Genomic DNA, 57,671 nt, shown 5'->3' with positions numbered 1-57,671 from the left:
GCCGGGTTGGTGCCTGACCTGCAAGCAGCCGTTGCGCGATCCGGCGGGCAAGGTGGTCGGCCTCGCCGGCATCTCCCGCGACCTGAAAGCGGACGAAAGCAGTCATCCCGCTTACAGCCGGTTAGCCGCAGTGGTGCAGTCCATTCAGGAAAACTACGTGCAGCCGTTAAATCTGAAACAGCTTGCCGCAATGGCGGATATGTCGGTGGCGCAACTGGAGCGCTACTTTCACAAAGTGTTTCATTTGACGCCGCGCCAGGTGTTGCTGAAAACGCGGCTGGACGCCGCTACCGCGCTGCTGGTTTCGCACGACAAGGTCACCGACGTCGCCGCGCTTTGCGGCTACACCGACCACAGCGCCTTTACGCGCCAATTCAAGGCGACCGTCGGCGTCACGCCGACCGAGTACCGCATGCTGCTGCACGGCACCGCCGCGCGAAGCTAAGCTGTCTGGCGCACATGGTTCGTCGCAAGCATCATTACTACGTCTACGTCGTCGCGCTGGACGACACGGTCTGGAACGAGGCGCGCTTTCGCCGCGCGAATCCCGATTACCGGTTCGACAAGCCGTGCGTGTACGTGGGAATGACGGGACTGGACCCGGATCTGAGGTTCGACCGGCACAAGGCCGGCATCCAGGCAAATCGCTATGTGCGCGATTACGGTCTGCGCCTCTTGCCCGAATTGTATGAAGTGTTCAATCCAATGCCTTACCGCGGGGCACAGGATATGGAAGTGGAATTGGCGATTGGACTGCGCGAGGCGGGGTACGGCGTATGGCAGGCGTAAGCCCGCCTTATTTCACGCCAAGCCCGCGCAGCACTGCATTGCCTTCGCGCGTCAGACGGATGTGCGAGGCGCCTGCGTCGCCGGAAACCGTTTCGATCAAGCCGGCTTCGTGAAGCTGCGGAATCTCGGGTTTCGCGGACGCGTCGATCGGCGCGTGCAGCAACAGCAGCAGCGTCGCCAGTTCATGATGGCTCAGCAGACGGCGCAGAATCGTGGGCCGCTTGGCCGGTGCCGGCGTCTCGTTCGTGTTGTGATCGGGCTGGTTCATGGAGCGCGCCTTGTGCGGGATAGTGTCGGGTGGATCATGCGGATAAAGTCTTAAACGATTCTTAAGACTCATTGTCCTGTAACACCGTGACACGAAGATGGCACCGGAACGAGTTACCGACCGTTACACATGGCCGATTTTTACCTTTGCTTACCTTACGGCGCGCAGGTTTTACTCGCCGATTCAATCCACAGATTGCCCACGTGGCGCTTGCCCGCGTAGAAGCGATAAGTCGTCGCGCCGTTGTCGCTGCGCACCTTGACGATATTCGAATCGCCGAAGTCGAGCATCTGGCCTTGCGGGATCGCGGTCGATTTGAACGCGGCGTTGTGACTGGTCGCCACTTGCGTCAGGCAGGCGACCACGTCGTTGACCGAGCGCTGTGTGGTGGTGTCCGTGACGGGCTCGCCGGCATCCGGATTCTTCTGGAAGTACGCGCAAGCGCTGAGAAGCAGGGGAACTGATAGGACTACGGCAAACTTCTTCATATCTCTCCTGGCGTTTCATTCGGCCGAAGGTTCGTGCGACGCCCGGATGGGGCAGAGTGCGCGCAACACTGGGCCGAGGATCAACCGCCATTATATCGGTGCGGCGCGCCCGCTTGAGCCGATGAAGCATGGGCTGTGCCCGAGCCGGCTGAATTTGGAGCCCACAGCCCACAGCCCACAGCATGGCAAGCCAACCGCCTATTTGCGGCGTTGAGCCTGCGCTGCGAGCCGCACAGCCGCATTGGCCGCGCCATAGCCGTCGTAGCCACCGCGCCGTTCGACAATTTCCAGGAAAAAGCGCTGATCCAGTTGTTCGGTGTAAGCGTGGAAGAACTCGCCGCCGCGCTCGTCCCGGTCGTACAGGATGTTATGCGCGCGCAGCGCCTCGAGCGTCTCGTCCGGCAGCGCATAGCGGGCGGCGAGGTCGTCGTAGTAATTACGCGGGATACGCAGCACCGGCAGACCGTCGGCGATGAACTCCGGAATCGCGCTGAAAATGTCACCTGTGCTGAACGCGACGTGGTTCAGGCCCGAGCCGTGGTAGGTGTGCAATGCCTCGGCTACCGCCGTGTGATGGTCCACCGACGCGTTCAGGACGATGCGCACCGAACCGTCATGACTGCGCAGCGCGCGGCTGCGCACCAGCCCGTAAGGGTCGGGCACCAGCACGCCCGGTTCGGCCTGGAAGCCGAGCGCGGTCCGCAGAAACAGAACCCACGTATCCAGCGAAGGAGCCGGCACGGACAGGCAGACGTGGTCGATGCGCGTGAGCGGCCCCACTTCGGTCGGACCGTTGACGTCGGTGAGTACGAAATCGGCTTCGAACAGGGTGGGCTGGTCCGGCGTCTCGTCGACGAAATAGTTCAGGCTGCCGTCGGGCGCCTGCACGGCGGGCAGCACGCGTTCGTTCGGGCCGATCTGGCCGGAGAACGGTGCGTAGCCGAACCCGGCGGCGCGTTCGAAGGCCTGATTGGCGTCGTCCACGCGAAACGCCGACGCGCACAGCGACAAACCATGCTGCTGGAAGAAGGCGTTGGCGAATGAATCCGGTTCGGCGTTCAGCACGATCGAGGCCGCGCCGTGCTGAAACAATGTCACATCTTTCGAACGATGCTGGCCAGCCTGGCGAAAGCGCAGCTTGCCGAGCCAGTCGACGAGGTGCGCGCGGGTGGTGTGATCAACCGCGAACTCGAGAAACTGGTAGCCGACGTGCGCTGGCGCGGCGGGCGATTGATAGAGCTCGCCGACCGGCTGCTTTGTGGCTTCAAGCAGCGCGCGGGTCTGTTCCTCGAGGAACAGCAGCGAGCGATGGCCGTCCGCGGCGGTGATGGTGGTCGGCGCGGCGCGAAAGCCGTCGTTGAAAATTTCGAGTGAAAGCGGCCCTTTGTAGCCCGTTTTCACGACCTGCGCGGTGAAACCGGCCAGATCGAAATCGCCCTGACCCGGGAAGCAGCGGTAATGGCGACTCCATTCGAGCACGTCCATGGCGAGCTTCGGCGCATCGGCAATCTGGACGAAAGCGATGCGCTCGCCCGGAATCTCGCCAATGCCGTCCACCGTGTCGTTCAGCGACAGCGTATGAAAGCTGTCGAGCACGAGCCCGAGATTCGGATGATTCACCGCGTTGACGAGCTTCCACGCATGGCGGTAGGTCTTCACGTGCTTGCCCCACGCGAGCGCCTCATAGCCGGCGATCACGCCGGCCGCTTCGGCCGCGCGGGCCAGTGCGCCGAGCTGGTCGGTCATCAGCGAATCGTCGCCGATGGTGTCGGGCGAGACGTTGCTGCACACCAGAATCCGGTCCGTACCCAGTTCGTGCATCACGTCGAACTTGCGCTTCGCCCGATCCAGATTGCGCTCGAGGCGCTCCGGGCTCACCCCGTCGAAATCGCGGAACGGCTGGAACAGCATGATCTTCAGCCCGAGATCCTCGGCGATGCGCCGCACGTCGGCGGGCGAGCCGTCGAAATACAGCAGGTCGTTCTCGAAGATTTCGACGCCTTCGAAGCCCGCCGCCTGGATGGCGGTCAGCTTCTCGACGAGGGTCCCGCTGATCGACACGGTGGCAATCGAACGTTGCATGAACGGCTCCTGCAAAAACAATGAAACGGCTGTTGGGACGGTGCCAGGCGGCCGCTGTGCTGCGCCCGCCTGGCTTGCGGGCCGCCATGCTGCAATGCGCAAAATGGTCTATCTAGTTACCTGTAACCCACTGGACGAAGTCCGGAAGCACCCACATTAACGCAATTTTCCGACAGTTTATACAAACTAACTAGATGGTACAAATTCGTACAAACCCCGAATGACGTTTGCGGCCAATGCGCGCACACTGCGCTCACGTTGTAGAGCCGCGGCGCGTGCCGTGGCCCGCTTTATGCCTTACTTTTGCAGGAGTGGTCGTCATGAGTTTTGCATCAGTGCTGGTCCTCAATGGACCTAATCTCAACTTGCTCGGCACGCGTGAGCCGGCCTTCTATGGCTCGGAAACGCTCGACGATGTCGCGAAACTCTGCCGCGACGCGGGCGAGCGGCTGGATCTGTCGATCGACTTCTGTCAATCGAACGCGGAACACCAACTCATCGACTGGCTGCATGCGGCGCGCACCAAGGTCGACGGCATCGTCATCAATCCGGCGGCTTACACGCATACCTCGGTGGCGATTGCCGACGCGCTCACCGCGATCGAAAAGCCCGTCATCGAAGTGCATATTTCAAACGTGCATCGCCGCGAAGCATTCCGGCATCACTCATACGTGTCGGCGGTGGCCGATGCGATCATCATTGGTTGCGGCACACAAGGCTATGTGCTCGCTCTGGAGCGGATGGCGGTCATCCTTAAGAATAGGGCGGCGAAATGAACACACAAGCGAACACACAAGCGAACACACAATCGAACGCTCAGGCGAGCCCACGATCGTTTCTCGTCGGTCTGATCGGTTCGGGCATTGGCGGATCGCTCACCCCCGCGATGCACGAGGAAGAGGGCAGCAAGCTCGGCCTTCACTATGTGTATCGGCGCATCGATCTGGAGGCGTTGAAGCTGGACGTCACGGCGCTCTCCGATTTGCTCGTCTCCGCCGAACGCATGGGCTACAACGGACTAAACATCACATACCCGTGCAAGCAGGCCGTGATTCCGTTGCTCGACGAACTGTCCGACGACGCGCGCGCACTCGGCGCGGTCAACACGGTCCTGTTCAAGGACGGCAAACTTATCGGCCACAACACCGATTGGTCCGGTTTCGCCCGGGCGTTTCAACGCGGCTTGCCGGACGTGTCACTGGATCGCGTCGTGCAACTGGGCGCGGGCGGCGCGGGCGCAGCGGTCGCCCATGCCGCGCTGATGATGGGCGCGCAAACGCTCACGCTATTTGACGTGGACGCCGCGCGCGCCGCATCGCTCGCCGCGGAATTGCAGAAGCGTTTCCCCGCCTCTACCGTCAGTGGCGGCAGTTCGCTGGCCGAATCGCTCGCGGCCGCCAACGGCCTGATTCACGCGACGCCCACCGGCATGGCGAAATTGCCGGGCTTGCCGTTGCCGGTCGAATTGCTGCACCCCGGTTTGTGGGTAGCGGACATCGTCTATTTCCCGATCCGCACCGCGCTGTTGCAGGCCGCCGAGGCGCTCGGCTGCCGCACGTTGAGCGGCGGCGGCATGGCGGTGTATCAGGCGGTCGACGCGATGCGCATCTTCACGGGCCTGGAACCCGATGCCGAGCGCGTTTACACGCATTTCCAGTCCTTGTTGCAACGCTAAACCGGTAGCACAAGCGCCGTACACATCCGGTAGATAACCAGACCGAGGAGATAGAGACGACATGCCGCAACCGATTCAATCCACTCCCGCCGACGCGACACGCCAAACGAAAGCGACGGTAAGCACCGCGCGCCGCTCGAAAGCCCGCTATCAGATCCTCGGGCTCCTTGCGGTCGGCACGATGATCAACTATCTGGACCGCACGGTGCTTGGCATCGCGGCGCCGCAGTTGACCAAGGAACTCGGCATCAACGCCGCGTTGATGGGGCTGCTGTTCTCGGTATTCTCGTGGAGCTATGTGGCCTCGCAGATTCCGGGCGGCCTCTTTCTCGACCGCTTCGGCAGTAAGCTCACGTATTTCCTGTCGATGACGTTCTGGTCGCTGTGCACCCTGGCGCAAGGGCTCGTGCATGGTATCGGCGCGTTGTTCGTGTTCCGGCTCGGCCTTGGCGTATCGGAAGCGCCATGCTTTCCGACCAATAGCCGCGTGGTGGCCACGTGGTTTCCGCAGAGCGAACGCGCGATGGCGACCGGCACCTACACGGTCGGCGAATATATCGGCCTGGCGTTTTTCAGCCCGTTCCTGTTTATGCTGATGGGCGCGTTCGGCTGGCGTTCGCTGTTCTACGTGGTGGGCGGCGTGGGCCTGGTGTTCGGCGTGATCTGGTGGTTGTTCTATCGCGAGCCGCACGAGCATCCGACCGTCAATCAGGCGGAACTCGACTATATCGAAGCAGGCGGCGGTCTGACGCACAGGAAGAAGAGCGCCGATCATTCCGGCGCACCGGCTGCAGCAGTTGCACCGGCAAAGAGCGGCTTCGAGTGGCGCACCATCGGGCGTCTGCTCAAGCATCGTCAGTTGACCGGCATCTGCCTCGGCCAGTTCGCCGGTAACTCGACGCTGGTGTTCTTCCTTACCTGGTTCCCCACGTATCTCGCCACCGAACGCCATATGGCATGGCTGAAGATCGGCTTCTTCGCGATCATGCCGTTCATTGCCGCGTCGATCGGCGTGATGTTCGGCGGCATCTTCTCCGATTGGCTGCTGCGGCGCGGCAAGTCGCCGAACGTGGCACGTAAGCTGCCGATCATTGCCGGCCTGCTGCTCGCGTCGACGATTATTCTCGCCAACTATGTCGAGAGCAACGTGGTGGTGATCGCGATTCTGTCGGTGGCGTTTTTCGCGCAGGGGATGGCGGCGCTGGGCTGGACGCTGGTGTCGGACATTGCGCCCGAAGGCCTGCTCGGCGTGACCGGCGGCATCTTCAACTTTGCCGCCAATCTGGCCGGCATCGTCACTCCGCTGGTGGTGGGTTTCATCGTCGCGGCAACCGGCTCGTTTGTCGGTGCGCTGGTGTTCATCGGCGTGATCGCGTTGATCGGCGCGCTGTCGTACATCTTTATCGTCGGCGATATCAAGCGGATCGTGCTGGTGGATTGAACGGCGCGTATTGTTCGAACGGCTTGAGAAAAAAAGCGGGACCTGGCTAACGCCACGTCCCGCTTTTTCGTTTGAGGCGTGCCTCAGTCTTCCTTGCGCACGAAACGCAGCACGGCGTCGACGATCATCGCACGATGACGCGCACGCAGGCGCGGGTGCGACGGATCGCGGCCGAACGCCGTGCCGAAGGTATGGCGATTGCCGACGCGGTGAAAGCACAGCGAGCTGATCATCAGGTGCAGGTCGATCGCGTCGACGTCGCTGCGGAACAGTCCCGCCGCGATGCCGCGCGAGAGCAGATCTTCGATCGTATGAATGACCGTGACGTTGCGGCCTTTGAAGCTCTTCACCTGCTCGACGTACTTCGCGCCGTGAATGTTCTCGATCGTCACGAGGCGCACGAAGTCACGCTGACGGTCGTGATAGTCGAACGTGAACTCGACCAGCGCGCGCATGCCTTCGACCGGATCGAGTTCGCTGACGTGCAGATCCTGTTCGAGCGCGCGAATGTCGCCGTACACTTTTTCCAGCACCGCCTGGTACAACCCTTCCTTGCTGCCGAAGTAGTAGTACAGCATGCGCTTGGTGGTGTTCGTGCGCTCCGCGATCGCGTCGACGCGCGCACCGGTCAGCCCCATCGCGGAGAACTCCTGGGTCGCGACGTCGAGGATGTTGCGCTTCGTCTGTTCGGGATCGTACTTGCGTCGGGCGTCGGGACGCGGAGCGCCGGACGCGATGCCGTTGGTATCAGGCTCGGCGGCCTTGCTTCCCTTTTTCATTGTGTATTCGAGCGGCAGTGACGGCGCATTCTAGCATGGCGAAACTGGCCTCCGAAGCGGGTCTCAGGCATAAGCGGCCGCGTATTGAGTCGCGTATTGACTGGACTCACGACGTCGACCGGGTCGTGGGGCGCCGGGCGGCGAGCGCGTCGCGCGTCTGCATGGCGGTGTAGGTGAGTTGAGCGGCTGCAAGACCGAGCGCGCCGTAGGTGGGCGTCAGGCCGAAGGCCGCGAACGCGTCGGGCACCGGCCGTTCACCGGAGATGGCCGCCGCCAGCAATTCGCCGGAGACGGTGGTCGGCGCCATGCCGTGGCCGCCGAAGCCGACTGCGTACCAGACGCCGTCCGTGCTGCGGCCGATTTGCGGCATCTTGTGCCGCGCGTAGCTCATCAGGCCGCCCCAGGCGTGTTCGATCTGCACGTCGTGCAGCTGTGGATAGACCTTCAGCAGATCACGCCGCAAGAGCCGCGCGATGATCTCGGGGGCACGGTCGCGCACCGAGATGCGGCCGCCCCACAGGATGCGCGTATCGGGCAGCGGGCGGTAGTAGTCGAAGGCGAAGCGGGTGTCGTAGACGGCGGCGCGGGTGGCAATCGCGTCGTTCAGGCGTGCGCCGAGCGGTTCGGTCGCCATCACGTAGGTGGCGATCGGCAGCACCGCGCGCTCGACCCGTGGATAGACGTTGCGGGCATAGCCGCCGCCGGCCATCACCACGTGGCGTGCTTCGAGCGCGCCGTGCGGCGTATGCACCACGAAACCGGCGCCTCCACGTCGGGCGTCGTCGCGCCGGGCGCCGCCGCGCCGGGCGCCGTCGCGTCGGGCGCCGCCGCGCTGCAAGCGCACAACGGGTGATTTCTCGTGAATCTGCACACCCGCGTTGGCCGCGGCGCCAGCCACGCCGAGCACATATTTCAGTGGATGAAAGTGGAACGCGTTGCGCTCGAACAGGCCGCCGTGATAACGGCTCGTCTTCAGTTGTGAAGCGAGCGCCGCGGCCGTCACGTGTTCCCACTCGACGCCGAACGAATCCCGCATCATGCGCCGCTGCGTGTCGAGTCTTGCCGGTTCGTCGAACCAGTTGGCGAGGATCACGCCGGCATCGGTCACGTCACAATCGATGCGGTAGCGTTGGATGCGCTTTCGCATCAGATCGACGGCGTCGGTGGTCAGCGTATAGAGTTCGCGCGCACGGGCCGGCCCGAGGGTTTTCAGCAGATCCGCGCAATCGAGGCTGTAGCCGCCGAACACGAAGCCGCCGTTGCGGCCGGAGGCGCCAAAGCCCACCTGCTCGGCTTCGAGCACGGCGATGTCGGCGACGCCCCGCTCGGCGAGTCCCAACGCCGTGGACAAACCCGCGAGGCCGCCACCAATGATGCAGACGTTGACGCTTCGCCGGCCAGTTAGCGGCGCGTAAGCGGACGAGTGCCCGGCAGAGCGGGCGACGGTGGCTTCATAAAAGCTTTGCATATGGCTAGGGTAGCGGCAATGCCGCGCTCACGTCCAGCCGTCTGACAATGCTTGCACTTCGGAGCGGTTAAACAAAAACAAAAGGCCGGCATCCGCACGCAGCGAATGCCGGCCTTGCCAGCCTGATCTCAAGTAGATCAGGACACCGGTAGCAGCTTGCCGCTGAACACCACCGGACCCGTCGGCGCATTGTGATCGGGCGAGCCGCCGGGTGCCTCGATCGAGACCGCCAGTGCCGTGTAACTCTCCGGCTTTTGCTGACCGGCCGTGACCTTGCCGTTGGCGCTGTCCGGCAGCAAGCCGAGCGACACCGGGTGGCCACTGGCCGGAATACCCCACAGCTCCATCGCCCGGCCGGCCGGCAAGTCGACCTTGCCTAGCGGATGCAGCGTCATGGTGGCGTGGGCTTCGTCCCACGCGACTAGCATGACCGGATGCGTTTCCTTGTCATTCAGCACCGCGACATGCGAAACAGCCGTTTCCGGTTGTTGCGCGATGGTTGGCGCCGTGGAAGGCGTCACACCGGACGGCAGCAGCGAGCGTACGGCGACCACGACGGCGACCGCGGCGAACCCTGTCACGCCAATCGCCCAGCCCCGCCAGAACGCGAGGTTCTCGAAGATGCTGCCGGACGGACGCGCGGGTTTTTCGACCACGGTGCGCGGTTGTGTGACTGCGCGTGCCGCTTCACGCGCCGAGCTCAGGCCGAGACGCCGCTCGATGGCATCCCACACGGCGGCCGGCGGCATGCGCGGCTCCGTGAGTTCGGCCAACGGCGAGATTCGCCGCTGCCATTCTTCGACGGCCCGGCGAATCACCGCGTCGTGGTCCGCGATCTGTTGGAAGCGGCGCCGCGCGCCACCGCGCAGCGTGCCGAGTACATACTCGGCGGCCAGCATATCGACCAGCTGAGGATAGCGATGGAGATTCATCACTCGCCTCCCAGACAGGTTTTCAGCTTGGCAAGGCCGCGCCGGATCCAGGATTTGATGGTGCCGAGCGGCACGGACAGAACTTCGGCGATCTCGCTATGGCTCTGATCACGCAGGTAGGCGAGAGCAACCGCCTGACGCTGCGCCGGTTCCAGCTGCTGCATGCAGCCGGCCAGCAGACGTGCCTGCAGGCTGACCGCGGTCAGCGCTTCGGGATCCGGATCGCCGGTGGCCACAAGATCGTCCAACGCATCGCTCCATTCTGTTTCCTGCTTGTTGACCCGCCGCAGGTGATCGAGAGCACGATTTCGGACGATTGCCGACATCCACGTCATCGGGGCGGACAGTGCCCGGCGGTAGTCGCCGGCAAAGCGCCAGATATTGACGAAGCTGTCCTGCAATACTTCCTCGGCCCACTCATGCTTGGTCAATATACGAAGGGCGAGGCCAAACAGTTTCGGGGCGGCGAGATCATATAGCTCGCGCAGTGCCGCAGCGTCTTCCCTGGCAATGCGTTCGAGCAGCTCGGCGAGGGTTTCCGGCGTCAGTTCTCGAGGATTGGCGGTCATGGAAAGTGGTGTGGTGAGCTTGCGGGCCTATGTTACTCAATTTCCTCCCCACCTTATATGTGGTTTTTCCCGCGCGGGCTGCATCCGCCGAGCTTATGGCCGCGTATAGGGTTGCAGAGCACAGGGCTTGCGTCCGAGGGTTCCTCGCGCTGGCCTCAGACGCCCCAGCGCAACACCAGCGGATCGAGCCGTCGCGCGACTTTCAGTAAGCCCGCGCGGGTGGCCGGATGCATCGGCGGCAACGGATGGCGCACCGCGTCCGATCGAATCACACCGCCTTCCTTCATCAAAGCCTTGCATGACGCGAGGCCGCCCTGGCGGTTTTCGTAGTTGATAAGCGGTAGCCATTCCTGATAGTGGGCGGCCGCCGTTTCGGTGTCGCCGGCCGCATAGGCGTCGACGATCAAGCGGATGCCGTCCGCGTAGCCGCCGCCGGTCATCGAACCGGTTGCGCCCGCATCGAGATCGGCCATCAGCGTAATCGCTTCTTCGCCATCCCACGGACCCACCACGGCGTCGCCCCCCAGTTCGATCAGCTCGCGCAGCTTGTTCGCTGCCTGCGGCACTTCGATCTTGAAGTACGACACGTTTTGCAGTTCACGCGCCATGCGCGCTAGAAACGGCGCGGACAATGCCGTGCCGCTGACCGGCGCGTCCTGGATCATGATCGGAATTCCGATTGCATCGGACACCGTGCGGTAGAACTCATAGATGCCGCGCTCGCCGATGCGGATCGTCGCGCCGTGATACGGCGGCATGATCATCACCATTGCAGCGCCTGCAGCTTGCGCGCTGCGGCTGCGTTCAGCGCACAGGTGCGAGCTGAAATGCGTGGTCGTGACGATTACCGGCACGCGGCCGGCGACGTGTTCGAGCACCAGGTGCATCAGCGTATTGCGCTCGTCATCGGACAGCGCGAACCGCTCGGAGAAGTTCGCCAGAATGCACAAGCCGTTGGAACCCGCGTCGATCATGAAATCGATGCAGCGTTTCTGGCCTTCCAGGTCGAGACGGCCGGCCTCGTCGAAGATGGTCGGCGCGACGGGGAACACGCCGCGCAATGGAGCAGGGTTGGGTGTTTGGGTCATGGTGATGTGCGTTGTGCCGAGGTGAGGTGATGACGTGATCAGGCGTGGGTCTTTGAATGTCTCCGTCGCTGACTATACGGCGGTGTGCGTGGCGGGTATATTGAATTGTTTCCATCTTGTGATCGCTTTTGCGACTCACCCCGCGGCTTCCCGGCATTCTATGAAAGACACCCTGAACGTTCTGCTGTCGAGACTGCGCATGAAGCAGCTGCAATTGCTGATCGCACTTGACGACCACACGTCGCTGCACAAAGCAGCCGGCGCGATGTCGATGACGCAGTCGGCCGCCAGCAAGGCGTTACAGGAGCTGGAGTCGATGTTCGAGGCGCCGCTCTTCGAACGCTCGAAGAGCGGCATGATTCCGAACCAGCTCGGCCACTGTGTGATCCGCTACGCGCGGCTCCTGGCGACGGACCTTACCGCGCTGTGCCAGGACGTGGCCGAGATCCGTTCGGGGCGCGGCGGGCGTCTGGCGATCGGGGCGATCATGGGCGCGATTCCCGAGTGCGTCGTGCCGGCGCTGAATGATCTGCATGCCGCGCAGCCGGGCTTGTCGATCGAAGTGGTGGAAGACACGAGTGCGCGCATGCTGCTGCAACTCGACGAAGGCCGGCTTGATCTGGTGATCGGCCGTGCGGCAGTCGCCGCCGATCCGTCGAAGTATCGCTACCATCCGCTCGATGACGAGCCGTTATCCGTGGTGGTGGGTTATGAGCATCCGTCCTTGTCCAGGAAGGAAGTGACACTGCGTGATCTGACCGGTCACCGCTGGGTGATGTATCCGTCGCATATGCCCTTGCACGCGTTGCTCGAACGTGAGATGGATCTGGCGGGGCTCGAGATGCCGGACAACCCGATCTCGACCGCCTCCACCTTTGTGACAGTCGCGTTACTGCAAAGCAGTGCCGATCTGGTTTCACTTTTGCCGACCGCGATCGCGACGTTGTTCGCCCGGCAAAAAATGTTGCGTCTCGTGCCGGTCAAACTGAAATCGCCTTCGCAAACCTTCGGCATTGTGACGCGCAAGGGCGGCGTGCTGTCGCCGCCGGCTGAGCAATTTATCGAGTTATTGCATGGACGGAAGGTGGGGCAGGTGGGGGCGCAGTTGGAGAGTCAGCTGGTGCAGAATCAAAAAACCGCTTGAAGCAGCGGTTTTTCGTCTTTCGAAAGACATCCAATATCTCACGCCATTCGGTGCTCCGCCATGCCCTATGCAGGGGTGTTGCTGCGGCGACACTCTCGGGTAAATCCGAACCGGTTGCATGCTCGTTTTCCGCGCTACACTTGATCGAAGGTGCGCCAGATTCAGGAGATTCAGGAGCATGGCGCCCGCTCGGGGAGAGCAGCCATGAATCGGCCACTGGTTCGGTTACCGCTTCGCGCGACAGGCACGGCGCCCGTCAGGAAGTGGCTCAAATGGGGGCTGGCGGCGGCATTTCTGCTCGCGCTGGCGTTGGCGGCGCGCTTTGTGCAGGTCGAGATCGAAACATCTCGACTGCAGGCGCGCTACCTCTCCGAACTTACGCGCGACGTGGGTTTTTCCGTCGACGGCGGTCCAAGTCACTCCATCCGCTTCCCCCAGGCAGACAAAGGCCCCTACGACAGCCGCCTCGGCTACGCGTTGCTGCCTTCGTTCCAGCAGCGATTGCTGCAACGCGGGTTTGAAATCAGCGCACAGTCGCGGGATTCCGAGCGGATGCTGTCGCTAGCCGATAACGGTCTATTTATTCCCTACGCCGAAAAAGATCAGGCGGGGTTGCAACTCTTCGACGGCACCGGTGCGCCGCTCTTTGGTGCACAGTTTCCAGGCCGCGTTTATGCCAGCTTCGATTCGATCCCGCCGCTTGTCGTCAATTCGCTGCTGTTTATCGAAGACCGCTATCTGCTCGACCCGGATCAGCCGAACCGCAATCCGGCGATCGACTGGGGGCGCTTTAGCCGCGCGCTAGTCGATCAGGGCGCGCGCGTGTTCAATCGGCATCAATCGCAGCCGGGCGGCAGCACGCTCGCTACACAGATAGAGAAGTTCCGCCACTCGGCGGGTGGGCGCACGGCAACGCCGCCGGAGAAATTGCGGCAAATCGCATCGGCCTCGGTACGCGCTTATCTGAATGGCCCGCAGACCATGCCCGCGCGCCAGCAGATCGTCGTCCACTATCTCAACTCGGTGCCGCTTGCCGCGCAACCGGGTATCGGCGAAATCAACGGGATTGGCGACGGTCTGGCCGCCTGGTATGGCCGCGATTTCAACGACGTCAACCGCATTCTCACCGCGCCATCGACAGAAGCGAATCTTGCCGAGCAGGGCGAGGCGTTTCGTCAGGTGCTCTCGCTGATGATCGCGCAGCGCGCGCCGTCGTATTACCTGCGTCACGGCTATGCAGAACTCGAACGTCTGACGGATAGCTATTTGCGGTTGCTGGCGAACGGCGGTGTGATAACGGTTGCGCTGCGTGATGCCGCGCTGTCCGCGCAAGTGGATCTGCGCCATACACCAAACCATACGGAGAACGCGGACTCGTTCGTGTCGCGCAAGGCCGTCACGTCGATGCGCTCGCATCTGTTGGCGGCGCTCGGCATTCCGAGTTTCTACGAACTCGACCGGCTCGACTTGCAAGCGACGGGCACGCTCAACAACGCCGTGCAGCTGGCCGTGAGTGAACGCCTCGCCGCCGCCGCGACGCGCGACGGCGCGAAAGCCGCCGGAATTGTCGGCTTTGAAATGCTGCGCGCTTCCGACGATCCGTCGAGAATCGCCTATAGCTTCACGCTGTTCGAACGGCGCGACGGCGCGAACCTCGTGCGGGTGCAAACCGATAGCGTCAACCAGCCGTTCGACATCAATTCCGGCGCACGGCTGAATCTCGGTTCGACGGCGAAAATGCGTACCGTGGTGACGTATTTGCAGATCGTCTCCGACCTGCATGCGCGTTATGCCCCGCTGAGCACAGCGGAGCTGAAAGCCGTGAAGCCCGATCCGAACGATCAACTCACGCGCTGGGCACTGGATTATCTGGCGCATACCTCGGATCGCTCGTTGCAAGCCATGCTCGATGCGGCGGTGGAACGCAAATACTCGGCGAGCCCGGGCGAAACGTTCTATACGGGCGGTGGCGCGCAGTCCTTCAACAACTTCGATTCCGACGACAACAGCCGCATTCTCACCGTGCACCGCGCCTTCCAGCATTCGGTGAATCTGGTGTTCGTGCGGCTGATGCGCGATATCGTCCACTACGAGATGGTTCAAACCACCGGGCCGTCGTCGCAATGGCTGGGCGATCCGGCGATCCGCAAGATGTATCTCACGCGTTTCGCCGATCAGGAAAGCCGCGTGTATATGAATCGTTTCTACACGAAGTACCACGGCAAAGCGCCCGAGCAGCAGTTGGCCTTGTTGCTGCTCGGCGTGCGCAAATCACCGCCGAAAGTGGCGACGGTGTTGCGCAGCGTCGCACCGGATGAATCGAATGCGTGGTTCAACGCGAAGATGCGTGCCGCGTTGAAAAATACGCCGGCCGCCTCCATGCTGGACGATGAAGATCTGGCTAACCTGTATGACAAATATTCGATCGACCGCTTCAATCTGAACGATCGCGGCTACATTTCGAGCGTGCATCCGCTGGAGTTGTGGACGCTCAACTACCTGCGCGCCCATCCCGATGCAACGCTCGAGCAGGTACAGAAAGCAAGCAGCGACGTGCGTCTGTCGACATACTCGTGGCTCTTCAAGACCCGCTATCACGCTACGCAGGACCGCCGCATCAAGCGGATGGTCGAACTGCGCGCTTACGATGCGATCGGCAAATCGTGGCAGGCGCTCGGCTACCCATTTGCGACGCTCACGCCTTCGTATGCGGCGGCGATTGGCGCGTCCGGCGACCGGCCGGCTGCGCTCGCGCAACTGATTGGCGTGATTGCCAACGGCGGCAACAAGGTGCCGACAGAAAGCCTTACGCAACTCGACTTTGCGAAAAACACGCCGTACGAAACGCATTTCCAACGGGCAGCGGTGGCGCCGCAGCAGCAGTTGTCGCCGGAGATCGCCGGGGTTGTCAGAATGCTGTTGCGCGATGTGGTGTTAGGCGGTACGGCGAAGCGTCTTGCGCAGGGCATGACGTTCCCCGACGGTCAGACACTCGAGATTTACGGCAAGACCGGTACCGGCGATCAGCGCTTCAATGTGTGGGCCAAAGGCGCGCGGCTGATCGAATCGCGCAAGGTGAACCGCAGCGCAACCTTCGTGTTTGTGATGGGGGACCGCTTCTACGGCACGCTGACCGCCTACGTGCATGAACCGTATGCGGCGCGGTACGAGTTCACCAGCGCGCTGTCGGTCCAGTTGCTGAAGTCGCTGGCGCCGGTGTTGGAGCCGTTGCTGAAGGATCCGTCTGCCAAAACCGCGTCTGTAGCAAAGGTAGCCGTGCAATAAGCGGTTGGGTTAGCAACGGGTCACGACTGCTTGATAACCGTGCGAGACGTTATGGACGAAGTCGTGCTCCGTGTGTTTCGCACGAGAACAGCCTCTGTCGGCGGCTAATAACCGGCTTCTGTTGCCGGCTTCAGGAATAGCTCGTGCACGGGCGCGAAATGCGCGTACAACGGCAGAATCGCACCGCCCATTGCCCGCGCATCGGCGCCGATAGTGCCTTCCAGTAGTTGCGGACGCACCATTCCCTCCCATTCAAAGCGATCGAGCACGCGCTCGGTTCGGCGGATGATTTCGCGGACTAGTTGCCGGTCGAGTTCACCGTCGATCACCACCGCTTCCAGGTCGAGCAAGGCAGCCGCATTGGTCAACGCACTGGCGATTGCCGGGCAAGCGGTGTCGAGCCATTGTTCGGTCAGGCGCCACAGTTCAGGCGACAACGCGCGATGGTCATGCGCGGCGGCGGACGGCGCGCCTGCATCGCTCAACAGCCGTTCCAGGACAAAGCCCGATGCTGCGTGCAGCAGTTGCCGCGAAGGTTTGCGAGCGCTGCCGTCCCTTAGCGGTATCGAGCCGACTGCGCCCGCGTTGTCGTGCGGTCCGGCATGCAAACGTCCGTCGATCACCAGGCCGCCGCCGATAAACGTACCGACGAACAGGTATAGAAAATTGTGAATCCCGCGGCCTTGGCCCATCACGAGTTCGGCCGCGCAGGCGGCGGTGGTGTCTTTGGCGAACTCGACGGGCAAGCCCGTCATCGTCGCGATGCGGCTGCGCAAGTCGATCTCGTGCCACGCTTCCAGCGCGTCCTGCGGCGCGCCGAGAAAATCGCGCCAACCGCCGAGCCACAACGGCGCCGCCACGCCCACGCCAACTACTTTGTTCGCTTTTGCGCCGAGCGTCTGATTCACGCGTGCCAGTTTGCTTTCGAGCGCGGGGAATAGCGTGCGCGGATCGGGATAGGCATAGTCGAATACATCGCGGCACACGACGTGGCCCGCGAAATCCATCGCCAGCACGTCGAGACTGCGGCGCCCCACCTTGATGCCGATGGTGTACGCGCCGTCGGCGCGCAACGCGATCGGCACCGAGGGTTGACCGATGCGGCCACGCACGCGTGCCTGCTTCTCGAGCAGGCCGTCGTCGATCAGACGGTCGACGATCATCGACACGGTTTGCATCGACAGACGCGTGAGACGGCCCACGTCAGCTTTCGGCAGCGGCCCGTGCAAACGGATCGCCTGCAAGACGATTCGTTCGTTGAACTGCCGCATGCCGACCTGATTGGAGCCGACCGTGCGTTTAAGGGGCGAACGGGTGCCGATAGTTTCCATCGTCGCGTGCCCCTCAGCGGGATGCAACCATCATGCAATCGCCTTGACGTCCGCTTCCTTCGCGCCCGTCATGATCGCCACGGCCTCCGACATGTGGATGTCTTTGGTGTTCACGATCGCCGCGCGCCGGCCGAGCCGCTGGATATGAATGCGATCCGCGACTTCGAACACGTGCGGCATGTTGTGGCTGATCAGGATCACCGGCAGGCCGCGCTCGCGCACGCGGCGGATCAGTTCGAGCACCATGTTGCCTTCTTTCACGCCGAGCGCGGCGGTGGGTTCGTCGAGAATCACCACATGCCGGGCGAACGCCGCGCTGCGCGCGACAGCCACCCCTTGACGCTGGCCGCCGGATAGCGTTTCGACCGCCTGGCGCATCGAGCGAATACCGATTTGCAGATCCTTCATATGCGCGGTGGCTTCCTCGAGCATGCGACGCTTGTCGATCATCTTGAAGATCGACCCGCGCCAGCCCGGTTTGACGAGCTCACGGGCAAGAAACAGGTTTTCGGCGATGCTCATGGCGGGCGCCACCGCGAGTTCCTGGTACACGGTTTCGATGCCTTGAGCGCGTGCATCCAAAGGACTGCGGAATTTAACCGGCTTGCCGTCAAGCAGGATTTCGCCCTCATCGGGGACGGTGGCGCCCGAAAGCGCCTTGATCAACGACGATTTGCCCGCGCCGTTGTCGCCGATCACGGCGAGAATCTCGCCGGGCAGCACTTCGAAATCACAACCGTCGAGCGCGGTGACGTTGCCGTAGCGTTTGACGAGTCCGCGTGCCTGCAGAACGGGCAGCACGACAGAAGCGGAAGTAGGTGTCGACATGACAGGCTCCTGAGTGCTCAACCGCGACGATGGGAAAGTTTGTCCGCGGCCACCGCGAGAATCACGAGTATGCCGGTGATCAATACCTGGTAGACCGAAGAGACGCCGATCAGTGTCAAGCCATTGCGAAACACGCCGACGATCAACGCACCGAGCAGTGTTCCGGTAATCGAGCCGCGTCCGCCGAACAGACTCGTGCCGCCCAACACCACCGCCGTAATACTGTCGAGGTTCTCGGTTTGCCCTGCCTGCGGATCGCCGACGCCGGTGCGCGACACCGACAACAGCGCGGCAATACCGTAGATCGCGCCGGCCAGCGAATACACGGTGAGCAAAATTTTCTGCGACGAGAGGCCCATCAGGCGCGCGGCTTCGGGGTTATTGCCGAGCGCATACAGATGTCGGCCGGGCACGGTGTCGCGCAAGACGAACCACGTCGCCACGTACATCAGCAGCGTGAGCACTGTGCCGTAGGTGACATCGGCGGGGCCGAGCTTGAACGTGTTGCCCAGGAACATGATTGCGTCCGGCAGATTCGAGACGCTTTCCGCGTTCGAATAGATCTGCGTGAGCGCGAACGCGATGTTCAGCGTACCGAGCGTGACGATAAAGGCCGGCAACTTGATCCGTGTGATTAGCACGCCATTGAGCGCACCGAACAGCGCGCTCGCGGCGATGCCGCACAGAATCGCGAGAATGGGCGGCACGCCGAGCGTGACCGCGAATTTGGTCATGATGATCGAGCCGAACGCCATCACCATCCCGCACGACAGATCGATCCCGCCTGTCAGCACGATCAGCGTCTGGCCGATGGCGATGACGGCGACCACCATCGTCTGTTGCAGGATCAGCGAGAGATTCTGGAACGACAGGAACCGGTTGCTCTGTGAAATGAAGAAGCCGCAGGCCAGCAGCAGGGCGATCAGCGGTCCGATTTCAGCGAGCGACGGCAAGCGGTCGGTGAAGGTGCGCGGGTGGCCCGCGGGCGCGGAAGGAGTCGACATGATAGGTGTCCTCGATGCATGAACGTGGCGGGCAGGCCACGTGGCGAATACGGGGGCCGGCGATCCGGCGGCCGGCACTCCGGTGGCCGGCACTCCGGCGATCAGGCCATCCGGGGGCGGCCCAGCGGAGTGGGCCGCCGTTCAGTGCGCGTTACTTGTTGCCCCAGCAGTTGTCGAGGCCGAACTTCGTATCCTTGCTGTCGACGCCGGACATCGGCTTGTCGGTGATCAGCGTCACGCCCGTGTCCTGATAGCCGGAGACCTTCTTGCCGGTCTTCGCATACTCGACGCCCGCCGTCACGCCGAGCGCGGCCATCTTCAACGGATACTGCTGCGAGGTCGCGGCAATCGCGCCGGCCTTCACATTGCGTACGCCTTCGCAGCCGCCGTCGATGGAAACGATCATCACGCTCTTGTCCTTGCCCGCTGCTTTGAGCGCGCGATACGCACCCGCTGCGGCCGGTTCGTTGATCGTGTAGACCACGTTGATATCCGGCGATTTCTGCAGGCAGTTTTCCATCGCCGTCTGGCCCTTCGACTGATCGCCGCGGGTGTCCTGGCTACAAACGATCGACGGATCGCCTTCCTTCACACCGAAGCCTTCCAGGAAGCCGTTATGACGCAGCACGCCGACCGATACGCCGGGTGCAAGGTCGAGCGTGGCGATCTTCGCGGGCTTGCCGTTCATGGCCGCCTTCGCGTACTTGCCGATCAGCACGCCGGCTTTGAAGTTGTCGGTGGCGAAGAGGGCGTCCGTGGCATCTTGCGGGTCGGTCGGCGTGTCGAGCGCAACCACCATCACGCCGGCGGCGCGCGCTTTCTTGATGCTCGGCACGATCGCTTTGGTGTCGCTCGGCGTGATCAGAATCGCTTTCGCGCCGGCCGTAATCATGTTTTCGATGGCGGTGACCTGGCTCGCGTTGTCGCCGTCGAACTTGCCGGCTGCGGTGATCAGCTTGGCGCCGTCTTTCGAGGCGGCCGCTTCGGCACCCTGTTTCATCTTCACGAAGAACGGGTTCGTGTCGGTCTTGGTGATGAGGCCGACGACAGGCTGGTCGGCCGCCTGGCTCGCGCTCGCACACCACACGGCCGATGCGGCCACGCACATCGATACGATTTTCCTGGCGACAGGATGCCTGCGGGAATTCAGATTCATGGGACGCTCCTCCGGTTATTGGCCACGACGTTGTGAACTGCGGGCGATTGCGTACGCGAACGCTGCGCGCTTGCAATCTGTTCGCAATCTGGATTGGAACCTGACGCGGTTCCACGGCTGTCTGAAATCGACCGCCTAAATCACTTTGGTTGATTTAGTACAACAGGCGAGGGGACGCTCGTCAAGAAAACGATCGGGAGGGGAATTGACGTGCCGAAGCGGCCGACAAGGCGGCGAGGCATATGTAGCGGGGGTTGTCGGGCGTGGTGCGGTGCAAGATCGAGAGCCGGCACTTCGGGAAAGTCCTGGCTCGATTGAAAGCTAATTGAATGCTTAAGGGGCCTTTCGCGACGGTATGGGCCGCCGTCGCGAAGGTTTTTCAGTGGCGGCCGAGCGTACCGCCATGTACGCAATAGCCGTCCCTTCCAGCCGGATCACATTCTGATGACATCCATCACGGTCTTCTTGTTGTCCTTAAACTGGTAGATCGTGATCGCGGCGTCCCGCAGGTCGCCGTGCGGGTCAAACGCAATATGCCCGATCACGCCGTCATAGCTGGTGGCGGGCATCGCTGCGAGGATTTTCGACCGGTCGGTCGAATTCGCTCGCTTTATTGCGTCATAAATAACGTAGACGGCGTCATACGTGAACGGGGCGTAGGCGTCTATCGGTGTTCGGAAGCGCGCTACGTATCGCTTGTCAAAGTCTTGACCCTTTGGCATTTTTGACAAGGCAAGTCCGGCTTCTGAACAGGTCACGTTGCCAATTGCGCTGCCGGCAAGTTGAGTCATGTTATCCGTGCAGGCACCGTCGCCCCCCAGCACCTTTGCGGTGATGCCGAGGTTCGCCGCCTGTTTCGCCAGCGGGCCGGCCGTTGCGTCCGAGCCGCCATACATGATTGCGTCGGGCTTCAGACCTTTGATTTTCGTCAGAATCGCTCGGAAGTCGACGGCTTTATCGGTCGTCGCTTCGTGGGTCACGATAACGGCGCCTTGTGCTTTTGCTGCTTTTTCAAATTCCTGCGCGAGGCCCTGTCCATATGCGGTTGAGTCGTCCACGATTGCAATTCGCTTTGCGTGCATTGTGTCGACTGCGTAGCGAGCCAGTGCCGGCCCTTGCAGTGCGTCGGTCGCGACGACGCGGAAGGTCGTTTTGAAGCCCTGCAGCGTATAGGTGGGATTGGTCGAGCCTTGCGAGATCTGCACGAGACTGGCCTCGCTGTAGATCTTTGATGCCGGGATCGACACCCCAGAGTTGATATCGCCGACTACGGCGACCACGCCATCGTCAACGAGCTTCTGGGCAACTTGAGTACCTGTGCGTGGGTCGGCAGCGTCGTCCTGAGCGTCGAGCTGCAGACGGACCGCCTTGCCGCCGATGACCGGATGCTGGCTGTTGATCTCGTCGATGGCAAGCCGCGCCGCATTTTCGCTGTCCTTACCCATATGCGCGAGCTGCCCTGTCAAGGGCGCGGCATGACCAATCAGGATCACGGCCGGCTCTGCGGCGAAGCTGGCGCTGCCTGCGCCCAGCAACAGCGCAGTGGCGGTCGTTTGCAGCGTCCGATTCAATTTGTTGAACGAGGGTGACATGGGCGGCTCCTTGGTTTTCGGTTCAATGAGTATTCGAACGCCAAATTCTTCCGTCCAACGACTTATTTTATTGACCGGCGATAGATAAATCTGATTGCCCCCAGGGCTGTCCCGATAGGCTGCCCCTTTGGCGTTGTGCCGCGCCAGTCACAACGAAAAGTTGTTCCAGGCGGCCAGTTTTTGTTGTCACAGGCCTGATTTTGCGGCGCTAAACTCTGCCAATGCACTGAAGCTGTCCGTTTGCGCGGGCGCAATACGTGGAACCTGAGTGTGCGTCCGTTGACTGTACAAGGCGTCTGATGAATGTCCGTTTTCTAGAAACGTTTGTATGGCTTGCAAAGCTGCGCAATTTCCGGCTGACAGCGGAGCGCTTGCATGCCACACAGGCCGCAATTTCCAGTCGGATATCTGCGCTCGAGCAGGAATTCGGCGTACGTCTATTCGATCGGGGACCGCGCGACGTCAAGCTGACCCAGGAAGGGACCAAAGCGCTGGTCTTCGCTGAGCAGATTCTGAAACTCACGAACGACATGCTCGCGAGCGTAAGCGACCGCTCTCATGTGAGTGGGTTGTTGCGGGTCGGCGTGATGGAATCCGTCGTGCATACGTGGCTTCCCGAGTTATTACGGCGAGTGCGGGACGAATATCCGAACCTGACGATTGAGCTGACCTGCGACACCTCGACGAATCTGTCCATGCAGCTGGTTAATGGCAACGTGGATATCGCTTTTTTGAGCACGGCAGTCGCAGGTGCTGACGCGGAAAATGTTTCGCTCGGCGCTTTGCCAATGCGATGGGTGGCGAGTCCATCGCTGAATCTGTCGGCTGAAGCGCTATCGGAAGCTGAGCTGGCGAGCTTTCCGATTGTGAGCTTTGCCCGTCATTCATCGCCGCATGTGTTTGTCGCCGGCCTGTTTGCAGCCGCCGGCGAGCCGCACGTGCAAATCAATTGCGTGTCTTCGGTCGCGGCGATTATCAGGCTCGTACTCGACGGTTTTGGTATTGCGGTTCTGCCGACAGCTTTCGTGACCCGCGAGCTGGAGTCCGGTCATCTGCAACTGCTGAAAGTGACGCATCGAGTCCCGGAACTCCCGCTTTTTGCATCTTTCCGGCGAAGTCCGGACAGTTTGTTATGCGAGTCGATCATGCATCTGGCGCTAAAGGTCATGCGAGAGTTCAGCCTTGAGAACGGTCCAGATATGGCGCTCTTTCCAGACACCGATGAAGCGCTGCCGCCTCATTGAGTGCCCCCGCAATGCTTTTCTTCGATCATCAAAGGCCTGAACCGAGATGCCGACTGCAACGCCTCTGACCATTCAACCGCTTACTGCCGGCGCTTTCGAACCCTATGGATGGATGTTAGGCAAGCCGTTTCCGGAGGATAGCGCGGCGCCTTCGTTTGCAAGCCCGTCTTCCGATTTCTGGCGTGAGCATCTGTTCGATGCCGGAGCGTCCGGAGATCCTGAAATTCTGTGGGTCAGATACCGCGATTGTGAAGCCGAGGTGATGAAGCTCGAGACGCATTGGCTCACTGAGCAGGCCGTGGTGCCGCTAACCGGACCTCTCGTTCAGATTGTCGCGACGAGTACCCCGGACGGGCACCCGAACCTTGATTCACTGGCAGCTTTCAGGGTGCCCGTCGGGGAGGGGATCTGCATGCGGCCGCGCTGCTGGCACGCCACGCGTGCATTGCAGGACGAAGTGACGTGCCTCATGCTTACGCGCCGCTCGACGACATTCGACCTTGCAGTCCATCTGCTCACAGGCGCTCCCGCTGGCGAAAGCACGATTCGACAGATTCCGCCGTACCAACTGGTCGGCGCGCGCGGCCTCATACAGGCTTCGACGCAGCAATGACGGTGTCGAGGTTCAGCAACCCGGTTTGGAATCCGACGCGATTCCAAAGCAGTTCCTGCTTGAAGGGCCTTACCCGCAGGAGCTTACCCGCGCGGCGCGAGCGTTTGACGCTTCGTTTCGAGCTGGGTGACGACCCGCTGCAAGGTCCGCTCAGCCGGCCCTGGCGTCTGCACGAACTTGCAGCCGATCACGAAGCGCAGATCGCCCTTCGGCGTGGTCAATTGCCGGGGCGCGACGATTTCCAGATCGAGCCGAAGGGTACCGAAGCTGCCGAGTTGCAGCGCAACGTCGCGCAATACCGTGCCGCTTTCAAGCGAGCCGAAGCGGGTATCGGCGGTTTTCAACGCCACACCGCCCAATGAAAGATCCTGCAGTTCCAGCCGGAACGAACCACCGTCCGCATACGGCCCGCTAGCGATGTACGGATCCAGCACGGGCGTTTGCACGCGGAAGAATTCACGGCGTTGAACGTAGTACAGGAGCGAGGGGAAGGATGCCTCGAACGCCGGGCGTCCTTCGAACATGATTGGGTCTGCGTTGAGCGTCGTGAACTCCGTGCGAATGCCACCCGGCAAACTGCGAAAGATCAACTGGCGCGCGGCCGGAAGCGCGTAATTGTCTGCCTCCACACTGCCGGCGTCGAAGATAAAGCGAGCATTGCGCGAATCGACATTGAGCATTTGCGTAACGATTTGGCGGCCGTTGAATTCCACCGTCACGAAGTCCTGTCCGGCCATAAGCTTGCGCAGGCAGACTGCGATTTGCAAGGGATGGCGCTGCGCGAAGTCCGAGTCTGCGTCGGTGATCTGTTCGGCGACATCGGCGTCCAGCAGAAGATCGGCAATCATTTGAATATCCATGCTTGTTATGGCCAAGGCCAGGCCGGTTGGGGAGCGCAGGTGGCATGTGTGTCCTGCCGGCGCTCGGCCTTTTCCTGCTTTATTGCAGGGACCGTGCCAACTGCATGGATCGTTTGATCGAAGTGGTGTTTTTGCCGCGGAACCGCTTGATACGGGTGTTTGCGGGCGGTGGGCCAGAGGCGGGGACGGGTGGGTGCGGGGTTCGCTACGTAACGTCGGCGATGCTGTTACGGCCACATGGGCATAGGCGCGGTGGCCGGGCGGACCTGCTGCCCGGTCTTCGCTGCTGCGACCGGCGCGTCACAAGAGGTGATGCCTCGCGGCAAACGGGGACTCGACCAGGGCGGTTTTCGCCTGCGTCATTTAACGCGCCTGACGCGGCGCTGCGGTTGATGCGCGCACAACCAGTTTCGGCGCGGAGGAAATCCGCATCGGCACGTTTGCCGCGGCCTGGCGACCCGCTTGCCCATACGACGATTCGATCAGTTCGCGCAGCAGCGATACCGCGAGATCGGCGACTTCGACGGTCGGCACGGCGACCGTCGTCAATGCGGGCCGTGACTCGCGCGCCAGTTGAATATCGGTAATGCCGATCACGGACAGATCGCCCGGCACATTCAAGCCGAGATCGGCGGCGGCGTGCATCGCGCCGAGCGCCGGCAGATCGTTGGTCGCGAAGATCGCGGTGAGTGTCGGATCGGCTTCCAGCAGCGCGCGCGCCGCGGTGTAGCCGCCTTGCATCGTATCGGGCGCATGCTTGACGCGACCTTTCGGCGCGCCGGCCGCCCGCAGCGCATCGACAAAACCTTCATAGCGGGCCGCGTGAATCCCCGAGGCCTTGCTGCCGACAATCGCACCGATCCGCCGATGGCCGAGCGCTAGCAGATGCGTGCCGGCTAATTCGCCGGCCAGACGAAAATCGACCGCGACGCACGGCAACCCCGGCGGCTCATTGGGCCGTTCCCACATGCACAGCACCACGGGCGTGCCACGCGATTCGGTGGTATGAAGGTCCGTAAAATCGAGGTTCGCATTGGTCACGAGCACGCCCTCGGAAAGCGTTCCGGCGATCTGGTCGAGATACGCCCGCCCGGTTAGCGGATCTTCGTTCGTATTGCAGATGATCACGAAGTGGCCGCTGCTGCGCGCCGCGCGTTCGACCGCGAGCGCGAACTCCGGATAGAACGGATTGGCAATGCTCGACACCATCAACGCCAGCGTCGGCGCGCGGCCTTCGGCGAGCGCGCGGGCGGCCAGATGGGGGCGGTAGCCGAGCGCCTCGACGGCGTCCAGCACCCGCTGCCGGGTGGTCGCGCCGACCCGGCCGCGATTGCGCAGCACGTTCGATACCGTGGCAGGGGTGACGCTGGCGTGACGCGCGACTTCGCTAAGGGTGGTCATGGCATTTTCAATATTTGGGATGGCTGTTCGACATTTGCATCGCAGCCAAAGGCGCGGCACCATTTGCCGCACAGACAAAACGATATCGGAGACAGGCAAGGCCCAGCGATCGCATGCGATCGATTTTTTCGGCTCTGCTGATTAAGCGCTTAATCTCCGACATCGAGCCGATTAAATCACGGAGTCGATGCAATGGCGAGCATTTCGTTGAGAGGCGTGCAGAAGGCGTATGGCGACGGCGCGCTGGTGATCCGCGATGTCGATCTGGAGATCGGCGAGAACGAGTTCTGCGTGTTTCTCGGTCCGTCCGGCTGCGGCAAGTCCACCTTGCTGCGGATGATCGCCGGCCTCGAAGACGTGACCGACGGCGACCTGTCGATCGCCGGCCGCCTCGTCAACGACGTACCGGCCGCCCAGCGTGGTGTGGCGATGGTGTTCCAGAGCTACGCACTGTTCCCGCATATGACCGTGTTCGAGAACATGGCATTCGGCCTCAAGCTCGCTAAAACCCCGAAAGACGAAATCGATCGCAAGGTACGGGAAGCCGCGCGAATCCTGCAACTGGAGGCGCTGCTCGAGCGCCAGCCGAAGGCACTGTCCGGCGGGCAGCGGCAACGCGTGGCGATTGGCCGGGCTATCGTGCGCGAGCCGGGTGTGTTTCTGTTCGACGAACCGCTTTCCAATCTCGATGCGACGCTGCGTGGCCAGACCCGCATCGAGATCGCGCGGCTGCATAAGCAGTTCGCCAAAGCCAGCGTCGTATACGTCACGCACGACCAGATCGAAGCCATGACGCTCGCCGACAAGATCGTGCTGCTGCACGCGGGCAAGGACACCGAGCGCTACGGCAGCATCGCGCAGATCGGCGCGCCGCTCGAGTTGTATCACCGTCCGAGGAGCCGCTTCGTTGCCGGTTTCATCGGGTCGCCGCGCATGAACTTTTTGCCGGGACGGGTGGTGTCGGTCGATCCGCACGGCGTGATCGTCACGCTCGACGACACGTCCGAAAACGTACGCGCGCCGGTCAGCGGCGATGGACTCCAGACGTCGCAACCCGTCACGCTCGGCGTGCGACCGGAACACCTGGAGTTCATCGACGCGGCAACTGCTGACAACGCGCAGGACGCCGTTCTGACCCGCACCGTGTCACTCGTCGAACAGCTGGGCGAGCACAGCTATGTCCACCTCGATCAGCCCGGCGGCGCCGCGCTGATCGCCAAGGCGCCAGGCGACACACGCCTCGCGCCCGGCGACCGCGCAAGCTTGCGTGTCCCCACCCGCGCTTGCCATTTGTTTACCGAAGACGGCTTTGCCGCTGCTTTGCTCGAATCCGTCGAACACTACGCATAGAGGACATTCGGATGCGCCTTGGAGTCTGTTATTACCCGGAACACTGGCCGGAGTCGATGTGGGAAGACGACGCTCTCCGGATGAAAGCACTCGGCATCGAGCAGGTGCGAATCGCCGAATTTGCGTGGAGCCGAATGGAGCCAACGCCCGGCGAATATGACTGGAGCTGGCTGGATCGCGCGATCGACGTACTCGGCGCAGCCGGTCTGCAGGTCGTCATGTGCACGCCGACGGCGACGCCGCCCAAGTGGCTGATCGACCGTCATCCGGATATTCTGCCGATCGGTGCGGACGGCCGGCCTCGTGCCTTCGGCTCACGCCGTCATTACGATTTCTCATCGCCTTCGTATTTCGTCGAATCGCAGCGAATCTGCACGGCGCTCGCCCAGCGTTACGGCAAGCATCCGGCTGTCGCGTACTGGCAGACGGATAACGAATTCGGTTGCCATCACACGGTGGTCAGCTATTCGCCGGCGGCAGTGGGGCGCTTTCGCGAATGGCTCAAGGCACGCTATCAAACGATCGATGCCTTGAACCGCGCGTGGGGCACGGTGTTCTGGAGCATGGAATACCGCAGCTTCGACGAGATCGACGCGCCGGTGGCGACCGTCACCGAGGCGCATCCGTCGCACCGGCTCGATTACCGACGCTTTGCCTCCGACGAAGTGGCGCGCTACAACCGCATGCAGGTCGAGATCATCCGCGCGTATTCGCCGGGCCGGCCGGTCGCGCACAACTTCATGCAGCTCTTTTCCGAGTTCGATCACTACAAGGTCGCGGCCGATCTGGATGTCGCGGCATGGGACAGTTATCCGCTCGGCGCGCTCGAAGAGCAGTGGTTTGCGCCGGACGTGAAGGCGCGCTGGTTGCGCAGTGGGCATCCCGACTTCGCGTCGTTCAATCATGACGTGTACCGCGGCATGTCGAAGCTGCCGTTCTGGGTGATGGAGCAGCAGCCCGGTCCGGTGAACTGGGCGCAGTGGAATCCGGCGCCGCTGCCCGGCATGGTGCGGCTGTGGAGTTGGGAGGCGTTCGCGCACGGGGCGGGTTGCGTGTCGTATTTCCGCTGGCGCCAGGCGCCGTTTGCGCAGGAGCAGATGCACGCCGGCTTGAATACGCCCGATAACCGGCTCGACATCGGCGGCCATGAAGCCGCACAGGTCGCCGAGGAGATTCGCACGGTGCTCGCTGCGAACGCCGACGCCAACGCCGCGATCCGCTCGAAGGTCGCGCTCGTCTACGACTACGAAGCGAAGTGGCTCTTCGAGATTCATCCGCAGGGCGCGGACTTTCACTATCCGCGCTTCGCATTCGAGTATTACTCGGCGTTGCGCGCGCTCGGACTCGACGTCGATATCGTGCCGGTCGATGCGTCGCTCGACGGCTATCGTCTGATCGTCGTACCGCCGTTGCCGGTCGTGCCTGCCGATTTCGCCGCGCGGCTTGCAAGCTCGGGCGCGCACGTCGTGTTCGGTCCGCGCACCGGTTCGAAGACTCAGGATGTGCAGATTCCTGCGAACCTGCCTCCGGGCGCACTCGCCTCTGTGCTGCCGCTGCGTGTGTGGCGCGTTGAATCGATGCGGCCGAATGTGACCGAGCCAGTGCGGCTGGTGGACGGCAAGGACGCGACCGTGGAGGACGGCGTCGCGCGCCACTGGCGCGATTTTATCGAAGGCGACGGCGGCAGCGGTGCCACGGACTCTTTCCTCGACGTGCGTGCCCGTTTCGCTGACGGCCATCCCGCCTATGTGAAAAGCGGCGCGTTTCATTACCTCGCGAGCCTGTTCGACGATGCGCTCACCGTCCGCCTGTTCGCGCGGATCGCGAAGGAAGCGGGCGTCGACACGATATCGCTAGGCGACAGCGTGCGGATCAGCCGTCGTGGTGCGCTGACCTATGTGTTGAACTACGGTGATCAGACGCACACGCTGGCCAATGTCGCCGACGACGCTTTCGTGATCGGTTCACGCGCTATCGAACCGCAGGGTGTGGCCGTCTATCGATCGGGAAAATGATCTGAAGCGCTGAACGAAGGATTCCGAAGTATTCCATGCAGTAACAACAACGACGCAAAATCAAGGAATAAAGGAGACAGCAACATGGCACTGAAACCTCGCAAGATTCTGCTGGCACTCGCGCTGGCTGCGGCGGCCGCAGGGACATCCGTCGTCAGCACTGCGCAGGCCGGCACGCTCGCGGTCAACATCGCGTTCAAGGGCGCGAGTCAACGCGCCGTCTGGCAGTCGATCATCGACGACTTCAAGAAAACGCATCCTGGTACCGACGTGAAGGTGTCGTTCGTCGATGAGGAAGCGTACAAAGTCCAGTTGCCCGGTTGGCTCTCCACCGTCGCGCCCGATATCGTCAACTGGCATGACGGCGAGCGGATGGCGTATTACGCGCAGCGCGGCCTGTTCGAGGATCTGAGCGGCGACTGGGCGAAGAACGGTTGGAACGACATGTATGCGTCGACGAAGGAAGCGTCGTCGTATAAGGGCAAGCAGTACGCCGCACCGACCGTGTATTACTCGTGGGGCATGTTCTATCGCAAGGATCTGTTCCAGAAGGTCGGTATTTCCGGCGAACCGAAAACGTGGGACCAGTTTCTCGACGACTGCAAGAAGTTGAAAGCGGCGGGCATTACGCCGATTGCAGTTGCAGGCCGTGATTCATGGACGCTGGCCGGCTGGTTCGATTATCTCGACCTGCGCCTGAACGGCAACGCGTTCCATCAGAAACTGATGGCGGGCGATATCGCGTACACCGATCCGCGCGTGAAGAAGGTCTATACGACGTGGAAGCAGCTGATCGACGCCGGCTATTTCATCGACAATTCGCTTTCCTATGATCTGGATGCGGTGCAGCCGTTCCTGTTTCAGGGCAAGGCCGCGATGATGCTGATGGGCACCTTTATCACCGCTGGCTTCCCGCCGAACGTCAAACCGGAAATGGGCTACTTCCAGTTCCCGATCATCGACGCGAACGTACCGACCGCCGAAGACGGTCCGGTCGAATCGCTGCATATTCCGTCGAAGGCGAAGAACAAGGCGGATGCGCATGCCTTCCTCGCGTTCGTCGAGACGCCGGAAAATGGTGCGAAGCTGGCAGCCGGGCTCGGCTCGCTGTCGGCGAACAGCAAGTCGCCTGAACCGGAGGATCCGACTTCGAAGATCGGCTTCCAGATTCTGGCGAACACGAAGGGCGGCATTGCGCAGTTTTACGATCGCGACATGACGAAGGAAATGGCCGATGAAGGGATGAAGGGGATGCAGCAATTCATCTCCGATCCTTCGAAGCTCGACGACGTGCTCGCGCAACTCGAGCAGACGCGCAAGCGGATCTACAAGAAGTGAGCGGTGGCGGCCTCGTCCTGGGCCGCTACTCGCTGTATTAGATCGGTAACCATATTGCGTGGGACCAGAGTAAGTGCTTTGCATGGGACCGGAGTAACACGCTAAAGCGCGCACTCCGGTCGACAGCTAAAGCGCTAACTCCGATCGACATCTGATCGACAGCTTTGCATGGGACCAGAGTAAGTGCTTTGCATGGGACTAGAGTAAGCGCTGAAGCGCTAACTCTAGTCGACAGCTAAAGCGCCAACTCTGGTCGACAGGAGAATGATCGTGTCGCATTCCGTCACCCGTCACACTGTCGGCGGCCCTGCCGAACCGGGCGGTCCCGGCTTGCCTGCTTCGGGCGTACCGGCTTCGGGCGTACCGGCTTCGGGCGGGGCATTGCACGGCGGCTCGCCTCGCCTGGCGCGCCGGCGCCGTCCCTCGCCGACCGCGCGCCGGCAACGGCGAGCCGCCTTCCTGTTTCTCGCGCCGGCCTGCGTGATGGTGGCGATCTACGTCGTGTGGCCGATCATCTCGACCATCCGCCTGAGTTTTTTTAACTGGGATGGGATGACCGACCCATCTTTCGTCGGCCTCGCCAACTATGTCGAGTTGTTCCATGCGCCGACGTTCTATACGGCACTAAAGAACAACCTCATCTGGCTGCTGCTGTTCCTGCTTGCGCCGCCGATGGGGCTCGCCGTCGCGCTCTATCTGAACCAGGCGGTGGCCGGCATCCGCATCGTCAAATCGCTGTTCTTCGCGCCGTTTGTTTTATCGGGCGTGGTGGTCGGCTTGATCTTCTCGTGGTTCTATGACCCGACCTTCGGCTTGCTCGCGGTGATTCTCGGGCACGGCGTGCCTGTACTCGGGGACCCCCGCTACGCGACCCTTGGGATCGTGTTCGCGGCGCTGTGGCCGCAAACCGCGTATTGCATGATTCTCTACCTGACCGGCCTGACGTCGCTGAACGCCGAGCAGATCGAGGCCGCGCGGATGGAGGGCGCGCGTGGCTGGTCGATGCTGTGGCACGTGATCCTGCCGCAATTGCGGCCGACCACGTTCATGGCGATCGTCGTCACGGTGATCGGCGCGCTGCGCAGCTTCGATCTGATTTCGGTGATGACCGGCGGCGGACCGTTCGAAAGTTCGACGGTGCTCGCGTATTTCATGTACGACCAGGCGATCAAGTATTACCGGATCGGCTATTCCGCGGCGGTGGCAGTCGTGCTGTTCGGGATCATGCTGGTATACATCGTTTATCACCTGCGCCGCATGCTGCGCACCGAGCAATAAGGAGCCGGTCATGTTTCCGATCCCGATCGACAAATGGAAACCGGCGACGCGCCGCGTGTACAAATTGACGTTGCCGCTCGCGCTGCTGATCTGGCTGCTGCCGATGATCGCGGTCCTCGTGACATCCGTGCGCTCTACGGAGGAACTGAGCGAGGGTAACTATTGGGGCTGGCCGAAGCACTTCGCGATGTTCGATAACTATCGCGAGGCGTTGACGACCTCGCCGATGCTGCATTACTTCTGGAACAGCGTGCTGATTACGGTGCCGGCTGTGGTGGGCTCGATCGCGCTTGCGGCGATGGCGGGATTCGCGCTGGCCATCTATCGGTTTCGTGGGAATTCGACGCTGTTTGCAACGTTTGTCGCGGGCAATTTTGTCCCGGTGCAGGTGTTGATGATTCCGGTGCGGGATCTGTCGTTGCAGCTAGGCTTGTTCAACACCGTGAGCGCGCTGATTCTGTTCCATGTGTCGTTTCAGACTGGATTCTGCGCGCTGTTTCTACGGAATTTCATCAAGCAGTTGCCATTTGAACTGGTCGAGGCGGCGCGGATCGAAGGCGCGAACGAATGGACCGTGTTCTTCAGGATTGTGTTGCCATTGATCCGTCCTGCGCTTGCCGCGCTGGCGATCCTCGTGTTCACCTTCGTGTGGAATGACTACTTCTGGGCGCTGTGTCTGACGCAAGGTGACGACGCCGCGCCGATTACCGTCGGCGTCGCGGCGTTGAAGGGGCAGTGGACCACCGCGTGGAATCTCGTCTCCGCCGGGTCGATTCTTGCCGCGTTGCCTTCGGTCGCGATGTTCTTTGCGATGCAGAAGCATTTTGTTGCGGGGTTGACGTTTGGGGCGACGAAGGGGTGAGGGCGCGTTAGGGCAACGCGCCCGCCGGGTTTGAGTTAGAACGTATGCCGGATCGCCGCCCGGACAACAAGCTGACTCGATGACGACGACAGGTCCTGTGCGCCAGGCACGTACGCCTGATCCAGCGCCGACCCGGTGGCGTCGCCAGTGATCTTCTGGAAGGCGCCCTGAAGATAGACGTCGGTGCGCTTTGACAGGTTGTAGTCCGCCATCAGGCCGACGGTGTGAATCTTCGGCCGTACGCTGCCTGTCGTTGCATCGTAGTTTTCCAGCGTATAAACGTATTGCGCGCCCACAAAGAACGCCGGCGTGAACTGATATTTTCCGTTCAGTTCGAAATTCTGGTACTTCAAACTGGTCAGCGTCCCGCCTGCCAGTGCGCCGCTGGTCGGCTGGATGCTCTCCTGCGCGCTGAGGTAGGCGACATTCGCCGCCGGGTTGCTGATGTTCGTGTTTGTATAGACGAAGCCAAGCGTCGCCGGGCCCACTGTGTAGTTGATCCCTGCGCCAAAGATGCGCAAGCGCTCGGATTGAAAGTTCGCGTCCGCGGCGACCGTCGAACTCGAACCGGCAATCGCGCCGCCGGATGTCGATCCCGGATTGTCCGCATTCAGATAAGCCGCGGCGACCAGCAGTCCGCCGTTCGTGTACTGTGCGCCAATGCTCAGCTGACGGTTATTAGCGAAGCCGGTGCTGTTGCTGAAGCTATAGGCGCCGCCGAACTGGAAACCAGCGAGGTCCGGGCTCGCATACTTGACTGTGTTGTTGACGCGAAACGTGTTGTCTGTGTTGTCGTTGTCGAACGGATGGGATAGCAGATAGCCGCCCCAATTGCCGTTGGCTGTCGTCAGTGCAAGATAGTCGACCACCGAGTCGTATTGCCGGCCGAACGTAACTGTGCCGTACTGCTCGCTCTCGAGGCCGACATACGCCTGGCGTCCAAATCCGAGCCCGCCTTGAGCAAGCTTGCCGGTGTTGACGTTGAAGCCGCTTTCTATCTGAAAGACTGTCTTGAGGCCGCCGCCCAGGTCTTCGGTGCCTTTCAGTCCCCAGCGGCTGCCCTGTGCATAGCCGCTTGTCATCTCATACACGTGGCTTCCACCAACGTTATTCGTGAAGTCGAGCCCCTCGTCAATGACGCCATACAGGCTTGCGCTGCTCTGCGCAAAAGCCGAGGTTGCAAATGCGGACGTTATCGCAATAAAAATAATTGTTTTATTCAATTCGTCATCCTGAATGTATAAGGTTTTTTTCTGCTCGATTGTTGTTGATCAAATCGACGATTTGCCGGAATGGTAGATAAAACGGCAAAGCGATGTCAGCCGGTTCCTGCTTCTAGATACGCCATAAAGCGTCGCTCCAGCCGGCGAAACATCCAGATCAGAGCGAAGGCGAGGCCGGCTCAGGCCGGTTCACTTCGTGCCGTAGATATCGAAGTCGAAATACTTCCGGTTGATCCGTGCATAGGTCCCATTTGCCAGCACAGTAGCCAATGCCTGATTGAATGCATCGCGCAGCGCAACGTCCTCCTTGCGCAGGCCAAGACCGTCGCCTAGACCGAAATACTTCGGATCGTCCAAAGCCGGGCCGGCAAACTTGTAGTCCTTACCCTCAGGCTTCTTGAGAAAACCGTCATTCGCTTCAATCGACGCCTGAAATGCGGCATCGAGACGTCCTGATATCAGGTCGGTGTAGACCTGATCCTGATTCTGGTAAGAAACGATCTGCACGCCAGCCGGTTGCCACTCCGCTTTGGCGTAATCCTCCTGGCTCGAACCCTGTTCGACACCGACACGCTTCCCCTTCAGCGACGCGGCAGTCGGCAGTAGATCGGAGTCGCGCTTGACGACCAGTCTTGCCGGCGCGTTGGAGATCTTGTTCGTGAAGGCGATCTGCTGCATGCGCTTGGGCGTGATGGTCATCGAAGACGAGATCGCGTCGAACTTTCTCGCCAGCAGCCCGGGGATCATGCCGTCGAAGCTGGTTTCGACCCATACGCACCGCGCATGAAGCTCGGCACACAGCGCATTGGCGATGTCCACGCCAAAGCCGGTCAGCTTTCCGTCCGGCGTCTTGAACTCCAGCGGCGGGTAAGTCGGATCGACCGCCAGCTTGATCTCCTTGCCGGACCAGTCGGCGGCACTGGCGCCGCCGGACAGCGCCATCAAAGCGAACGAGACGGCTGCAAATGTCTTTTTCATGGGTGTTTCTCCTCAATGTCATTGTTGAACTGCTGATGTTCGATACGAACAGGTTTTGCCAGAAAACGTTCGGTCAGCTTGACCCAATAAGTGGCGCCCACTGCCAGGCAGTCGTCGTTGAAGTCGTAGCCGGAGTGGTGGAGTGCGCAACTGCGTTCGCCGTCGCCATTGCCGATCACGAGGTAGCTGCCCGGGCATTTTTCGAGCATGCATGCGAAGTCTTCGCTGGCGGTGAAGGGTTCGAGGTCGTCAATGATGGATTGCGGACCGAGCCAGTCCGCAGCCACCTGGCGCGCGAAGTCCGTCTCCGTACGGTGATTGATCAGCACCGGATGACACCGGACGTAGTCGATCTCCGCGTGCGCGCCGAAACTTGCCGCCTGCCCATGCACGAGTTCGTGAATCCTGCGCTCGAGCAGGTCGCGTACGTCCGGCGCAAGCGCCCGGACGGTCAGCAGCATCTGCGCTGACGACGGGATCACATTCGACGCGACGCCCGCATGAATCGAACCGACGCTGATGATGGCCAGATCGCGCGGGCTCACGTTACGTGACACGATACTTTGCAGCGCAGTCACGAACGACGCGCATACGACGATCGGGTCAATCGCCTTGTCCGGCACGGCGCCGTGCCCGCCGCGACCCACCACGCGCACGGTGACGGTGTCGGCAGACGCCATGAATGCGCCGCTAAAGAAGCCAAGATGACCCGCGGGATGCCCCGGAACGTTGTGGAGGGCGAATACAGCGTCGCACGGAAAACGTTCGAAGAGGCCGTCTTCCATCATTTTTTGCGCGCCGCCAAGGCCTTCTTCAGCGGGTTGGAAAATCAGGTTCAGCGTGCCGGAGAAAGCTCGCGTTTCGGCCAGGTATTTTGCTGCGGCCAGCAATGTTGCGGTGTGCCCATCGTGACCGCAGGCGTGCATGACGCCTTCGTTACGGCTGGCATAGGGCAAGCCCGTCGTCTCGTGGATCGGCAGCGCGTCCATATCGGCGCGCAGTCCAAGCGATGGCCCGTCTCCGATCTTTAATGTGCCCACCACGCCGGTTTTACCCACGGCGCGCGTGACCTGATAGCCCCACTGGCTCAGGCATTCGGCGACCAGCTCGCTGGTTGCGACCTCCTGAAGACCGAGTTCCGGATTGGCATGAATGCGGCGGCGCAAGCCGATCATGTCCTCTTGAATGGCGGCGATGCCGGGTAAAACGAAGTCTCGAACCATCGATGAAGTCCTTTGAAGAGCGGGCAGACCCGGTCGTCGCGGCAGGCCTTTGGGCCTCAGGCGACGCAACTGTCTGCACTGGTCGGAATGCTATTTGGCGAAATTTCGAGGGGGAAGCCGCAGTTTTGTTATGCTGACAACCATTTGTTGTCGGGGTGGTTTCGTGAAGATTCATCAACTGCAGGCGTTAGTCGCGAGTGCGGAAACGGGCAGCATCCGGGCGGCTGCGCGTTCGCTGGGGATTTCTCAGGCCGCCGTCACGCGCGCGCTGCGTGAACTCGAAGCCACCGAGCAACTGCCGTTGCTGATACGCGCGCCTGAAGGAATCAGCTTTACGGAATATGGCAAGACGTTGCTAACGCACGCGAGACTGGTCCTTAATCAGCTGGAGCACGCACAGAACGAGCTGGCGAGATTGCGCGGTCGAGCCGAGGGAAAGCTTAGCGTCGGTGTGACACCCTGGATCACGTTGACGTTTCTAGCCGAGACGGTATTGCTGTTTCGCAAGCGCATGCCCGATATTCAGCTGGAACTGTTCGAGAGCCTGATGGCCGTCGCGCAACCGCTTCTACGCACCGGCGATATGGACTTCGTGATCGGACAGTTACATCCGTCTACTGCCACCCAGGAGTTTTCCTGCGAGCCGGTTTTGAACTACGAGACGACCGTGATGGTTCGCCGGGGGCATCCGCGTCAGCATTGCCGTTCGATTCACGAGCTGCTGGATCAGGACTGGGCGCTCAATTTCGCGCCTGACGGCCAGGACGCGCTGATCGACTATTTGTTCACGCGCCATGGCGCGCAGATTGAAGCGAACCGTATTGTGCGGGCACAGTCACTAGGAACACTGCAGATGCTGGTTGAGCATGCCGACATGTGCACATGGTGTCCCACCGTCCTCCAGACGGCTCCCCTTTTTCAAAGTCAGCTGGTAGCGCTAGCGCTGAAAGAGAAGTTCGATTCGCGACAACTGAGCATTGTCACGCGCCGGAACAGCACGCTCGGCGGCGCGGCGCATTGCTTTATCGAGTGTCTCTTGCAAGTGATCCGCAAGCATGCAAGGTCGGCAAAGAAAGAAGACCTTGCGCTGTTTGATACCGTGACCTTGCTCGTTTGAGTATCGAGAAACCGCACGTGTGATGCGGTCGTTGTCAGCCTTGACACACAATCGATCTTGCGCGGCACCGGGCCCGAACAGCAACGCTTCAATGTCGCGCAGACTGCGTTGGCACCTTAAGTACCAACGCACCGCGTGGTTGATAACGCGTGCAGAGACCCCGACCCGGTGGCCGGGATACCGCGATTTCACTCACGTTACGCGACCACCTCACTAACGTCACATTGGCTTTCCGGCAACGGCTCCATTCTCGGCTTGACCGATTGGTTGCTGATGAAAGCCCAAAGCTGTTCGGCCGCCTGACCCCGTTGCTTGACTGGACGGTACAGGCGTATCTCCAGTTCGGTTGCCCAGGTGTCCGAGCCCGCGCGAACCAGATTACCGTCGCTTAGCTCCTTGGTGATACAGCTCTCGGGCAGCCAGCCGATCCCGTGGCCGGCCACCACCATGCCCTTTAGTGCCTCCGACATGTGGGTTTCGAAGCAGCGGTACAGAGAGTACGGCTCAGTTGCGTTCATCAAGAGCATTTCGACCACGTTGCCGAGGAACGCGCCCGATGAATAGGCGAGCAGCGGCAGAGGTCGGCCGCTCTTGCCCGGAAGCTCGAAGAGCGGCTTGCCGTCTTTGCCGACTGCCGAGACAGGCACAATCCGCTCGACACCGAGCGTCAGGTAAGGAAAGTGATTCGGGTCGAGCGCGATCGGCAATTGCGGGTGGTGGTAGCCGATCAGCAGGTCGCAGTCGCCTGCCACGAGGTGTTGCACACCCTCAGGCACGTTGACCGCCTGAACCCGGGCCATGATGTTGCCGAACTCGCTGGTCAGGCGTTTGAGCCAGTCAGGGAAAAGCGTGAAGACGAGCGTGTGGGCCACCGCGAAGTGAACCACGTGGTCGTTTTCGGCGAACTGTTCATAGCCGCCTACCAGGTTGCGTGCCGCATACATGCTGCGCAGGATGTCCGCAGCGAGACTGCGGAACATCCGCCCGGCCGGCGTGAGGGTGATCGGATTGACGCTGCGGTCGACGAGCTTTGTGCCCATCCACGTTTCGAGCGCCACGATTCGTCTACTGAAAGCTGACTGTGTGAGATGCCGGCTGCGCGCCGACCGTGAAAAACTCTTCGTATCCGAGAGGCTGAGAAAGTCTTCCAACCACTTTGCTTCCATATTTATCACTTGTGTTGGGTAAATCGACAACCGCCATCCATACGATGCGGCAACGCTAGCCTACCGTTACACACCGAAGAATACCGATGTTTTTTTTCGATAGGTGTTAGTCGAAATATGCATGGGCGTTGCCGCCATAAATTGGGCTACATACCTTTCGGGTACTCGCCCATGTAATGAGACTCGGCGACTCGATAAAAGACGCTTTCGGTTTGTAAATGATTAAACGTTAGCCGCCCGCGCGGATGCCGTGTTCGCCCGCAGGCGAACCTGGTTACCAGCGAGTCCAAAGCGATTGATATATCTGGAGGGAAGCACCGGTCCGGTGCGCTAAACGAACGACCGTTCTGCGATATCTGTTTTTGATTTTGAGCCTTGGCGATGTGTCATCGCGCATCGGCTCAACGGTATATGTCCCCGGGGTCACGAAGTCGAGTGCCCGCGCTAAAGGATTGAACTGATTATGTCCACATTGCATAACCAAACCCCCCCAGCCTCCACTGGCGAGGTGGATAAGAAAAGCTGGCTGGAATCGCACGAAGCGGGATATCACAAAACGTTGGGCAATCGTCAGGTTCAGATGATTGCCATTGGCGGGGCGATTGGGACAGGCCTGTTTCTCGGCGCGGGCGCGCGCCTGCAAATAGCGGGTCCTTCGCTTGCAGTCGTCTATCTGGTCTGCGGCGTCTTCTCGTTTCTGATCCTGCGCGCGCTGGGCGAACTGGTGATGCATCGACCGAGCAGCGGCAGCTTCGTCTCCTACGCCCGCGAATTCCTCGGTGAAAAAGCCTCGTATGTTGCCGGCTGGATGTACTTCCTGAACTGGGCCATGACCGGCATCGTCGACATCACGGCCGTCGCGCTGTACATGCATTACTGGGCAGCGTTCTCGTCCGTGCCGCAATGGATGTTCGCGCTGGTCGCGCTGTGCATCGTCGCGGCGATGAACCTGATCGGCGTGAAATGGTTCGCCGAAATGGAGTTCTGGTTCGCCCTGATCAAGGTTGCCGCAATCTCGCTGTTTCTCGTGATCGGCTCGGTCATTCTCGGTACGGGGGTGCACGTCGGCGGCCATACCACCGGGACGCATCTGATCAGCGAGAACGGCGGCCTGTTTCCGCACGGTCTGATGCCTGCGCTGGTGCTCGTGCAGGGCGTCGTGTTCGCGTTCGCCGGTGTCGAGCTGGTCGGCACGGCTGCGGGCGAATGCAAGGACGCGCGCAAGGTGCTGCCGCGTGCCATCAACAGCGTGATCTGGCGTATCGCCGTGTTCTACGTGGGCGCCGTGGTGTTGCTGGTCTGCCTGTTACCGTGGAGCGCCTACAAGGCGGGGCAGAGCCCGTTCGTCACGTTCTTCGCCGCACTCGGTGTGCCGGGTGTCGGCTCGGTCATGAATGTCGTCGTGTTGTCGGCGGCGCTGTCGAGTCTGAACTCGGGGCTGTATTCGACCGGGCGGGTGTTGCGTGCGTTGTCGATGGGCGGGTCCGCGCCGCATTTCCTGTCCCGCATGAGCTCGCAGTCGGTTCCATACGCCGGCATTCTGGTGACGGTGGCGATCTACATCGTGGGTGTCGTGCTGAACTATTTCGTGCCGTCGAGCGTGTTCGAAATCGTGCTCAATGTGGCGTCGCTCGGCATCCTCAGCACGTGGGGTTTCATCGTGGTCTGTCAGATGAAGTTCCGTCAGGCGGTGGCCCGCGGCGAGGCTGAAGCGGTGTCGTTCAGAATGCCCGGCGCGCCGGTGACGTCCTGGCTGACGCTGGCGTTTCTGGTCGGGGTGCTGGTGCTGATGGCATTCGACTATCCGAACGGCACGTGGACCGTTGCCTCGATTCCGGTCGTAGCCCTGATCCTGGTCGCCGGCTGGTACGGGGTGCGCCGCCGCGCCCATGCGCTGATGAAGCCGACGATCCCGTCGGTCACCCTGACCCAGAGCGTGCTCGAGGACAACCCGGGCTAACGCGGCGTGCCGCTCCTCCCGATTGCATCGACAACAACCAGCAATAACAACAGCAATAACAACAGCAACCACAGCAACAGCCACAACAGCGACGGAGAACTTAAGTGAAGCCATTCGATGAGATGCTGACGTCAGCTGACGGGGTCCGCGCGCCTTATGAACTGCTCAAGCAATGGCTCGATACGCAGAATCCTGCGAATCTCGCGCAAAAAGCGGATGACGCGGAAAGCGTCTTCCGCAAGACGGGCATTACGTTTGCCGTGTACGGCGAGGAAGAGGCCGCCGAGCGTCTGATTCCGTTCGACCTCATCCCGCGCATCATTTCCAGTCAGGAATGGACGCGCCTGTCGCAAGGCATCGAACAGCGCGTGATAGCGCTCAACGCCTTTCTCGACGATATCTATCATCGTCAGGAGATCGTGCGCGCCGGGCGTATCCCGAAGGAACTGATTGCCCAGAACGAGGCCTTTCTGCCGGAGATGATCGGCTTCCGGCCGCCGGGGAATGTCTACACGCACATCATCGGCGTGGACATCGTGCGCACGTCCGAAAACGAGTTCTACGTGCTGGAAGACAATGCCCGCACACCCTCCGGTGTCTCCTACATGCTGGAGAACCGCGAGACGATGATGCAGCTTTTCCCTGAGCTGTTTCAGCAGGTCAAGGTGCGGCCAGTCGAAGCCTATCCGCAACTGCTGCGCGAGTCGCTTGCCGCCGTGTGTCCGCCTGGCGGCAATCAGGCGAATCCGACCATCGCGGTGCTGACGCCCGGCATCCACAACTCCGCGTACTACGAGCATGCGTTCCTTGCCGACCAGATGGGGGTTCATCTGGTCGAGGGCAGCGATCTCCAGGTCGTGGACGGCCGCGTGGCAATGCGCACAACCGAAGGCTTTCGCGCCATCGACGTGCTGTATCGCCGGCTCGATGACGCCTATCTCGATCCGCTGACTTTCCGGCCCGATTCCGTGCTTGGCGTCGCCGGCATCATGGACGTCTACCGCGCGGGCAACATCACGATCGCCAACGCACCGGGCACCGGCATCGCCGACGACAAGGCGATCTATTCGTATATGCCGGAAATCGTCGAGTTCTACACGGGCCGCAAGTCGATCCTGGAGAACGTGCCGACCTGGCGCTGTTCCGAGCCGGGCAGCCTGAAATACGTGCTGGACCATCTCGACGAACTGGTGGTGAAGGAAGTCCACGGGTCGGGCGGCTACGGCATGCTGGTCGGGCCCGCCGCGTCGAAGAAGGAGCGCGAGGATTTCGCTGCCAAGCTCAAGACCCGTCCGAACAACTACATCGCGCAACCGACGCTGGCGCTGTCGACCACGCCGATCCTGACCGAAAAGGGTCTCGCACCGCGCCACGTGGATCTTCGGCCCTTTGTGCTCGTGTCGGACCGCATTCGCATCACGCCGGGCGGCTTGACGCGCGTCGCCTTGAAGGAAGGCTCGCTGGTGGTCAATTCGAGCCAGGGCGGCGGCACCAAGGATACCTGGGTGCTTGCCGATTAAGGGCCGACTGAGGGCCGACCAAGGGCCGACTAAACGCCGGCCGAGTGCCGCATATCGTCCGAAGTCCTATCGAAGAGACTGGACGCGCAAGAACCTGAGAGAACGCCAGCCTGATACAGGACTGGCACACGGCAATAAACAGACACTGGAGTTGGACAGGACATGCTTCTTGGACGCACAGCAAGCGGGCTCTACTGGATGCACCGCTATATCGAACGCGCGGAAAACATCGCGCGGATAGTCGACGCCGGGCTGCGTATGGCGTTGACCCGAACCGCCGATGCGCAGGCAACATGGTCGTCCGTAGTGGTGACCTCCGGCACGGAAGAGGGCTTCCGGGAGAAACACGACGCCTATACCGCCGGCACCGTTTCCGACTATCTGCTGCGCGACGGCCACAATCCGTCGAGCGTCCTGTCGTGCATCGAAGCGGCGCGCTCGAATGCCCGCATGGTACGCACGGCGCTCACCCGTGAGGCGTGGGAGAGCGTGAATGAAGCCTGGATGGTGGTCAAGCGGGTGCTGGCCACGCCTGTGGCGGCGAGCGAACTGCCGGTCGTGCTCGATCAGATCAAGCGCCAGGCCGCGCTGATTCGCGGCACCTTCCACGGCACGATGCTCAGAAACGAGATTTTCGATTTCGCCCGCATTGGCACCTTCATCGAACGCGCTGACAACACAGCACGCATTCTCGACGTCAAATACCATCTGTTGCTGCCCGCGGTGTCCTATGTGGGCACGACGCTCGACAACTACCAGTGGGAATCGATCCTGCGCTCGGTCGACGCGCATCGATCCTACCGCTGGGTCTACGACGTCCAGTACAAGCCGACCAATATCGCCGACTATCTGATCCTCAACGGCCGCATGCCGCGCTCGCTGAACTTCTGTTACCTGAACATCGTCGCGAACCTTGAGTATCTGGCGCAAGACTATGGCGTCACTCATGCCTGCCACAAGACCGCCGACATTACGCTCGCCACGCTCCGCGACAACACGGTCAAGCAGATCTTTGCGCAGGGCCTGCACGAGTTTCTTGAAGGCTTCATCGGACAGAACAACCGGCTTGGTTTTGAAATCGCCGAAACCTACAACTTCGATTGAGACCGGCCATGCGTATCGCTATTCGCCACACTTCGCACTATCAGTACGATCAGCCGGTCCCTTACGCATTGCAACGCTTGAGGTTGCGTCCGCAGTCTTGCCCCGGGCAGACGGTTATCGACTGGCAGGTCACGGTCGACGGCGTCGAACCGAACGTCTCTTACGTGGACGGTATGGGTAACCGTGTCGATTTCGTCCGGCAAGAACGGAACACGCGCGAGATCGTCATCGTGGCCGCGGGAACGGTCGACACGCAGGACCTGGCCGGAATCTTCGGCACGGTCGACGGCCTCGCCCCGCCGTGGATTTTCGAGCGCGAGACGCCGCTCACCCGGGCCGGCGAACGAATCAAAGCGCTCGCCGCCGACCTGCGCGCCGAAGGCGCGCAGCTTCAGTCGCTGCATGCGTTGATGAGTACGATCCACGACCGGATCGCTTATCAGCCCGGCACGACCGAGGTGAGCACGGATGCAGAGACGGCTTTGCTCAACCGCCAGGGGGTCTGTCAGGACCATGCGCATGTCTTTATCGCCGTGGCGCGAGCGCTCCATGTGCCGGCCCGCTACGTCTCGGGTTATCTGCTGATGGCCGGTGTCGCGAAGCAGACGGCGAGCCACGCATGGGCGGAGGCGTATCTCGACGGACTCGGTTGGGTGGGCTTTGATGCGGCCAACAACACGTGTCCGGACGAGCGCTATGTGCGCATCGCCACCGGCCTCGACTATCGCGATGCGATGCCCGTATCCGGTATTCGCACCGGGCAGGGTGCTGGGACGCTCACTGTCGAGGTCAGCGTTTTGCCGGCGCAAGGTCAAAGCCAGAGTCAAAGTCAACGCTGACGGACTGTTGTAACGCCTTATCAGCGATTGCGCTGATGAGGTATGCGTCGATGTTCTTAACCACGCTTGCAGGGAGGCAGTATGTCAAATTTCGGTAGCGCAGTGAGCGACATCAATGGCTCGTCGGAAGACGTTGCACACGCTTCCAGCGTGGACGCGGAACCGGTTTCCGGCAAGGTGCGCGCGCGTCTCAAGCGCGCGAAACAGAGGGCGGCCGATGCGCAGGTCATCGTCGTCGAGAAGGGGCGCAAGTCTGCACAGGCTGCCAACGACTATGCGCATGACAGTCCATGGACGACGGCCGGCGTGGCCTTGGGTATCGGCGTGCTAATCGGTTTGTTGATCGGTCGAAAATAGTCCGCCGGGTCACCGGCACATAGCGACACGGCTGGGCCTCGATGTAACTGGAAGGAGCCTGATTCGGCACCTCCGGTTGCAGGGCTCGGTGCGTCCTGAGAATTCGCGACGCCAGGCTCCGGGGTGAGGCAAGCGTGCGCGCAGCGCTCCCGGAGAGCTTGCCGGTTCAGCCCATCCATCCGTCGAATAGAAATAGAAGCGTCATACATGTCCATTCACGTCGCGCTCCATCACGTCACCCATTACAGCTATGACAAGCTGATCAACCTCGGTCCGCAAATCGTCCGGCTGCGCCCCGCACCGCATTGCCGTACGCCAATCCTGTCGTATTCCTTGAAGGTCGAACCCGCTGGGCACTTCGTCAACTGGCAGCAGGATCCGTTCGCCAACTACATGGCGCGCCTGGTATTCCCTGAGAAAACCCGTGGGTTCAAGGTCACGGTCGATCTGGTCGCCGAGATGTCGGTCTACAACCCGTTCGACTTTTTCCTCGAAGAAAGTGCCCAGACGTTTCCGTTCCAGTACGACAGCTCGGTGCGCCAGGAACTGGCACCGTACCTGGCATGCGATCCGGTCGCAGCGGCTGCGCCGGTGTTTCTCTCCTATGCGGAGGGCATCGACCGTTCGATCGAGGGCACGATAGATTTCCTCGTGGCGCTCAACCAGAAGCTGCAGCAGGACATCCGCTATCTCGTGCGGATGGAGCCGGGCGTGCAGACGCCGGTGCAGACGCTCAAGCTCGGTTCCGGCTCATGCCGCGACAGCGGCTGGCTGCTGGTGCAGTTGTGCCGTCACCTTGGTCTCGCCGCGCGCTTCGCATCCGGCTACCTGATCCAGCTCAAACCCGACGTCAAGGCGCTCGACGGCCCGGGCGGCAGCGAAGTCGATTTCACCGACCTGCACGCATGGTGCGAGGTCTACCTGCCGGGCGCGGGCTGGATCGGCTTCGACCCGACCTCCGGTTTGCTGGCCGGCGAGGGGCACATTCCGCTCGCGTGCACGCCGCAGCCGATGAGCGCCGCGCCGGTCGAAGGGCTGGTCGACGAATGCAAGGTCGAGTTTTCGCATGAGATGAACGTGACGCGCATCTATGAATCGCCGCGCGTGCCCCGTCCTTACGCGGACCAGCAATGGCAGGATGTACTGTCCCTCGGGCAAGCGGTGGACGCGGATCTGCTGGCCGGCGACGTACGTCTGACCCAAGGCGGCGAGCCGACCTTTGTCTCGATCGACGAGCGCGACGGCGCCGAGTGGAACACCGAGGCGCTGGGGCCGACCAAGCGGGGTTACGCGACCGAACTCGTGCAGCGTCTGCGCGCGGAATACGGCCAAGGCGGCTTTCTGCATTTCGGCCAGGGTAAGTGGTATCCGGGCGAACAGTTGCCGCGCTGGGCGCTGTCGATCTTCTGGCGCGAGGACGGTCAGCCGGCCTGGAACAACCCGGCGCTCTTCGCCGACGAGCGCGAGCCTTCGTCCCATACAGCAGCCGATGCGCAGCGTTTCATCGCGGCGCTGAGCGCACGTCTTGGCCTCGACGGCGAATGCATCGAGCCGGGTTACGAGGATGTCTGGTACTACCTGTGGCGCGAGCGCCGCCTTCCGGTCAACGTCGACCCGTTCGATTCGCGCCTCGATGACGAGCTCGAGCGCGCCCGCTTGCGCAAGGTGTTCGAGCAGAAACTCGACAGCGTTGTCGGCTACCTGCTTCCGCTCAAGCCTGCCGAGAAAAGTCCGGGTACTGGTGGTCCGCGGTGGCAGACCGGGCCATGGTTCTTCCGCGACGAACGCATGTATCTGTACCCGGGCGATTCGCCGATGGGCTATCGCTTGCCGCTTGACTCGCTGCCTTGGGTCAGCGAGAGCGATTACCCGTACACAGTCGAACAGGATCCGTTTGCGCCGCGCGCCGCGCTGCCGGGCGCCGAGGCGCTGCGTGCACGCTATCCAGGCGCGGCCGGTGTGGGCGGCGCGCCGTCATGGGCGGCGGGAAGAGATGAGCGCGCCGGCACGCGCACGCTGATGCAGTCTCTGCGCGGCGGCGTGGGTGTCGGCGTGGGTGTCGGCGTGGGTGTCGGCGTGGGGCTCGACGTGGGTCTCGACCCCAAGGGACCGGGACGAGGGGACGAAGACAAGCGCTATCCGCAACACCACGAGTCGGCCGCGTGGATCACGCGTACGGCGCTGTGCGTCGAAGCCCGCGGCGGGAACCTGTACGTCTTCATGCCGCCGCTTGCCGCGCTCGAAGACTATCTCGACCTGCTGGGCGCGATCGAACTGACCGCCGGGGAGCTAGGCGTCCAGCTGATACTGGAAGGCTACCCGCCACCGCGCGACGCGCGGCTGAAGATGCTGCAGGTCACCCCGGACCCCGGCGTTATCGAAGTCAACATCCATCCGGCGCATGACTTCAACGAGCTGGTGCAGCGTACCGAGTTCCTCTACGAAGCGGCCTACCAGTCGCGGCTATGCAGCGAGAAGTTCATGGTCGACGGCCGTCACACCGGCACGGGCGGCGGCAACCACTTCGTACTGGGTGGCGCCACGCCGGCGGATAGTCCGTTCCTGCGCCGCCCCGATCTGCTCGCCAGTCTGATTGCGTACTGGCACAACCATCCGTCGCTGTCGTATCTGTTTTCGGGGCTGTTCGTCGGCCCGACCAGCCAGGCGCCGCGCGTAGACGAGGCGCGAAACGATCAGGTCTACGAACTGGAGCTCGCGTTCAAGGAGATCGAACGCAACAAGCTGCTGTTTGGCGAGGCCATGCCCCCGTGGGTGGTCGACCGGGTGCTGCGCAATATCCTGATCGACGTGACCGGCAACACACACCGCAGCGAGTTCTGTATCGACAAGCTGTATTCGCCCGATTCCGCGACCGGGCGCCTCGGTCTGCTCGAGTTGCGGGCGTTCGAGATGCCGCCGCACGCACGCATGAGCATCGTCCAGCAACTGCTGCTGCGCGCACTGATCGCGCGCTTCTGGAAAGAGCCCTACAAGGTGCGCCTGACGCGTTGGGGGACGGAGTTACATGACCGCTTCCTGTTGCCGGCCTTCCTGAAAATGGACTTCGACGACGTGATCGCCGAGGTGAACGAAGCCGGCTATCCGTTCGACCCCGCGTGGTTCGCGCCGCACTTCGAGTTCCGCTTTCCCCTGTATGGGCAGGTGGCGGCGCGCGGCATCCAGCTCAGCCTGCGCGGTGCGCTGGAACCGTGGCACGTAATGGGTGAGGAGGGCGCCCCCGGCGGCACGGCGCGCTATGTCGATTCGTCGCTCGAACGGCTGGAGGTGCACGTGAGCGGGCTCAACGACAATCGCTACGTCGTCACCGTCAATGGGCAGGCACTGCCGTTGCAGCCGACCGGCACGGTCGGCGAATACGTGGCGGGTGTGCGTTACAAAGCATGGGCGCCGCCGTCGGCTTTGCATCCGACCATTGGCGTGCATGCACCCTTGACCTTCGACATCGTCGACACGTGGATGCAGCGCTCGCTGGCCGGTTGCCAATATCACGTCGCGCACGCGGGAGGCCGCAACTACGACACGCTGCCGGTCAACGCCTACGAGGCCGAGAGCCGGCGGTTGGCGCGCTTCTTCAGTATGGGACACACGCCGGGCCGGATGGCAGTCGAGCTGGCCACGCCGAGCCGGGAGTTCCCATTCACGCTGGACCTTCGATATACGAGCCAGACGAGGCGCTGAGGGCGTTGTATCGCGCGAGGGCCGATCGGAGACATCGGCCCTCGCTGATAAGCAGGCCTATGCGGGGCCGGCCCGTGTGGACCAGGCCAGCACGCGAGTGGCCTCGCCGGCAGCGTGCGAAGCGGGCGTCGCACACGTCGCGCGTGAACCACCCCATATGACAAAACGAGATCGTGGAAGTGCTTTCTACCCAACCCAATCGCCCAGCGTCCGACGATAGCTTATGCGCGGCGCCGGTTCAGACCGGCTCAGGCCAGGGTGCCGCTGAACCGGCTGCCGATCGGGCTCGCGCCGCCGAAGCCGGTCAATACGATGAGCTGCGTGGCAGCGCCGCTGCGACGCTGACCATGCCGTTGACGGAGCATTGGCGCGAATTCTTCACGCAGTTGGCCGGCGAGGGCTTCGCCAGCCTCGACAAGCGCGTCGAGGCGCTGCGCCGCCGCGTGCATGACAACGGCATCACCTACAACGTCCATGCCGATGTCAGCAAGGGGGCCACGCGCCCGTGGTCGCTCGATCTGTTTCCACTGCTCATCACGCCGCAGGACTGGGCTGGTATCGAGCGCGGCGTGCTGCAGCGTACGCGGCTGCTCAATGCGATGCTCGACGACCTTTACGGACCCCAAACCATCCTGCGTGACGCGTTGTTGCCACCCGCGCTGGTGACAGGGCATCCCGGTTATTTGCGGCCTATGCACGGTGTGCGCCCCGCCGGAGGGACGTGGCTGCATGTCGCTGCGTTCGATCTTGCGCGCGCACCGAATGGCGATTGGCGGCTGGTGTCGCAGCGTACCCAGGGGCCGTCGGGTCTCGGCTATTTGCTGGAAAACCGTCTGATCGTCTCCGGTCTGTTTCCGCAGCCGTTTCACAGTCTGCGCGTGCAGCGCCTCGCAGCCAGCTATCGAGCTTTGCTGCAGAGTATGCAGGACATGAGCCCGGCGGGGCGAAACTCGCGCATCGTGCTGCTGACGCCGGGCCCGCTCAACGAAACCTACTTCGAGCATGCTTACCTTGCCCGCTACCTGGGGCTGACCTTGGTGGAAGGCAGCGATCTGTCCGCGCGCGACAATCGTCTGTACCTGAAGACGCTACAGGGACTGGAGCCCGTGCATGGCGTGCTCGGGCGCCTCGATGACGACTATCTCGACCCGCTGGAACTGCGCTCGGATTCTGCGTTGGGTGTGCCGGGAATGTTGCAGGCGGTGCGTGCCGGCAATCTGCTGATCGCCAATGCGCCTGGCTCCAGCTTCCTGGAGTCACCCGGCATTCTGGGCTTCCTGCCGCGGCTTGCCGAACGTCTGCTGGGTGAGTCGCTGCTCCTTTCGGCGGTGCCGACGTGGTGGTGCGGCGAGCGGCTCGCCTACGACGAAGCCATGCCGCTGTTGTCGCAGTGCGTGATCAAGCCGACGTATCCAGCCGGTGTTCAATGCGGCGGCCGGTTCGAGCCGGTCATCGGCAGCACCTTGTCGGCGCCGATGATCAATGAGTGGCGCGCGCTCATCGCCGCGCAACCGGACAACTACACGGTCCAGTCGTATCTGCCGTTCTCGCAGGCGCCGACCTGGCAGAGCCGTGACGCGGCAGACAGCGCGGTGCACGAGCGCATCGTGCCGCGCCCGGCCATGCTGCGCGTGTTCGCGATTTCGGACGGGCCAGGCGCCTGGCGTGTGCTGCCGGGCGGGCTCACACGTATCGCGAGCCGCGATCAGTTGTCCAATGTGTCGATGCAACGAGGCGGCAGCAGCGTCGACACGTGGGTCATGACCGAGGGCGCCGTCGATGCGACGACGATGCTGCGTGAACATCTCGGCCCCGACGACCTGATCGCGCGATCGCGTACCGTTTCGAGCCGTGCCGCCGAGAATCTGTTCTGGCTCGGGCGTTACACCGAGCGCGCGGCAAACAGTGCCCGTCTCGCGCGCGCGGCGCTCGAGCGCCTCAGTGCGGAGGCGGACGACGACAGTGCGGCACAGCTGCATCTGCTCGATGTGCTGTGCCGGGAAAACCACATGATTCCTGCCGACACACCGCCGGCCCCGCAGGCGCCGCGCGAATTCGAGCGTGCACTGAGCGCGGCGCTGACGAGCAGCGACGATGGGATCGCGAGCGTCGCGTTCAGTCTGCAAGGCATGTGCGCCACGGCGACTGCGATCCGCGAGCGCCTGTCTGTCGAACAATGGCGGCTGATCGAGGAGGCGTCCCAGCGCTTCAGTCAGACGTGGCAAACCTGCGGCGGCGAGCGTGAATCGTCCAGTCATCAGGCGCTGCGTGCGTTGGCGCGCCTGAACATTCACCTGGGCGCGATCACAGGCGCACAGACCGATCACATGACACGCGACGACGGTTGGCGCTTGCTCTCGATTGGCCGGCAGATCGATCGTCTGGAGTTTCTCGGCACCGGCCTCACAGCGGCGTTTAGAACCGGTGCGGTCCACGAGCAGGATGGCTTCGAGCTGGTGCTCGAAGTGTTCGACAGCGCGATCACGTTTCGCTCGCAATTCCAGCGCCGCTTCGACGTCGCGCCGCTGATCGACCTGCTTGTGCTGGACGCCGACAACCCGCGCTCGCTGGCGTGGGTGGCACAGACATTACGCGGACGGTTATCCAAGGTGGAGCGCGGTGAGCGCCATGAGCTGTCGGACCTGGCTCGAATCATCCCGGACGTCGCCAGTTGGCCGCTGCGCGAATTGTGCGACCCGGGCGAAGACGGCCGTTACGGGGCGCTGCTGAATCGCCTGAACGCCTGTTGCGAGGCAGTTTGCAAGCTGTCTGACCGCATCGGCGAGCGCTATTTCAGCCATGTGCGCGAAGCCGAAACGACGCTGTGGGGCTAAAGAGAAATTGATCATGAACCTACCCGAGCAGTCCGCCAGCCAGGATCAGTGCGCCGACGGCGCGCGCTTGCTGCGCGTGACGCACGATACGCATTACCAATACTCGGCGCGGGTCGAATACGCGCAGCATCAGTCATGGTTGCATCCGCGGGAAACGCCTCGTCAACAGGTGCTGGATTTTTCGCTCGACGTGAAACCCGAACCGGACCTGATCAGCGCGGGGGCAGACGCCTTCGGCAATCGGCGTTACTTCTTTGCCCTCAACCAGCCGCACGACGAACTGCTCGTGCGCAGCAGCAGTCTGGTTCGTGTGCGGCCGCCGCAGCTGGCAGCTGCTGCATCCGGTGAGCGGCCGCCGATGATCGCCGATCCCTCCGGCTGCAACGCCAGCGCGTGGGAAACCATCCGCGAGCGCCTCAGCTATCGTGCGGGCCAGCCTTATCACGCGGCCAGCGAGTTCACCTTTGCCTCCACCTACGTTGCCCGTCACGTCGATCTGGCACGCTACGCGGCGCCCAGCTTCACGCCTGGCCGGGCACTCGTGCAGGCGGCGTGGGAACTGATGCAGCGCATTCACGAGGACTTCGCCTACGCGTCCGATAGCACCGAGGTGACGACGACCGCGCTCGATGCACTGGCGATGCGACGCGGCGTGTGTCAGGACTTCGCGCATGTGCTAATTGGCGCGCTGCGCTCGCTGGGGCTTGCCGCGCGCTACGTCAGCGGCTACCTGTTGACCCGGCCGCCGCCTGGCAAGCCGCGCCTGATTGGCGCCGACGCCTCGCATGCGTGGGCCGAAGTCTACGATCCGGCCTGGCCCGAGGACGGCGGCTGGTTGCAACTGGACCCGACCAACGACCGTGCGCCCGGCGACGATTACGTGGTGCTTGCGACCGGCCGCGACTATGCGGACGTAGCGCCGCTGCGTGGTGTGATCCGCGGTGGTGGCCGCGAGCACGCGCTAAGGGTGGGCGTTACGGTCGATCCGCTTGACGAGTTATTGGGGGCGGGCGGCGGTGGTAACGCTTGACGATGTTAGGGATGGTGTTCCAGCGAATCACGCTTCCGACCAAGCGGCTGATCGACTCGGGACCAAGGTCGAGATTCAAATACAAGCCGCCCTGATTGACAGGGCGGCCGGACTCTTTTAAGCCTGCGTCGCCGCCAGCGCCGCGTTCAACGTCTTGCTCGGACGCATCACGGCAGCGAGCTTGTCGGCGTCGGGCTTGTAATAGCCACCGATGTCCGCCGGCTTGCCTTGCACGGCCGACAACTCGGCCACGATGATCTGCTCGTTGTCAGTCAGTTGCTTTGCCAACGGTGCAAACTGTGCGGCTAGAGCGGCGTCTTCGGTTTGCCCCGCCAATTCCTGGGCCCAGTACAAGGCGAGATAAAACTGGCTGCCGCGGTTGTCCAACTGGCCGGTCTTGGGCGACGGGTTCTTGTTGTTGTCCAGCAGCTTGCCCGTGGCGGCGTCCAGCGTCCTGGCCAGAATTCTCGCCTTGTGGTTGTCCGTCTTGATGCCCAGGTCTTCCAGCGAGACGGCCAGCGCCAGGAATTCACCCAGCGAATCCCAACGCAGATGGTTTTCTTCCACGAGTTGCTTGACGTGCTTGGGCGCCGAGCCGCCGGCACCGGTTTCGTACATGCCGCCGCCAGCCATGAGTGGAACGACGGAGAGCATTTTGGCACTGGTGCCCAGTTCCATGATAGGGAACAGGTCGGTGAGGTAGTCGCGCAGAATGTTGCCCGTGACCGAGATAGTGTCGAGGCCGCGGATGACGCGCTCCAGCGTGTAACGCATGGCGCGCACCTGCGACATGATCTGGATGTCGAGGCCGGTGGTGTCGTGATCCTTGAGGTAGGTCTCGACTTTCTTGATCATCTCCGCTTCGTGCGGGCGATACGGGTCCAGCCAGAAGATAGCCGGCATGCCGGAGTTGCGCGCGCGCGTGACGGCCAGCTTGACCCAGTCGCGGATCGGCGCGTCCTTGACCTGGCACATGCGCCAGATGTCGCCTTCTTCAACGTTCTGCGTGAGCAGCACTTCGCCGGTGGCAAGGTCGACGATGCGGGCTTCGCCCGCTTCGGGTACTTCAAAGGTTTTGTCGTGCGAGCCGTATTCCTCGGCCTGCTGGGCCATCAACCCGACGTTGGGCACGGTGCCCATAGTGACCGGGTCGAAGTTGCCGTTGGTTTTGCAGAAGTTGATGATCTCCTGATAGATGCGGGCGAACGTGCTCTCCGGGATCACGGCCTTGGTGTCCTTCGGACGGCCGTCGGCGCCCCACATCTTGCCGCCGATGCGGATCATGGCCGGCATCGAGGCATCCACGATCACATCGTTGGGCGCATGCAGGTTGGAGATGCCCTTGGCCGAGTCCACCATCGCCAGTTCGGGTCGGTGCTCGTGACAGGCGTGCAGATCGCGGATGATTTCTTCGCGCTTGGAACTGGGCAGTGTTTCCAGCTTGTCGTACAGGTTGACGAGGCCATTGTTGACGTTCACACCCAGTTCGTCGAACAGCTTTCCGTGCTTCTCGAAAGCTTCCTTATAGAAAATCTTCACCGCGTGACCGAAGACGATCGGGTGCGAGACCTTCATCATCGTCGCCTTGACGTGCAGCGATAGCATCACGCCAGTCTTGCGGGCGTCTTCCATCTGCTCTTCATAGAAGTCGCACAGCGCCTTCTTGCTCATGAACATGCTGTCGATGATCTCGCCGTCCAGCAGCGACACCTTGGGCTTGAGCACAATGGCCTTACCGCTTTGGGTAAGCAATTCCATCTTCACGTCGCGGGCGTGGTCCACGGTCATGGACTTTTCGCCATGGTAGAAGTCGCCGTGCTTCATGTGGGCCACGTGGGTGCGCGAAGCCATGCTCCATTCGCCCATGCTGTGCGGGTTCTTGCGGGCGTAGTTCTTCACGGCGGCAGGCGCGCGGCGGTCCGAGTTGCCCTCGCGCAGCACAGGATTGACCGCGCTGCCGAGGCACTTCGAGTAGCGTTGGCGGATGGCTTTTTCGGCGTCGGTCTTCGGCTCTTCAGGGAAATCCGGCACCGCGTAGCCCTTGGCCTGCAGTTCCTTGATCGCGCCCACCAGTTGGTGGACGGAGGCACTGATGTTGGGCAGCTTGATGATGTTGGTGTCGGGCAGCAGGGTTAGGCGACCCAGTTCGCTCAGGCTGTCGGGCACCCGTTGTGCCTCGGTCAGGAATTCCGGGAACTCGCCCAGGATGCGGCCGGCCACGGAGATGTCACTGGTGGTGACGTGGATTCCGGCCGGCGCGGTGAACGTGCTGACGATGGGCAGGAAGGCACTCGTCGCTAGCAACGGAGCCTCGTCGGTCAGGGTGTAGATGATCGTGGGTTGCTGGGTACTCATCGCTTGTCTCAAGGTCGAGAAACAGTTGTGGGTGCCGCCGGCCGCGTCACAGACCGGCATTCGTGTTTCGAATTCTGCCTGATTTCGGTTCCCTCATCATGCAATTTCACGCGACGGATTCCGCAACCTGATAACGCGTTTCGGCAGGTTGGTTTCGAAGCCGCGCCGTGGAGCGCGGTGGTTCGTCGATGCGCGGGTGATCGATATGGATGGACAGCGAGTGGCGTCGGAGAAATAACAATGATAAGACGAATTCGTGGAAAACGGCCTGACATATGCGTTGACTGACGCGCGTCATGACAAATTGGCATCACGGTCGCGTCTACGACATCGCTGGCGAGTGACGCTTTATGAGTTGTTTTGAATCAATGCGTGAAGACTTCCTTGCGTCACTGGTTGGCTGGCATAGCCATTGCGTTATCGCGACGGCAGTCAGCGCGCCGGCCACGGACGCGAAACGTCCTGGGACAAGATGAATGTGAATGACGATCTCGATCCGCGCGAGACCGGCGAGTGGCTGGATACGCTGCGCGCGGTCCACCAGCTGTATGACAAGTTTCGTAGGCTGCGGATTCTGGCAGACGAATTCAGGCAGGACAACTGAGACTGGCTTGGTCAGGTTGAGCGGCCAGTGGTTGTTCAGGAGGCGTGCTTCGCCGCATCCTCGATTACTGCGGTGACTTCTTTCGGACGCGATTCGTAGACCGAGTGGCTCGCGCCGGCGAGTACCGTCGTGTGACTATGCGCACGCGCGTAGTACCAGCGTTCAAGGTCGGGATTGATGATCTTGTCGTCGGCCGCGACGATACCCCAACTCGGTTTGCTGGTCCATGCGGCGACCGTCATCGGCGTTGAGAAGACCTTCGCTGCAGTCAGGATTTGCGCGTGCGATTCGAACTGGGCTTCTTTGAGCGGCAGATCGGCGGCGAAATCGCTCGGGAAATCTGCCGGATTCAGGTACGTGTAGCCGTCGCCGGTTTTCATGATGGCGCCCGGTTGTTTTGACGTGTAGCTCGGCATGCCTTTGCCAAGCGTGCTTTCATCTTCGCCGACGGCAGGCGCGTGCGCGGCCACGTACACGAGGCCGACGACGTTCGGATGCACGCCGGCCTCAGTGATGACCGAGCCGCCGTAGCTGTGGGCCACGAGGATCGTCGGGCCGTTCTGCTGGTCGAGCACGCGTTTGGTTGCGGCGACGTCGTCTTCGAGCGAACCGAGCGGCTCCTGCACGATCGTGACGTGGTAACCGTCTTTGGTCAGCCGGTCATAAACCGGCTTCCAGCCTGATCCGTCCACCCACGCGCCGTGCACGAGCACGATATTGTGGACCGGCGCATTCTGCGGCGGGGCGTCCTGTGCCGACGCCTGGGTGACTGCGCCGGCCGATGCGAGGAGAATCGTCGAAAGGGTCATTGCAAGGTTGCGTTTCATTTTGGATGCCTAATTGATGGTGATTGAATCAAACTATCTATGTGATTGAAAACTGCGTCTTTACCTGTCCACCTATGTGATCCACGTGCTGCCGGAGTCGCGCAGAGGCGCTGCTGCTTTCACTCGTGGACCGTCTGCTTGTTGCCGTCTATGTAGGGGCAAACACATCGAGTTGCGGCTTATTCCATTTTTTTCTGCAGCCGGGGAAAGGGTGCGAGTCTTACATTTCCCTGAATGGATCCACCTGCAAACGGTAACGCTGGCCAGCCCTGTACGCCACCGTACCGACTTCCTCTTCCCACGCGAGCACCGTCATCGCAAGCCCCCTGCGTTTCTCCGTCACCGCGATCAAAACAGTTTCGCGTGACAGGCTTCCCAGACCGATTTGTGCGTTATCCCCATTCCGCCCGGAGCGGCCAACCGTATGATCGAGACGATTGTACGGATTGCCTTGTCACGCCTGGCGCAGCAGGGGCACCGCGACTAGCGCAATGCACCTATCGAGCACGCACGAAAGCGTGCAAGGGACACAAAATGTCAACCATCGATTCGATTCTGGAGGAGCCGCAGGCCTTCCTTCCTCACGCCAGTGTGGCAGCTTACGCCGCGATCTCTGGTATGGACGCCTACCGAGCGTTGGTCGCTGAGGCTGAACGCGATTACGCCGGATTCTGGGCGCGCCACGCGCGCGAGACGCTCGAGTGGAAAACGCCGTTTTCCACGGTTCTCGATGAATCCCGCGCGCCGTTCTATGAATGGTTCAACGACGGCACCCTCAACGCGTCCTACAACTGCCTCGACCGCCACGTCGAAGCCGGCAACGGCGAGCACGTCGCGGTGATCTTTGAAGCCGACGATGGAACCGTCACGCATGTCACCTACCGGCTGTTGCTCGAGCGGGTGTGTCGCTTCGCCAATGCCTTGCGCACCCGCGGCGTGAAGAAAGGCGACCGCGTGGTGATCTATATGCCGATGTCGATTGAAGGCATCGTGGCGATGCAGGCGTGCGCGCGCATCGGCGCGACGCATTCCGTCGTGTTCGGCGGCTTTTCGTCGAAGTCGCTCAATGAGCGGATCGTCAACGTGGGCGCGATCGCGCTGGTCACCTGTGACGAACAGATGCGCGGTGGTAAAGCGCTTCCGCTGAAGAACATCGCGGATGAAGCCCTTGCGATCGGCGGCTGCGAAGCGGTGAAGAGTGTCATCGTCTATCAGCGCACGGGTGGCAAGGTCGCATGGCACGAAGGGCGCGACCTCTGGATGCACGAACTCACGCAGGCCGAAGCAGGCACGTGCGAGCCGGAATGGGTGGGCGCCGAACATCCGCTCTTCATTCTCTATACGTCCGGCTCCACGGGTATCCCGAAGGGCGTGCAGCACAGCACGGGCGGCTTCCTGATGTGGGCCGCGCAGACCATGAAGTGGACCTTCGACGCGAAACGCAGCGACGTATTCTGGTGTACCGCCGACATCGGCTGGATCACCGGCCACAGCTATATCGCGTACGGTCCGACGGCGATCGGTGCAACCCAGGTCGTGTTCGAAGGCGTGCCGACTTATCCGAACGCCGGCCGCTTCTGGGAGATGATCGCGAAGCACCGGGTGACGGTGTTCTACACCGCGCCGACGGCGATCCGCTCGCTGATCAAACTGGCCGAGTCCGATCCCAAAGTTCATCCGGACCGTTACGACCTGTCGTCGTTGCGTCTGCTCGGCACAGTCGGCGAACCGATCAACCCGGCCGCGTGGACGTGGTTCTACGAACACGTCGGCCATAGCCATTGCCCTGTCATCGACACCTGGTGGCAAACCGAAACGGGTGGCCACATGATCGCGCCGATGCCGGGCGCCACGCCACTGGTGCCGGGTTCGTGCACGCTGCCGCTGCCGGGCATCATGGCCGCGGTCGTCGACGAAACCGGGCAGGACGTGCCGAACGGGCAGGGCGGCATTCT

At 61.9% G+C, this 57,671-nt stretch carries 46 protein-coding genes (1 of these 46 running past the window's edge); 25 read left to right on the top strand and 21 right to left on the bottom strand.

Features of this window, described 5'->3' with window-relative positions:
- A protein-coding gene (locus HHL24_RS33790; protein WP_169489644.1) for an AraC family transcriptional regulator crosses the window boundary here: on the top strand, nucleotides 1-445 show its 3' portion. It extends 326 nt beyond the left edge of the window; only the last 445 of its 771 coding nucleotides appear in the window; its start codon lies off the left edge, out of view; its stop codon occupies nucleotides 443-445.
- 14 nt (nucleotides 446-459) lie between these two features.
- Entirely contained in the window at nucleotides 460-789 is a 330-nt protein-coding gene (locus tag HHL24_RS33785) for a hypothetical protein (RefSeq protein ID WP_028194912.1), read from the top strand.
- A gap of 7 nt (nucleotides 790-796) precedes the next feature.
- Here the strand turns inward: HHL24_RS33785 and HHL24_RS33780 are convergent, their stop codons facing one another.
- From HHL24_RS33780 to HHL24_RS33770, 3 genes are all read right to left on the bottom strand, one after another.
- Nucleotides 797-1,057 carry a hypothetical protein gene (locus tag HHL24_RS33780; protein WP_169489643.1) on the bottom strand — a complete coding sequence of 87 codons (261 nt, stop codon included), beginning with the start codon at nucleotides 1,055-1,057 and terminating at the stop codon, nucleotides 797-799.
- A 155-nt stretch (nucleotides 1,058-1,212) separates the two neighbouring features.
- Entirely contained in the window at nucleotides 1,213-1,545 is a 333-nt protein-coding gene (locus HHL24_RS33775) for a hypothetical protein (RefSeq protein WP_169489642.1), read from the bottom strand.
- Nucleotides 1,546-1,743: 198 nt separating this feature from the next.
- Nucleotides 1,744-3,627: a bifunctional sugar phosphate isomerase/epimerase/4-hydroxyphenylpyruvate dioxygenase family protein gene (locus HHL24_RS33770; RefSeq protein ID WP_169489641.1), complete on the bottom strand. Its 1,884-nt coding sequence runs from the start codon at nucleotides 3,625-3,627 to the stop codon at nucleotides 1,744-1,746.
- A 320-nt stretch (nucleotides 3,628-3,947) separates the two neighbouring features.
- Between HHL24_RS33770 and aroQ the strand changes: the two genes are divergently transcribed.
- From aroQ to HHL24_RS33755, 3 genes are all read left to right on the top strand, one after another.
- Nucleotides 3,948-4,403 carry a type II 3-dehydroquinate dehydratase gene (aroQ, locus tag HHL24_RS33765; RefSeq protein WP_169489640.1) on the top strand — a complete coding sequence of 152 codons (456 nt, stop codon included), beginning with the start codon at nucleotides 3,948-3,950 and terminating at the stop codon, nucleotides 4,401-4,403.
- Nucleotides 4,400-5,302 (top strand): shikimate dehydrogenase, encoded by a 903-nt coding sequence (locus HHL24_RS33760; RefSeq protein WP_169489639.1) that lies wholly within the window; start codon nucleotides 4,400-4,402, stop codon nucleotides 5,300-5,302. The genes aroQ and HHL24_RS33760 overlap by 4 nt, the downstream gene beginning before the upstream one ends.
- 61 nt (nucleotides 5,303-5,363) lie before the next feature.
- The gene (locus tag HHL24_RS33755) at nucleotides 5,364-6,743 is read left to right on the top strand and encodes an MFS transporter (protein ID WP_169489638.1); all 1,380 of its coding nucleotides are present in this window, start codon (nucleotides 5,364-5,366) and stop codon (nucleotides 6,741-6,743) included.
- An 83-nt stretch (nucleotides 6,744-6,826) separates the two neighbouring features.
- Here the strand turns inward: HHL24_RS33755 and HHL24_RS33750 are convergent, their stop codons facing one another.
- From HHL24_RS33750 to HHL24_RS33730, 5 genes are all read right to left on the bottom strand, one after another.
- A complete protein-coding gene (locus HHL24_RS33750; protein WP_169489637.1) occupies nucleotides 6,827-7,522 on the bottom strand; it encodes a TetR family transcriptional regulator in 696 nt (231 codons plus the stop codon).
- A 106-nt stretch (nucleotides 7,523-7,628) separates the two neighbouring features.
- Nucleotides 7,629-8,990, bottom strand: a complete 1,362-nt coding sequence (locus tag HHL24_RS33745) for an NAD(P)/FAD-dependent oxidoreductase (protein ID WP_169489636.1) — start codon at nucleotides 8,988-8,990, stop codon at nucleotides 7,629-7,631.
- Between the two features lie 137 nt (nucleotides 8,991-9,127).
- The gene (locus HHL24_RS33740; RefSeq protein WP_169489635.1) at nucleotides 9,128-9,922 is read right to left on the bottom strand and encodes an anti-sigma factor; all 795 of its coding nucleotides are present in this window, start codon (nucleotides 9,920-9,922) and stop codon (nucleotides 9,128-9,130) included.
- Nucleotides 9,922-10,491: an RNA polymerase sigma factor gene (locus tag HHL24_RS33735; RefSeq protein ID WP_169489634.1), complete on the bottom strand. Its 570-nt coding sequence runs from the start codon at nucleotides 10,489-10,491 to the stop codon at nucleotides 9,922-9,924. The genes HHL24_RS33740 and HHL24_RS33735 overlap by 1 nt, the downstream gene beginning before the upstream one ends.
- Before the next feature lie 155 nt (nucleotides 10,492-10,646).
- Nucleotides 10,647-11,579 (bottom strand): dihydrodipicolinate synthase family protein, encoded by a 933-nt coding sequence (locus tag HHL24_RS33730; protein ID WP_169489633.1) that lies wholly within the window; start codon nucleotides 11,577-11,579, stop codon nucleotides 10,647-10,649.
- 160 nt (nucleotides 11,580-11,739) lie between these two features.
- Here HHL24_RS33730 and HHL24_RS33725 point away from each other — a divergent pair, with 160 nt between their 5' ends.
- A complete protein-coding gene (locus HHL24_RS33725) occupies nucleotides 11,740-12,723 on the top strand; it encodes a LysR family transcriptional regulator (RefSeq protein ID WP_169489632.1) in 984 nt (327 codons plus the stop codon).
- 204 nt (nucleotides 12,724-12,927) lie between these two features.
- Nucleotides 12,928-16,008, top strand: coding sequence for a transglycosylase domain-containing protein (locus tag HHL24_RS33720; protein ID WP_169489631.1), 3,081 nt, complete (start codon nucleotides 12,928-12,930; stop codon nucleotides 16,006-16,008).
- A gap of 104 nt (nucleotides 16,009-16,112) precedes the next feature.
- Here HHL24_RS33720 and HHL24_RS33715 read toward each other — a convergent pair whose 3' ends face one another.
- The 5 genes from HHL24_RS33715 to HHL24_RS33695 form a co-directional block, all read right to left on the bottom strand.
- A complete protein-coding gene (locus HHL24_RS33715; RefSeq protein ID WP_169489630.1) occupies nucleotides 16,113-17,339 on the bottom strand; it encodes an ROK family transcriptional regulator in 1,227 nt (408 codons plus the stop codon).
- A gap of 30 nt (nucleotides 17,340-17,369) precedes the next feature.
- Nucleotides 17,370-18,167: an ATP-binding cassette domain-containing protein gene (locus HHL24_RS33710; RefSeq protein WP_169489629.1), complete on the bottom strand. Its 798-nt coding sequence runs from the start codon at nucleotides 18,165-18,167 to the stop codon at nucleotides 17,370-17,372.
- A gap of 17 nt (nucleotides 18,168-18,184) precedes the next feature.
- Nucleotides 18,185-19,171, bottom strand: coding sequence for an ABC transporter permease (locus HHL24_RS33705; RefSeq protein ID WP_169489628.1), 987 nt, complete (start codon nucleotides 19,169-19,171; stop codon nucleotides 18,185-18,187).
- 151 nt (nucleotides 19,172-19,322) lie between these two features.
- Nucleotides 19,323-20,327, bottom strand: a complete 1,005-nt coding sequence (locus HHL24_RS33700) for a sugar ABC transporter substrate-binding protein (RefSeq protein WP_169489627.1) — start codon at nucleotides 20,325-20,327, stop codon at nucleotides 19,323-19,325.
- Nucleotides 20,328-20,761: 434 nt separating this feature from the next.
- On the bottom strand, nucleotides 20,762-21,919 hold the full coding sequence (locus HHL24_RS33695) for a branched-chain amino acid ABC transporter substrate-binding protein (RefSeq protein ID WP_169489626.1): 1,158 nt from the start codon (nucleotides 21,917-21,919) through the stop codon (nucleotides 20,762-20,764).
- Between the two features lie 299 nt (nucleotides 21,920-22,218).
- On the opposite strand from HHL24_RS33695, the gene HHL24_RS33690 reads away from it, so the two are divergent.
- Together HHL24_RS33690 and HHL24_RS33685 are read left to right on the top strand one after the other, a co-directional pair.
- Nucleotides 22,219-23,163: a LysR family transcriptional regulator gene (locus HHL24_RS33690; protein WP_169489625.1), complete on the top strand. Its 945-nt coding sequence runs from the start codon at nucleotides 22,219-22,221 to the stop codon at nucleotides 23,161-23,163.
- Nucleotides 23,164-23,209: 46 nt separating this feature from the next.
- On the top strand, nucleotides 23,210-23,776 hold the full coding sequence (locus HHL24_RS33685; protein WP_169489624.1) for an ureidoglycolate lyase: 567 nt from the start codon (nucleotides 23,210-23,212) through the stop codon (nucleotides 23,774-23,776).
- A gap of 83 nt (nucleotides 23,777-23,859) precedes the next feature.
- On the opposite strand, the gene HHL24_RS33680 is transcribed toward HHL24_RS33685, so the two are convergent.
- Together HHL24_RS33680 and HHL24_RS33675 are read right to left on the bottom strand one after the other, a co-directional pair.
- The gene (locus tag HHL24_RS33680) at nucleotides 23,860-24,624 is read right to left on the bottom strand and encodes a flagellar brake protein (protein WP_169489623.1); all 765 of its coding nucleotides are present in this window, start codon (nucleotides 24,622-24,624) and stop codon (nucleotides 23,860-23,862) included.
- A gap of 375 nt (nucleotides 24,625-24,999) precedes the next feature.
- Nucleotides 25,000-26,037 (bottom strand): LacI family DNA-binding transcriptional regulator, encoded by a 1,038-nt coding sequence (locus tag HHL24_RS33675; RefSeq protein ID WP_169489622.1) that lies wholly within the window; start codon nucleotides 26,035-26,037, stop codon nucleotides 25,000-25,002.
- Nucleotides 26,038-26,229: 192 nt separating this feature from the next.
- On the opposite strand from HHL24_RS33675, the gene HHL24_RS33670 reads away from it, so the two are divergent.
- From HHL24_RS33670 to HHL24_RS33650, 5 genes are all read left to right on the top strand, one after another.
- Nucleotides 26,230-27,387 (top strand): ABC transporter ATP-binding protein, encoded by a 1,158-nt coding sequence (locus HHL24_RS33670; RefSeq protein WP_169489621.1) that lies wholly within the window; start codon nucleotides 26,230-26,232, stop codon nucleotides 27,385-27,387.
- An 11-nt stretch (nucleotides 27,388-27,398) separates the two neighbouring features.
- On the top strand, nucleotides 27,399-29,402 hold the full coding sequence (locus HHL24_RS33665; protein WP_169489620.1) for a beta-galactosidase: 2,004 nt from the start codon (nucleotides 27,399-27,401) through the stop codon (nucleotides 29,400-29,402).
- A gap of 84 nt (nucleotides 29,403-29,486) precedes the next feature.
- Complete coding sequence (locus tag HHL24_RS33660; protein ID WP_169489619.1) at nucleotides 29,487-30,740, top strand: ABC transporter substrate-binding protein; 1,254 nt, start codon at nucleotides 29,487-29,489, stop codon at nucleotides 30,738-30,740.
- A gap of 264 nt (nucleotides 30,741-31,004) precedes the next feature.
- Nucleotides 31,005-32,018 carry a carbohydrate ABC transporter permease gene (locus tag HHL24_RS33655; protein ID WP_169489618.1) on the top strand — a complete coding sequence of 338 codons (1,014 nt, stop codon included), beginning with the start codon at nucleotides 31,005-31,007 and terminating at the stop codon, nucleotides 32,016-32,018.
- Between the two features lie 10 nt (nucleotides 32,019-32,028).
- On the top strand, nucleotides 32,029-32,880 hold the full coding sequence (locus tag HHL24_RS33650; protein WP_169489617.1) for a carbohydrate ABC transporter permease: 852 nt from the start codon (nucleotides 32,029-32,031) through the stop codon (nucleotides 32,878-32,880).
- A 35-nt stretch (nucleotides 32,881-32,915) separates the two neighbouring features.
- On the opposite strand, the gene HHL24_RS33645 is transcribed toward HHL24_RS33650, so the two are convergent.
- The 3 genes from HHL24_RS33645 to HHL24_RS33635 all read right to left on the bottom strand — a co-directional run bounded on the left by HHL24_RS33645 (nucleotide 32,916) and on the right by HHL24_RS33635 (nucleotide 36,304).
- A complete protein-coding gene (locus tag HHL24_RS33645; RefSeq protein ID WP_169489616.1) occupies nucleotides 32,916-34,103 on the bottom strand; it encodes a porin in 1,188 nt (395 codons plus the stop codon).
- A gap of 189 nt (nucleotides 34,104-34,292) precedes the next feature.
- Nucleotides 34,293-35,081 carry an ABC transporter substrate-binding protein gene (locus HHL24_RS33640; protein ID WP_169489615.1) on the bottom strand — a complete coding sequence of 263 codons (789 nt, stop codon included), beginning with the start codon at nucleotides 35,079-35,081 and terminating at the stop codon, nucleotides 34,293-34,295.
- The gene (locus tag HHL24_RS33635) at nucleotides 35,078-36,304 is read right to left on the bottom strand and encodes a M20 aminoacylase family protein (protein ID WP_169489614.1); all 1,227 of its coding nucleotides are present in this window, start codon (nucleotides 36,302-36,304) and stop codon (nucleotides 35,078-35,080) included. Before HHL24_RS33635 ends, HHL24_RS33640 begins: the two co-directional genes overlap by 4 nt.
- A gap of 163 nt (nucleotides 36,305-36,467) precedes the next feature.
- Here HHL24_RS33635 and HHL24_RS33630 point away from each other — a divergent pair, with 163 nt between their 5' ends.
- Nucleotides 36,468-37,421, top strand: coding sequence for a LysR substrate-binding domain-containing protein (locus HHL24_RS33630; RefSeq protein ID WP_329606782.1), 954 nt, complete (start codon nucleotides 36,468-36,470; stop codon nucleotides 37,419-37,421).
- Between the two features lie 197 nt (nucleotides 37,422-37,618).
- Here the strand turns inward: HHL24_RS33630 and HHL24_RS33625 are convergent, their stop codons facing one another.
- Nucleotides 37,619-38,587, bottom strand: coding sequence for a LysR substrate-binding domain-containing protein (locus HHL24_RS33625; RefSeq protein WP_169489612.1), 969 nt, complete (start codon nucleotides 38,585-38,587; stop codon nucleotides 37,619-37,621).
- 463 nt (nucleotides 38,588-39,050) lie between these two features.
- On the opposite strand from HHL24_RS33625, the gene ansP reads away from it, so the two are divergent.
- The 8 genes from ansP (at nucleotide 39,051) to HHL24_RS33585 (ending at nucleotide 51,930) form a co-directional block, all read left to right on the top strand.
- A complete protein-coding gene (gene ansP, locus HHL24_RS33620; RefSeq protein WP_169489611.1) occupies nucleotides 39,051-40,547 on the top strand; it encodes an L-asparagine permease in 1,497 nt (498 codons plus the stop codon).
- Nucleotides 40,548-40,651: 104 nt separating this feature from the next.
- Nucleotides 40,652-42,067, top strand: a complete 1,416-nt coding sequence (locus HHL24_RS33615) for a circularly permuted type 2 ATP-grasp protein (RefSeq protein ID WP_169489610.1) — start codon at nucleotides 40,652-40,654, stop codon at nucleotides 42,065-42,067.
- Nucleotides 42,068-42,229: 162 nt separating this feature from the next.
- On the top strand, nucleotides 42,230-43,171 hold the full coding sequence (locus tag HHL24_RS33610) for an alpha-E domain-containing protein (RefSeq protein WP_169489609.1): 942 nt from the start codon (nucleotides 42,230-42,232) through the stop codon (nucleotides 43,169-43,171).
- A gap of 8 nt (nucleotides 43,172-43,179) precedes the next feature.
- Nucleotides 43,180-44,010, top strand: coding sequence for a transglutaminase family protein (locus HHL24_RS33605; RefSeq protein WP_169489608.1), 831 nt, complete (start codon nucleotides 43,180-43,182; stop codon nucleotides 44,008-44,010).
- Between the two features lie 81 nt (nucleotides 44,011-44,091).
- A complete protein-coding gene (locus HHL24_RS44865; protein ID WP_169489607.1) occupies nucleotides 44,092-44,367 on the top strand; it encodes a DUF883 family protein in 276 nt (91 codons plus the stop codon).
- A 207-nt stretch (nucleotides 44,368-44,574) separates the two neighbouring features.
- A complete protein-coding gene (locus HHL24_RS33595; RefSeq protein WP_169489606.1) occupies nucleotides 44,575-48,066 on the top strand; it encodes a transglutaminase family protein in 3,492 nt (1,163 codons plus the stop codon).
- A gap of 179 nt (nucleotides 48,067-48,245) precedes the next feature.
- Complete coding sequence (locus HHL24_RS33590; protein WP_169489605.1) at nucleotides 48,246-50,900, top strand: circularly permuted type 2 ATP-grasp protein; 2,655 nt, start codon at nucleotides 48,246-48,248, stop codon at nucleotides 50,898-50,900.
- Between the two features lie 13 nt (nucleotides 50,901-50,913).
- On the top strand, nucleotides 50,914-51,930 hold the full coding sequence (locus tag HHL24_RS33585) for a transglutaminase family protein (RefSeq protein ID WP_206003139.1): 1,017 nt from the start codon (nucleotides 50,914-50,916) through the stop codon (nucleotides 51,928-51,930).
- Between the two features lie 117 nt (nucleotides 51,931-52,047).
- Here the strand turns inward: HHL24_RS33585 and HHL24_RS33580 are convergent, their stop codons facing one another.
- A complete protein-coding gene (locus HHL24_RS33580; RefSeq protein WP_169489603.1) occupies nucleotides 52,048-54,285 on the bottom strand; it encodes an NADP-dependent isocitrate dehydrogenase in 2,238 nt (745 codons plus the stop codon).
- A 412-nt stretch (nucleotides 54,286-54,697) separates the two neighbouring features.
- Here HHL24_RS33580 and HHL24_RS33575 point away from each other — a divergent pair, with 412 nt between their 5' ends.
- Nucleotides 54,698-54,889 carry a hypothetical protein gene (locus HHL24_RS33575; protein ID WP_169489602.1) on the top strand — a complete coding sequence of 64 codons (192 nt, stop codon included), beginning with the start codon at nucleotides 54,698-54,700 and terminating at the stop codon, nucleotides 54,887-54,889.
- Nucleotides 54,890-54,924: 35 nt separating this feature from the next.
- On the opposite strand, the gene HHL24_RS33570 is transcribed toward HHL24_RS33575, so the two are convergent.
- Nucleotides 54,925-55,716 (bottom strand): alpha/beta hydrolase, encoded by a 792-nt coding sequence (locus HHL24_RS33570; protein ID WP_169489601.1) that lies wholly within the window; start codon nucleotides 55,714-55,716, stop codon nucleotides 54,925-54,927.
- 534 nt (nucleotides 55,717-56,250) lie between these two features.
- On the opposite strand from HHL24_RS33570, the gene HHL24_RS33565 reads away from it, so the two are divergent.
- Nucleotides 56,251-57,671: acetate--CoA ligase (locus HHL24_RS33565; protein ID WP_169489600.1), on the top strand; the 1,421-nt coding region annotated here is incomplete at its 3' end.

It is taken from the genome of Paraburkholderia polaris (assembly GCF_012927345.1).
GTDB classification, from domain to species: Bacteria; Pseudomonadota; Gammaproteobacteria; order Burkholderiales; family Burkholderiaceae; genus Paraburkholderia; species Paraburkholderia polaris.
This window is presented reverse-complemented; position numbering and strand designations above follow the sequence as displayed.

Bases quoted from the DNA above. Each gene is read 5' to 3' on its own strand.
- HHL24_RS33580 (WP_169489603.1), bottom strand. From the start codon at position 54,285: ATGAGTACCCAGCAACCCACGATCATCTACACCCTGACCGACGAGGCT.
- HHL24_RS33755 (WP_169489638.1), top strand. From the start codon at position 5,364: ATGCCGCAACCGATTCAATCCACTCCCGCCGACGCGACACGCCAAACG.
- HHL24_RS33585 (WP_206003139.1), top strand. From the start codon at position 50,914: ATGAACCTACCCGAGCAGTCCGCCAGCCAGGATCAGTGCGCCGACGGC.
- HHL24_RS33685 (WP_169489624.1), top strand. From the start codon at position 23,210: ATGCCGACTGCAACGCCTCTGACCATTCAACCGCTTACTGCCGGCGCT.
- HHL24_RS33695 (WP_169489626.1), bottom strand. From the start codon at position 21,919: ATGTCACCCTCGTTCAACAAATTGAATCGGACGCTGCAAACGACCGCC.
- HHL24_RS33715 (WP_169489630.1), bottom strand. From the start codon at position 17,339: ATGGAAACTATCGGCACCCGTTCGCCCCTTAAACGCACGGTCGGCTCC.
- HHL24_RS33570 (WP_169489601.1), bottom strand. From the start codon at position 55,716: ATGAAACGCAACCTTGCAATGACCCTTTCGACGATTCTCCTCGCATCG.
- aroQ (WP_169489640.1), top strand. From the start codon at position 3,948: ATGAGTTTTGCATCAGTGCTGGTCCTCAATGGACCTAATCTCAACTTG.
- HHL24_RS33710 (WP_169489629.1), bottom strand. From the start codon at position 18,167: ATGTCGACACCTACTTCCGCTTCTGTCGTGCTGCCCGTTCTGCAGGCA.
- HHL24_RS33670 (WP_169489621.1), top strand. From the start codon at position 26,230: ATGGCGAGCATTTCGTTGAGAGGCGTGCAGAAGGCGTATGGCGACGGC.
- HHL24_RS33595 (WP_169489606.1), top strand. From the start codon at position 44,575: ATGTCCATTCACGTCGCGCTCCATCACGTCACCCATTACAGCTATGAC.
- HHL24_RS33625 (WP_169489612.1), bottom strand. From the start codon at position 38,587: ATGGAAGCAAAGTGGTTGGAAGACTTTCTCAGCCTCTCGGATACGAAG.
- HHL24_RS33680 (WP_169489623.1), bottom strand. From the start codon at position 24,624: ATGATTGCCGATCTTCTGCTGGACGCCGATGTCGCCGAACAGATCACC.
- HHL24_RS33660 (WP_169489619.1), top strand. From the start codon at position 29,487: ATGGCACTGAAACCTCGCAAGATTCTGCTGGCACTCGCGCTGGCTGCG.
- HHL24_RS33650 (WP_169489617.1), top strand. From the start codon at position 32,029: ATGTTTCCGATCCCGATCGACAAATGGAAACCGGCGACGCGCCGCGTG.
- HHL24_RS33610 (WP_169489609.1), top strand. From the start codon at position 42,230: ATGCTTCTTGGACGCACAGCAAGCGGGCTCTACTGGATGCACCGCTAT.
- HHL24_RS33720 (WP_169489631.1), top strand. From the start codon at position 12,928: ATGAATCGGCCACTGGTTCGGTTACCGCTTCGCGCGACAGGCACGGCG.
- HHL24_RS33785 (WP_028194912.1), top strand. From the start codon at position 460: ATGGTTCGTCGCAAGCATCATTACTACGTCTACGTCGTCGCGCTGGAC.
- HHL24_RS33725 (WP_169489632.1), top strand. From the start codon at position 11,740: ATGAAAGACACCCTGAACGTTCTGCTGTCGAGACTGCGCATGAAGCAG.
- HHL24_RS33740 (WP_169489635.1), bottom strand. From the start codon at position 9,922: ATGAATCTCCATCGCTATCCTCAGCTGGTCGATATGCTGGCCGCCGAG.
- HHL24_RS44865 (WP_169489607.1), top strand. From the start codon at position 44,092: ATGTCAAATTTCGGTAGCGCAGTGAGCGACATCAATGGCTCGTCGGAA.
- HHL24_RS33700 (WP_169489627.1), bottom strand. From the start codon at position 20,327: ATGAATCTGAATTCCCGCAGGCATCCTGTCGCCAGGAAAATCGTATCG.
- HHL24_RS33735 (WP_169489634.1), bottom strand. From the start codon at position 10,491: ATGACCGCCAATCCTCGAGAACTGACGCCGGAAACCCTCGCCGAGCTG.
- HHL24_RS33655 (WP_169489618.1), top strand. From the start codon at position 31,005: ATGATCGTGTCGCATTCCGTCACCCGTCACACTGTCGGCGGCCCTGCC.
- HHL24_RS33760 (WP_169489639.1), top strand. From the start codon at position 4,400: ATGAACACACAAGCGAACACACAAGCGAACACACAATCGAACGCTCAG.
- HHL24_RS33730 (WP_169489633.1), bottom strand. From the start codon at position 11,579: ATGACCCAAACACCCAACCCTGCTCCATTGCGCGGCGTGTTCCCCGTC.
- HHL24_RS33635 (WP_169489614.1), bottom strand. From the start codon at position 36,304: ATGGTTCGAGACTTCGTTTTACCCGGCATCGCCGCCATTCAAGAGGAC.
- HHL24_RS33690 (WP_169489625.1), top strand. From the start codon at position 22,219: ATGAATGTCCGTTTTCTAGAAACGTTTGTATGGCTTGCAAAGCTGCGC.
- HHL24_RS33705 (WP_169489628.1), bottom strand. From the start codon at position 19,171: ATGTCGACTCCTTCCGCGCCCGCGGGCCACCCGCGCACCTTCACCGAC.
- HHL24_RS33665 (WP_169489620.1), top strand. From the start codon at position 27,399: ATGCGCCTTGGAGTCTGTTATTACCCGGAACACTGGCCGGAGTCGATG.
- HHL24_RS33750 (WP_169489637.1), bottom strand. From the start codon at position 7,522: ATGAAAAAGGGAAGCAAGGCCGCCGAGCCTGATACCAACGGCATCGCG.
- HHL24_RS33745 (WP_169489636.1), bottom strand. From the start codon at position 8,990: ATGCAAAGCTTTTATGAAGCCACCGTCGCCCGCTCTGCCGGGCACTCG.
- HHL24_RS33640 (WP_169489615.1), bottom strand. From the start codon at position 35,081: ATGAAAAAGACATTTGCAGCCGTCTCGTTCGCTTTGATGGCGCTGTCC.
- HHL24_RS33605 (WP_169489608.1), top strand. From the start codon at position 43,180: ATGCGTATCGCTATTCGCCACACTTCGCACTATCAGTACGATCAGCCG.
- HHL24_RS33775 (WP_169489642.1), bottom strand. From the start codon at position 1,545: ATGAAGAAGTTTGCCGTAGTCCTATCAGTTCCCCTGCTTCTCAGCGCT.
- ansP (WP_169489611.1), top strand. From the start codon at position 39,051: ATGTCCACATTGCATAACCAAACCCCCCCAGCCTCCACTGGCGAGGTG.
- HHL24_RS33675 (WP_169489622.1), bottom strand. From the start codon at position 26,037: ATGACCACCCTTAGCGAAGTCGCGCGTCACGCCAGCGTCACCCCTGCC.
- HHL24_RS33780 (WP_169489643.1), bottom strand. From the start codon at position 1,057: ATGAACCAGCCCGATCACAACACGAACGAGACGCCGGCACCGGCCAAG.
- HHL24_RS33770 (WP_169489641.1), bottom strand. From the start codon at position 3,627: ATGCAACGTTCGATTGCCACCGTGTCGATCAGCGGGACCCTCGTCGAG.